The 53,096-nt window shown below is 66.1% G+C and carries 46 protein-coding genes and 2 pseudogenes; 21 read left to right on the top strand and 27 right to left on the bottom strand.

The genetic code is table 11. The annotated features are described in order from the left end of the window. Nucleotides 1–256: 256 nt before the first annotated feature. Genes modC through modA form a run of 3 tightly spaced genes read right to left on the bottom strand, consistent with a single transcriptional unit; the run spans nt 257 to nt 2,784 of the window. Complete coding sequence (modC, locus tag ACWKWX_RS30520) at nt 257–1,345, bottom strand: molybdenum ABC transporter ATP-binding protein (protein WP_483829687.1); 1,089 nt, start codon at nt 1,343–1,345, stop codon at nt 257–259. Between the two features lie 3 nt (nt 1,346–1,348). Beyond that, nucleotides 1,349–2,029: a molybdate ABC transporter permease subunit gene (gene modB / locus ACWKWX_RS30515; RefSeq protein WP_416424641.1), complete on the bottom strand. Its 681-nt coding sequence runs from the start codon at nt 2,027–2,029 to the stop codon at nt 1,349–1,351. Next, nucleotides 2,029–2,784, bottom strand: a complete 756-nt coding sequence (gene modA / locus ACWKWX_RS30510; RefSeq protein ID WP_416424640.1) for a molybdate ABC transporter substrate-binding protein — start codon at nt 2,782–2,784, stop codon at nt 2,029–2,031. The genes modB and modA overlap by 1 nt, the downstream gene beginning before the upstream one ends. A gap of 167 nt (nt 2,785–2,951) precedes the next feature. Between modA and acuR the strand changes: the two genes are divergently transcribed. Together acuR and acuI are read left to right on the top strand one after the other, a co-directional pair. Beyond that, the gene (acuR, locus tag ACWKWX_RS30505) at nt 2,952–3,599 is read left to right on the top strand and encodes an acrylate utilization transcriptional regulator AcuR (protein ID WP_416424639.1); all 648 of its coding nucleotides are present in this window, start codon (nt 2,952–2,954) and stop codon (nt 3,597–3,599) included. Nucleotides 3,600–3,672: 73 nt separating this feature from the next. Further along, nucleotides 3,673–4,656, top strand: a complete 984-nt coding sequence (acuI, locus tag ACWKWX_RS30500; RefSeq protein ID WP_483829686.1) for an acrylyl-CoA reductase (NADPH) — start codon at nt 3,673–3,675, stop codon at nt 4,654–4,656. Nucleotides 4,657–4,659: 3 nt separating this feature from the next. Here acuI and ACWKWX_RS30495 read toward each other — a convergent pair whose 3' ends face one another. The 3 genes from ACWKWX_RS30495 to mltA form a co-directional block, all read right to left on the bottom strand. Next, a complete protein-coding gene (locus tag ACWKWX_RS30495) occupies nt 4,660–4,875 on the bottom strand; it encodes a hypothetical protein (RefSeq protein ID WP_416424637.1) in 216 nt (71 codons plus the stop codon). Nucleotides 4,876–4,959: 84 nt separating this feature from the next. After that, nucleotides 4,960–5,400 carry a CBS domain-containing protein gene (locus ACWKWX_RS30490; RefSeq protein WP_483829685.1) on the bottom strand — a complete coding sequence of 147 codons (441 nt, stop codon included), beginning with the start codon at nt 5,398–5,400 and terminating at the stop codon, nt 4,960–4,962. Between the two features lie 151 nt (nt 5,401–5,551). Then, a complete protein-coding gene (mltA, locus tag ACWKWX_RS30485; protein WP_483829684.1) occupies nt 5,552–6,697 on the bottom strand; it encodes a murein transglycosylase A in 1,146 nt (381 codons plus the stop codon). 123 nt (nt 6,698–6,820) lie between these two features. On the opposite strand from mltA, the gene ACWKWX_RS30480 reads away from it, so the two are divergent. The 5 genes from ACWKWX_RS30480 to ACWKWX_RS30460 all read left to right on the top strand — a co-directional run bounded on the left by ACWKWX_RS30480 (nt 6,821) and on the right by ACWKWX_RS30460 (nt 13,114). After that, nucleotides 6,821–9,184: a DNA polymerase II gene (locus ACWKWX_RS30480; RefSeq protein WP_483829693.1), complete on the top strand. Its 2,364-nt coding sequence runs from the start codon at nt 6,821–6,823 to the stop codon at nt 9,182–9,184. A gap of 85 nt (nt 9,185–9,269) precedes the next feature. After that, nucleotides 9,270–9,914: a ribonuclease T2 family protein gene (locus ACWKWX_RS30475; RefSeq protein WP_483829683.1), complete on the top strand. Its 645-nt coding sequence runs from the start codon at nt 9,270–9,272 to the stop codon at nt 9,912–9,914. A 131-nt stretch (nt 9,915–10,045) separates the two neighbouring features. Beyond that, on the top strand, nt 10,046–11,245 hold the full coding sequence (locus ACWKWX_RS30470; protein ID WP_483829682.1) for an alpha-xenorhabdolysin family binary toxin subunit A: 1,200 nt from the start codon (nt 10,046–10,048) through the stop codon (nt 11,243–11,245). After that, a complete protein-coding gene (locus tag ACWKWX_RS30465) occupies nt 11,242–12,246 on the top strand; it encodes an alpha-xenorhabdolysin family binary toxin subunit B (RefSeq protein ID WP_483829681.1) in 1,005 nt (334 codons plus the stop codon). Before ACWKWX_RS30470 ends, ACWKWX_RS30465 begins: the two co-directional genes overlap by 4 nt. Nucleotides 12,247–12,316: 70 nt before the next feature. Beyond that, on the top strand, nt 12,317–13,114 hold the full coding sequence (locus tag ACWKWX_RS30460) for a hypothetical protein (RefSeq protein ID WP_483829680.1): 798 nt from the start codon (nt 12,317–12,319) through the stop codon (nt 13,112–13,114). Between the two features lie 2 nt (nt 13,115–13,116). Here ACWKWX_RS30460 and ACWKWX_RS30455 read toward each other — a convergent pair whose 3' ends face one another. Together ACWKWX_RS30455 and ACWKWX_RS30450 are read right to left on the bottom strand one after the other, a co-directional pair. Continuing rightward, the gene (locus ACWKWX_RS30455) at nt 13,117–14,010 is read right to left on the bottom strand and encodes a hypothetical protein (RefSeq protein WP_483829679.1); all 894 of its coding nucleotides are present in this window, start codon (nt 14,008–14,010) and stop codon (nt 13,117–13,119) included. 72 nt (nt 14,011–14,082) lie between these two features. Then, complete coding sequence (locus ACWKWX_RS30450) at nt 14,083–15,036, bottom strand: hypothetical protein (protein ID WP_483829678.1); 954 nt, start codon at nt 15,034–15,036, stop codon at nt 14,083–14,085. Here ACWKWX_RS30450 and ACWKWX_RS30445 point away from each other — a divergent pair. Further along, nucleotides 15,026–15,832 (top strand): phospholipase D-like domain-containing protein, encoded by an 807-nt coding sequence (locus ACWKWX_RS30445; protein ID WP_483829677.1) that lies wholly within the window; start codon nt 15,026–15,028, stop codon nt 15,830–15,832. The two genes, ACWKWX_RS30450 and ACWKWX_RS30445, sit on opposite strands and share 11 nt — an antisense overlap. 64 nt (nt 15,833–15,896) lie before the next feature. On the opposite strand, the gene mapR is transcribed toward ACWKWX_RS30445, so the two are convergent. The 3 genes from mapR to ACWKWX_RS30430 all read right to left on the bottom strand — a co-directional run bounded on the left by mapR (nt 15,897) and on the right by ACWKWX_RS30430 (nt 18,427). Further along, nucleotides 15,897–17,306, bottom strand: coding sequence for a GntR family transcriptional regulator MpaR (gene mapR / locus ACWKWX_RS30440; protein ID WP_416424628.1), 1,410 nt, complete (start codon nt 17,304–17,306; stop codon nt 15,897–15,899). A gap of 84 nt (nt 17,307–17,390) precedes the next feature. Further along, nucleotides 17,391–18,182, bottom strand: a complete 792-nt coding sequence (gene map / locus ACWKWX_RS30435; RefSeq protein WP_416424627.1) for a type I methionyl aminopeptidase — start codon at nt 18,180–18,182, stop codon at nt 17,391–17,393. Further along, complete coding sequence (locus tag ACWKWX_RS30430; protein ID WP_416424626.1) at nt 18,179–18,427, bottom strand: ParD-like family protein; 249 nt, start codon at nt 18,425–18,427, stop codon at nt 18,179–18,181. Before ACWKWX_RS30430 ends, map begins: the two co-directional genes overlap by 4 nt. Before the next feature lie 207 nt (nt 18,428–18,634). Between ACWKWX_RS30430 and ACWKWX_RS30425 the strand changes: the two genes are divergently transcribed. Beyond that, nucleotides 18,635–19,606, top strand: coding sequence for a helix-turn-helix transcriptional regulator (locus tag ACWKWX_RS30425; protein ID WP_483829676.1), 972 nt, complete (start codon nt 18,635–18,637; stop codon nt 19,604–19,606). 24 nt (nt 19,607–19,630) lie between these two features. Here ACWKWX_RS30425 and ACWKWX_RS30420 read toward each other — a convergent pair whose 3' ends face one another. The 3 genes from ACWKWX_RS30420 to ACWKWX_RS30410 all read right to left on the bottom strand — a co-directional run bounded on the left by ACWKWX_RS30420 (nt 19,631) and on the right by ACWKWX_RS30410 (nt 22,806). After that, nucleotides 19,631–21,553, bottom strand: a complete 1,923-nt coding sequence (locus tag ACWKWX_RS30420) for a tyrosine-protein phosphatase (RefSeq protein WP_483829675.1) — start codon at nt 21,551–21,553, stop codon at nt 19,631–19,633. A 198-nt stretch (nt 21,554–21,751) separates the two neighbouring features. Beyond that, a complete protein-coding gene (locus ACWKWX_RS30415) occupies nt 21,752–22,072 on the bottom strand; it encodes a hypothetical protein (protein ID WP_483829674.1) in 321 nt (106 codons plus the stop codon). Between the two features lie 98 nt (nt 22,073–22,170). Further along, nucleotides 22,171–22,806 (bottom strand): LysE family translocator, encoded by a 636-nt coding sequence (locus ACWKWX_RS30410; RefSeq protein ID WP_483829673.1) that lies wholly within the window; start codon nt 22,804–22,806, stop codon nt 22,171–22,173. Between the two features lie 133 nt (nt 22,807–22,939). Between ACWKWX_RS30410 and ACWKWX_RS30405 the strand changes: the two are divergent. Continuing rightward, nucleotides 22,940–23,716 (top strand): annotated as a pseudogene (locus ACWKWX_RS30405) (PAS domain-containing protein); the annotation flags it as partial. After that, the gene (locus ACWKWX_RS30400) at nt 23,696–24,256 is read left to right on the top strand and encodes a methyl-accepting chemotaxis protein (protein WP_416427401.1); all 561 of its coding nucleotides are present in this window, start codon (nt 23,696–23,698) and stop codon (nt 24,254–24,256) included. The pseudogene ACWKWX_RS30405 and the gene ACWKWX_RS30400, both read left to right, overlap by 21 nt. A 203-nt stretch (nt 24,257–24,459) precedes the next feature. Here the strand turns inward: ACWKWX_RS30400 and ACWKWX_RS30395 are convergent, their stop codons facing one another. From ACWKWX_RS30395 to ACWKWX_RS30365, 7 genes are all read right to left on the bottom strand, one after another. Beyond that, nucleotides 24,460–25,179, bottom strand: a complete 720-nt coding sequence (locus ACWKWX_RS30395) for a UTRA domain-containing protein (RefSeq protein ID WP_483829672.1) — start codon at nt 25,177–25,179, stop codon at nt 24,460–24,462. Further along, on the bottom strand, nt 25,176–25,766 hold the full coding sequence (gene pnuC / locus ACWKWX_RS30390; RefSeq protein WP_483829671.1) for a nicotinamide riboside transporter PnuC: 591 nt from the start codon (nt 25,764–25,766) through the stop codon (nt 25,176–25,178). Before pnuC ends, ACWKWX_RS30395 begins: the two co-directional genes overlap by 4 nt. A gap of 11 nt (nt 25,767–25,777) precedes the next feature. Continuing rightward, the gene (locus ACWKWX_RS30385; protein WP_483829670.1) at nt 25,778–27,928 is read right to left on the bottom strand and encodes a TonB-dependent siderophore receptor; all 2,151 of its coding nucleotides are present in this window, start codon (nt 27,926–27,928) and stop codon (nt 25,778–25,780) included. A gap of 99 nt (nt 27,929–28,027) precedes the next feature. Next, on the bottom strand, nt 28,028–28,897 hold the full coding sequence (locus ACWKWX_RS30380) for a sulfurtransferase (RefSeq protein ID WP_483829669.1): 870 nt from the start codon (nt 28,895–28,897) through the stop codon (nt 28,028–28,030). Then, entirely contained in the window at nt 28,894–30,018 is a 1,125-nt protein-coding gene (locus tag ACWKWX_RS30375) for a phosphotransferase enzyme family protein (RefSeq protein WP_483829668.1), read from the bottom strand. Before ACWKWX_RS30375 ends, ACWKWX_RS30380 begins: the two co-directional genes overlap by 4 nt. Next, nucleotides 30,015–30,935, bottom strand: a complete 921-nt coding sequence (locus tag ACWKWX_RS30370) for an ABC transporter substrate-binding protein (RefSeq protein WP_483829667.1) — start codon at nt 30,933–30,935, stop codon at nt 30,015–30,017. Before ACWKWX_RS30370 ends, ACWKWX_RS30375 begins: the two co-directional genes overlap by 4 nt. Before the next feature lie 102 nt (nt 30,936–31,037). Next, nucleotides 31,038–32,105, bottom strand: coding sequence for a LacI family DNA-binding transcriptional regulator (locus ACWKWX_RS30365; protein ID WP_483829666.1), 1,068 nt, complete (start codon nt 32,103–32,105; stop codon nt 31,038–31,040). A gap of 391 nt (nt 32,106–32,496) precedes the next feature. Here ACWKWX_RS30365 and ACWKWX_RS30360 point away from each other — a divergent pair, with 391 nt between their 5' ends. Together ACWKWX_RS30360 and ACWKWX_RS30355 are read left to right on the top strand one after the other, a co-directional pair. Continuing rightward, nucleotides 32,497–33,861 (top strand): MFS transporter, encoded by a 1,365-nt coding sequence (locus tag ACWKWX_RS30360; RefSeq protein ID WP_483829665.1) that lies wholly within the window; start codon nt 32,497–32,499, stop codon nt 33,859–33,861. A gap of 14 nt (nt 33,862–33,875) precedes the next feature. Next, complete coding sequence (locus ACWKWX_RS30355) at nt 33,876–35,036, top strand: L-talarate/galactarate dehydratase (RefSeq protein WP_483829664.1); 1,161 nt, start codon at nt 33,876–33,878, stop codon at nt 35,034–35,036. A 364-nt stretch (nt 35,037–35,400) separates the two neighbouring features. Here the strand turns inward: ACWKWX_RS30355 and ACWKWX_RS30350 are convergent, their stop codons facing one another. Continuing rightward, complete coding sequence (locus ACWKWX_RS30350) at nt 35,401–36,336, bottom strand: LysR family transcriptional regulator (RefSeq protein WP_483829663.1); 936 nt, start codon at nt 36,334–36,336, stop codon at nt 35,401–35,403. Nucleotides 36,337–36,460: 124 nt separating this feature from the next. Between ACWKWX_RS30350 and ACWKWX_RS30345 the strand changes: the two genes are divergently transcribed. Continuing rightward, nucleotides 36,461–37,960, top strand: a complete 1,500-nt coding sequence (locus ACWKWX_RS30345) for a CoA-acylating methylmalonate-semialdehyde dehydrogenase (RefSeq protein WP_416424611.1) — start codon at nt 36,461–36,463, stop codon at nt 37,958–37,960. A 10-nt stretch (nt 37,961–37,970) separates the two neighbouring features. Here ACWKWX_RS30345 and ACWKWX_RS30340 read toward each other — a convergent pair whose 3' ends face one another. Both ACWKWX_RS30340 and ACWKWX_RS30335 read right to left on the bottom strand, forming a co-directional pair. Further along, on the bottom strand, nt 37,971–38,972 hold the full coding sequence (locus ACWKWX_RS30340) for a LacI family DNA-binding transcriptional regulator (RefSeq protein WP_483829662.1): 1,002 nt from the start codon (nt 38,970–38,972) through the stop codon (nt 37,971–37,973). A 115-nt stretch (nt 38,973–39,087) separates the two neighbouring features. Beyond that, a complete protein-coding gene (locus ACWKWX_RS30335; RefSeq protein WP_473002453.1) occupies nt 39,088–39,222 on the bottom strand; it encodes a hypothetical protein in 135 nt (44 codons plus the stop codon). Nucleotides 39,223–39,348: 126 nt separating this feature from the next. Between ACWKWX_RS30335 and ACWKWX_RS30330 the strand changes: the two genes are divergently transcribed. Next, nucleotides 39,349–41,754: a membrane-bound PQQ-dependent dehydrogenase, glucose/quinate/shikimate family gene (locus ACWKWX_RS30330; RefSeq protein ID WP_483829661.1), complete on the top strand. Its 2,406-nt coding sequence runs from the start codon at nt 39,349–39,351 to the stop codon at nt 41,752–41,754. Between the two features lie 133 nt (nt 41,755–41,887). Here ACWKWX_RS30330 and ACWKWX_RS30325 read toward each other — a convergent pair whose 3' ends face one another. Then, nucleotides 41,888–42,532 (bottom strand): TetR/AcrR family transcriptional regulator, encoded by a 645-nt coding sequence (locus ACWKWX_RS30325; RefSeq protein WP_483829660.1) that lies wholly within the window; start codon nt 42,530–42,532, stop codon nt 41,888–41,890. A 214-nt stretch (nt 42,533–42,746) separates the two neighbouring features. On the opposite strand from ACWKWX_RS30325, the gene ACWKWX_RS30320 reads away from it, so the two are divergent. Both ACWKWX_RS30320 and ACWKWX_RS30315 read left to right on the top strand, forming a co-directional pair. Next, nucleotides 42,747–43,865 carry an FAD-dependent monooxygenase gene (locus ACWKWX_RS30320; RefSeq protein ID WP_483829659.1) on the top strand — a complete coding sequence of 373 codons (1,119 nt, stop codon included), beginning with the start codon at nt 42,747–42,749 and terminating at the stop codon, nt 43,863–43,865. 41 nt (nt 43,866–43,906) lie between these two features. Then, nucleotides 43,907–44,218: pseudogene (locus ACWKWX_RS30315) on the top strand (Rieske 2Fe-2S domain-containing protein); the annotation flags it as partial. A gap of 96 nt (nt 44,219–44,314) precedes the next feature. Here the strand turns inward: ACWKWX_RS30315 and ACWKWX_RS30310 are convergent. Further along, nucleotides 44,315–45,172 carry a hypothetical protein gene (locus tag ACWKWX_RS30310; protein ID WP_483829658.1) on the bottom strand — a complete coding sequence of 286 codons (858 nt, stop codon included), beginning with the start codon at nt 45,170–45,172 and terminating at the stop codon, nt 44,315–44,317. A gap of 115 nt (nt 45,173–45,287) precedes the next feature. Between ACWKWX_RS30310 and ACWKWX_RS30305 the strand changes: the two genes are divergently transcribed. The 3 genes from ACWKWX_RS30305 to ACWKWX_RS30295 all read left to right on the top strand — a co-directional run bounded on the left by ACWKWX_RS30305 (nt 45,288) and on the right by ACWKWX_RS30295 (nt 49,374). After that, nucleotides 45,288–46,271, top strand: coding sequence for an ABC transporter substrate-binding protein (locus ACWKWX_RS30305; RefSeq protein WP_483829692.1), 984 nt, complete (start codon nt 45,288–45,290; stop codon nt 46,269–46,271). Between the two features lie 83 nt (nt 46,272–46,354). Beyond that, nucleotides 46,355–47,695, top strand: coding sequence for an OprD family porin (locus tag ACWKWX_RS30300; protein WP_416424607.1), 1,341 nt, complete (start codon nt 46,355–46,357; stop codon nt 47,693–47,695). A gap of 326 nt (nt 47,696–48,021) precedes the next feature. Further along, entirely contained in the window at nt 48,022–49,374 is a 1,353-nt protein-coding gene (locus tag ACWKWX_RS30295; protein WP_483829657.1) for a carbohydrate porin, read from the top strand. Nucleotides 49,375–49,384: 10 nt separating this feature from the next. Here the strand turns inward: ACWKWX_RS30295 and ACWKWX_RS30290 are convergent, their stop codons facing one another. Beyond that, nucleotides 49,385–50,662 (bottom strand): MFS transporter, encoded by a 1,278-nt coding sequence (locus ACWKWX_RS30290; RefSeq protein WP_416424605.1) that lies wholly within the window; start codon nt 50,660–50,662, stop codon nt 49,385–49,387. A 580-nt stretch (nt 50,663–51,242) separates the two neighbouring features. Here ACWKWX_RS30290 and ACWKWX_RS30285 point away from each other — a divergent pair. Then, a complete protein-coding gene (locus tag ACWKWX_RS30285; RefSeq protein ID WP_483829656.1) occupies nt 51,243–52,976 on the top strand; it encodes a hypothetical protein in 1,734 nt (577 codons plus the stop codon). Nucleotides 52,977–53,096 lie beyond the last annotated feature (120 nt).

The following is a 53,096-nucleotide window of genomic DNA, read 5'->3' as shown; positions in this document are numbered from 1 at the left end:
CCCCCGTAGCAGCTGCCGAAGGCTGCGTCCGGCCACGGCGCGGTACACCTTTGGAGATACGCAGCGCCATTGGACGCGGCCTGCGGCCGCTGCTACAGAAACCGCGTTGGTTGGGCAGGGTAGGAGCCGGCCTTGGCCGCGATGCACCCCCGTAGCAGCTGCCGAAGGCTGCGTCCGGCCACGGCGCGGTACACCTTTGGAGATACGCAGCGCCATTGGACGCGGCCTGCGGCCGCTGCTACGGGGATGGCGCCACTCACGCCAACACCGCCACCGCCTTGATCTGCGCCCACACCGCGCTGCCCACGCCCAGCCCCAGCTGGTCCCACGAATAGCGTGTTACCCGCGCCAGCAACGGTGTGCCTGCCGCGTCCAGGCTCACCAGCACGTGAGCGCTGTTGTCCGCCACCCGCTGGCCGGTGACGGTCACCGGCAGGCGGTTGAGGATGCTGCTCTGGCCCTGGCCGTCCAGGCTCAGGCTGACGTCGCGGGCCTGCACCTTGACCCGCAGCGGGCTGCCCAGGGGCAGCGGGCCGTGGGCCACGCGGATGTGCAGGTCGGTGTTGGGCAGGGCCAGGCTGAGCAGTTGGTAGGCGGGATCATGGGCCTGGACCTGGCCGTGGATGATGACGCCGGCGTCGTCGCCTAGGGCCAGCGGCAAATCCAGGCGCGCCAGGGTCTGGGCGATGGGGCCGCTGGCCAGCACCTGGCCGGCGTCCAGCAGCACCAGGTGGTCGGCCAGGCGCGCCACTTCGTCCTGGGCGTGGCTGACGTACACCACCGGGATGTCCAGTTCGTCGTGCAGGCGCTCCAGGTACGGCAGGATCTCGGCCTTGCGCTGGCTGTCCAGCGCCGCCAGCGGCTCGTCCATCAGCAGCAGGCCGGGGCTGGCCAGCAGGGCGCGGGCAATGCCCACGCGCTGGCGTTCGCCGCCGGACAGGTGGGTAGGCATGCGTGTCAGCAGGTGGCCGATGCCCAGCAGCTCGCAGGCCTGCTCCAACTCGACCTTGCGCTGGCTGGCGGCGATGCGTTTCCAGCCAAACTCCAGGTTGCGCCGCACGTTGAGGTGGGCGAACAGGCTGGCTTCCTGGAACACGTAGCCCAGGGGGCGCTGGTGCGGCGGCAGGAACAGGCCGCGCTGGCTGTCCTGCCAGACCTGGCCGTTGATTTCGATGTAGGCGTCGGCGGCGCGCTCAAGGCCGGCCAGGCAGCGCAGGCAGGTGGTCTTGCCCGAGCCGGACTGACCGAACAGCGCGGTGACGCCGCGGCCCGGCAGTTGCAGGTCGACGTCCAGGGTAAAAGCGGGGAAGCGCTGGCGGATGCGCGCTGTCAGGGTGGCGGCCACGGGTCAACTCCAGCGGGCTTTGGCGTGGCCGCGGGCGTACAAGGCCAGCAGCACCAGGAACGAAAAGACCAGCATGGCACCGGCCAGCCAGTGGGCCTGGGCGTACTCCATGGCTTCCACATGGTCGTAGATCTGCACCGAGACCACGCGGGTCTTGTCGGGGATGTTGCCGCCGATCATCAGCACCACGCCGAACTCACCCACGGTATGGGCAAAGCCCAGGATGCTGGCGGTGACGAAGCCGGGGCGGGCCAGCGGCACCACCACGCTGAAGAAGCAGTCCCAGGGGCTGGCGCGCAGGGTCGCGGCCACCTCCAGGGGGCGGTCGCCGATGGCGGTGAAGGCGTTTTGCAACGGCTGCACCACGAACGGCAGGGAATAGATGGCCGAGCCGATCACCAGGCCCGCGAAGCTGAAGGTCAGGGTGCCCAGGCCCAGGGCCTGGGTGGCATGGCCGATGAAACCGTTGGGCCCCATGGCCAGTAGCAGGTAGAAACCGATGACCGTGGGTGGCAGCACCAGCGGCAGCGCCACCACGGCCCCCACCGGCCCGCGCAGGCGCGAGCGGGTGCGGGCCAGCCACCAGGCGATCGGGGTGCCGATCACCAGCAGCAACAGGGTCGTCAGCGACGCCAGCTTGACCGTCAGCCAGATGGCCGACAGGTCACTTGCATCCAGTGGCATCAGAGCTCATAGCCGTAGGACTTGATGATGGCGGCGGCTTTCGGGCCTTTCAGGTACTGCACCAGGGCCTTGGCGGCGGCGCTGTCCTTGCCCTTGTTGAGGATGACCGCGTCCTGCTTGATCGGGTCATGCAGGTTGGCCGGCACGATCCACGCCGAGCCGCTGGTGACCTTGCCGTCCTTGTAGATCTGCGACAGCGCCACGAAGCCCAGCTCGGCGTTGCCGGTGGAGACGAACTGGTAGGCCTGGGTGATGTTCTGGCCTTCGACGATCTTGGCCTTGGTGGCCTCGGTGAGTTTCAGCTTGTCCAGCACCTGGGTGGCGGCCAGTCCGTAGGGCGCGGCTTTCGGGTTGGCGATGGACAGGTGCTGGTACTGATTGGCCTTGAGTACCTCGCCCTTGCCGTCGACGTAGCCGTCCTTGGCCGACCACAGCGCCAGGGTGCCCACGGCATAGGTGAAGCGCGAGCCCTTGACGGTGTCGCCTTCGCTTTCAAGCTTGGCGGGGGTGGTGTCGTCGGCGGCCAGGAACACCTCGAACGGCGCGCCGTTCTTGATCTGGGTGTAGAACTGGCCGGTGGCGCCGTAGGCCGCGACCAGCTTGTGGCCGGTGTCGGCCTCGAAGTCCTTGGCGATGGCCTGGATGGGCGCGGTGAAGTTGGCGGCTACGGCCACCTGCACTTCATCGGCGTGGGCGTTGAAGGCCAGGGCGGCAAACAGGCCGAGGAGGGCGAGGCGAGGGGGGCTGACGGACATGCTGAAACTCCTTTTTTGAATTTTTCGTTATGTTCGCGAATATATAGCGAAGCGCCATAAGTGCCTACCCCCCCCAGTGATGGCGGGACGCAGCCTTCGGCGGCTGCTACGGGGGGCGCGTTCGACAATGGTTGACAATCGAGACGGCCAGTCTAATATCGGTGTTCATGACTACGCCAACCCAAGCACCCGTCCCCCGCAGACCCGGCCGCCCCCCCAAGGTGCCTCGCGAGCATTACGACACCCGCGAGCTGCTGGTCCGTTGCGGTACTGAAATCCTCACCGAGCAAGGCTTCAGCGCCACCGGCATCGACATGATCCTCAAGCGCGTCGGGGTGCCCAAGGGCTCGTTCTATCACTACTTCGCCAGCAAGGATGCCTTCGGCCGGGCCTTGCTCGACAACTACGCGCAGTACTTCGCCGCCAAGCTCGACCGCTGGCTGCTGGATGAGTCGGTAGCGCCGCTGGAGCGCGTGCTGGCGTTTGCCGAGGACGCGCAGAAGGGCATGGCCAAGCACGAATACCGCCGTGGTTGCCTGGTAGGCAACCTGGGCCAGGAAATCTCGGTGCTGCCCGAGGGCTACCGCGAGGCCATCGACGCGGTGTTCCGGGATTGGCAGCAGCGTTTGAGCACCTGCCTCAAGGCCGCCCAGGCCGCCGGCGACCTGCCCAAGGAAGCCGACTGCGACGAGCTGGCGGCGTTTTTCTGGACCGGTTGGGAAGGCGCGGTGTTGCGCGCCCGGCTGGTACGCAGCGCGCAGCCCATGCGCGTGTTCGTCAGCGGCTTCCTGCGCTCGGCGTTTTTCCAGATCTGAGGTTGATCAAGCCGGCGCTGCCGGCTTTTTCAGCGCCATTAAAAGACAATCGGTCTATATAAGGGAGAGCTCCATGTTCAACGCTATCGTGATCGAGAAGGATGAGCAGGGCCAGCGCGCCGCCGTGCAGGCGCTGGATGAGGCGCAGCTGCCTGCGGGCAACGTTACCGTCGCGGTGGCCTACAGCACCCTCAACTACAAGGACGGCCTGGCCATTACCGGCCAGGGCCCGGTGGTGCGCAGTTTCCCCATGGTGCCGGGCATCGACCTGGTGGGCACGGTGCAAAGCAGCCAGCACGCCGATTTCAAGCCGGGTGACGCGGTGCTGCTCAACGGCTGGGGCGTGGGCGAGGGGCATTGGGGCGGGCTGGCGCAGCAGGCGCGGCTGGACGGCGACTGGCTGATTCCGTTGCCCAAGGCCTTCACGCCGGCCGAAGCCATGGCCATCGGCACCGCCGGTTACACGGCGATGCTGTGCGTGATGGCCCTGGAGCGCCATGGCGTGACGCCAGACCAGGGTGAGGTGCTGGTAACCGGCGCCAACGGCGGGGTCGGCAGCTTCGCCATCGCCCTGCTGGCCAGGCTCGGCTACCGGGTGGTGGCGTCCACCGGCCGCGCCAGTGAGCACGACTACCTCAAGCGCCTGGGTGCCAGCGAAGTGATCGACCGCGCCAGCCTGTCGGCGCCGGGCAAACCGCTGGCGAAGGAACGTTGGGCGGGGGCGGTGGACTCAGTGGGCAGCCACACCCTGGCCAACGTCTGCGCCAGCACCCGCTACCACGGCGCGGTGGCGGCCTGCGGCCTGGCCCAGGGCATGGATTTCCCAGGCTCGGTGGCGCCGTTCATTCTGCGGGGGGTGGCGTTGCTGGGTATCGACAGCGTCAAGCGGCCCAAGGCCGACCGGGTCGAGGCCTGGGACCGCCTGGCCCGCGACCTGGATCGCGCGCTGTTGCCGCTGATCAGCCGTGAAATTGGCTTGAGTGAAGCGGTGGAAGTGGCCAATCAATTGATGGCCGGCACCGTGCGCGGGCGCGTGGTGGTGGACGTCAACCGCTGACGGTCAGCGCTTGCCCATCGAACGGCGAGTGCCGTTGGGCGCGCGGCCGGGGGTCTTGTCGTGGTTGGACTTGCCGGCGCCGGGGTAGGTGGCGGCTTTTTTCGCCGCGGCGAAGGCGCCGGGCTTGAACGGGAAGCTGAACGCCGGCACGGCGGCCTGGCTGTCGCTGCCGGTGTCTTCGGGCAGGGCTTGGGCAGGGGCTTGTTGGTCGACAGACATGCGGGAACTCCGGGGCGTGCAGGGTAGTGTCCGGGGCCGTCCCCGGGAGCCGCGCAGTATACCTGCGCGGCTGCGCGGGCGCGCCTACTCGCCGCGAATATATTGCTCCAGCTGGCGGATCAGGTCGGCCTGCTCGGCAATGGCTTCCTTGACCAGGTCACCGATGGACAGCAGCCCCACCAACTGGCCATCCACCACCACCGGCAGGTGGCGCAGGTGGCCGTCGGTCATCATGTTCATGCAGGCGTCGATGTTCTGGTGGGTGTCCACGGTCACCACCTTGGCGCTCATGATGTCGCGCACCGGCGTGCCGACTGACGACCGCCCCGCAAGCACCACCTTGCGGGCGTAGTCGCGTTCACTGACGATGCCCACCACGGCGCCATCCTTGACCACCGGCAGGGCGCCGACGTTTTTCTCGGCCATCAGGCGCAGGGCCTCGACCACCATCTGGTCGGGGCCGATGGTGTGCACCTGCTGATTGTGCTGGGCCTTGAGCTTGAGTAATTCGGCAACGGTCTTCATCACAGCCTCTGCGGTTCTGGTTATACGCACAGCGTAGCAGCAACTGACTTGTGGGAGCTGGCTTGCCAGCGAGCTTTTATGGCCCCAACAGCTCGCTGGCAAGCCAGCTCCCACAGGATGCAGCTGCGGCCAGGCTGCGTCCGGGCGCGCGTTACTGCACCTTCGGCGGCTGCGCGCCCTTGGGCCACAGCAGCCAGATCTGCCCCTGCTGCTTCATGTTGCCCGCCAGTTCGCCGGCCTTGTCGCCGGTGCCCCAGAACAGGTCCGCGCGCACTTCGCCGGCAATGGCGCCGCCGGTGTCCTGGGCGGCCACCGGGCGTACGATGGTCTTGCCGTCGGGGCTGGTGGTGTTCAGCCACAGCAGGCTGCCCAGCGGGATGACCTTGCGGTCGATGGCCACGCTGTAGCCGGCGGTCAGCGGCACGTTCAGCGAGCCGCGCGGGCCCTCGTTGCTGTCCGGGCGGGTGGAGAAGAACACGTAGCTGGGGTTGCTGGCCAGCAGCTCCGGCACCCGTGCCGGGTTGGCGGTGGCCCAGTCGCGGATCTTGCCCATGCTGACTTCCTCCTTCTTCAGCAGGCCCTGTTCCACCAGCCAGCGGCCCACCGGCTTGTAGGGCCAGCCGTTCTGGTCGGCATAACCGATGCGCAGCTGGCGGCCGCTGTCCAGCTGGATGCGCCCCGAGCCCTGGATCTGCAGGAATTGCAGGTCCATGGGGTTGGTCAGCCAGGCCAGGGTGGGCGCGTTGACTGGTTTCTGGTTAATGGCGGAAGCGTCGTCATAGGGGCGCAGCACATGGCCGTCCAGGCGCCCGCGCAGGCGCTTGCCCTTGAGTTCGGGGTAGACGCTGTCCAGCGCTACCACGATGAGGTCGTCGGGCACGCCCAGCACCGGCACGGTGTGCTGGTCGTCGCGGGCCAGGCTGCCGGGGTACACCGGCTCGTAATAGCCGGTGATCAGGCCGCGGTCCTGGTCCTGGCCCGAGCGCAGGCTGTACACCTGCAATTGGTTTTGCAGGAAGGCGCGCACGGCGGCCGGTTGCGCCTGCACCTGGGCGGCGGCCGCGCAGGTGGCGCCCCAGGTGGCGTCCTTGGCCAGGCGCTGGCAGGCCGAGTTCCAGGCGGTGTAGCCGGCCATCAGGTCGGCGTCGCTGACCGCCGGCAGGGCGCTCCAGTCGACACTGACGTAGGTGGTGGGTGGCGGTGGCTTGGGCTTGCCGAAGTCGCAGCCGGCCAGCAGCGCCAGCACACCGGTGGCGGCCAGCAGCAGGCGTGGCCATTTGATCGCTGAAGTCTTCACTCAGGGGGTGTCCGCAATACGAGTGGAAAGGGGCGTAGCTTGGGCAAAGGCGGGCGCGGCGTCAAATCGTCGGGCAAGCAGGTATAATGGATGTTTATCCAGCGGTTCGACGAGGTCAGTGCAGTGGATGTCCAGCAAGGTTTTATCCTGACCCGCCATTGGCGCGACACGCCGGCGGGAACGGAGGTCGAGTTCTGGCTCGCCACCGACGCTGGGCCCCGCCAGGTGCGCCTGCCCGTGCAGCCCGCGGTGGCCTTCGTGCCGGCCGAGCAGGCCGCGCAGGCCCAGGCTCTGGTGGCGCCGCAGGCGGGTGCCGAGCTGCGGCCGCTGGCGCTGCAGGACTTCCACCACCGGCCGGTGCACGGCCTGTACTGCCAGCAGTACAGGCACCTGCTGGACCTGGAAAAGAGCCTGCGGCGCAACGGCATCGACGTCTACGAGGCCGACATTCGCCCGCCCGAGCGCTACCTGATGGAGCGCTTTATCAATGCCCCGGCCAGCATCGCCGGGCGCGACGACGGCAGCGGCCTGCTACTGGACGCCCAGCTCAAGCCAGCGCCGGGCTACCGCCCCAACCTCAAGCTGCTGTCGCTGGACATCGAGACCACCGAGCACGGCGAGCTGTATTGCATCGGCCTGCAGGGCTGCGGCCAGCGCCAGGTGTACATGCTGGGCCCGGCCAACGGCGACGCTAGCGGGCTGGACTTCGACCTGCAGTACTGCCCGTCGCGGGTCGAGCTGCTGGAATGCCTGAACCAGTGGATGGCCGAGCATGACCCCGACGCCATCATCGGCTGGAACGTGGTGCAGTTCGACCTGCGCGTGCTGCACGAGCAGGCTCGGCGCCACGGCGTGCAACTGCGCCTGGGGCGCAATGGCGGCGAGCTGCTGTGGCGCGAACACGGCAGCGGCAACGGGCACTACTTCGCCAGCGCCGCCGGGCGGCTAATCATCGACGGCATCGAGGCGCTGCGCCAGGCCACCTGGAGCTTCCCCTCGTTCAGCCTGGAAAACGTCGCCCAGACGCTGCTGGGCGAGGGCAAGGATATTTCCACGCCGTACCAGCGCATGGACGAGATCAACCGCCTGTTCGCCGAGGACAAGCCGGCCCTGGCGCGCTACAACCTCAAGGACTGCGAGCTGGTGCTGGGCATCTTCGACAAGACCCGCATCATGGACTTCCTGCTCGAGCGCGCGACCGTCACCGGCCTGCCCGCCGACCAGAGCGGCGGCTCGGTGGCGGCGTTCACCCACCTGTACCTGCCGCTGATGCACCGCCAGGGCTTCGTCGCCCCCAACCTGGGCGAACGCCCGCCCCAGGCCAGCCCCGGCGGCTTCGTCATGGACTCGCGGCCGGGCCTGTACGAATCGGTGCTGGTGCTGGACTACAAGAGCCTGTACCCGTCGATCATCCGCAGCTTCCTGATCGACCCCATCGGCCTGGTCGAAGGCCTGCGCCTGCCTGACGATGCGCACTCGGTGCCCGGCTTCCTCGGCGCGCGCTTCTCGCGCACGCGCCATTGCCTGCCGTCTATCGTGCGCACCGTGTGGCAGGGCCGTGAGGCGGCGAAAGCCCAGGGCAACCAGCCGTTGTCCCAGGCACTGAAGATCATCATGAACGCCTTCTACGGCGTGCTCGGCTCCAGCGGCTGCCGCTTCTTCGACCCGCGCCTGGCGTCTTCAATCACCCTGCGTGGCCACCAGATCATGCAGCGCACCCGCCAGCTGGTCGAAGCCCAGGGCTTCGAAGTGATCTATGGCGACACCGACTCCACCTTCGTCTGGCTCAAGCGCGCCCACGGCCAGCAAGAGGCCGCCGACATTGGCCAGGCGCTGGTGGCCCACGTCAACGCGTACTGGCGTAGCCACCTGCAGGCCGAGTACGGCCTGGAAAGCGCCCTGGAACTGCAGTTCGAAACCCATTACAGCCGCTTCCTGATGCCCACCATTCGCGGCGCCGAGGAGGGCAGCAAGAAACGCTACGCCGGCCTGGTGCGGCGTGCCGACGGCAGCGACGAGATGATCTACAAGGGCCTGGAGGCCGTGCGCACCGACTGGTCGCCGCTGGCCCGGGCGTTCCAGCAGGAACTGTACGAGCGCATCTTTCATCACCGGCCCTACCAGGCCTACCTGCGCGACCTGGTGCAGCGCACCCTGGCCGGCGAGCTGGATGCCCAACTGGTGTACCGCAAGCGCCTGCGCCGGCCGCTGGACGACTATGAACGCAACGTGCCGCCCCACGTGCGCGCCGCGCGCCTGGCCGACGAGTACAACGCCCGCCACGGCCGGCCCCTGCAATACCAGCGTGGCGGCTGGATCAGCTACGTCATCACCCTGGCGGGGCCGCAGCCGCTGGAAGCCATCGACGCGGCCATCGACTACGACCATTACATCAGCCGCCAGCTGCAGCCGGTGGCGGACGGCATCCTGCCGTTCGTGAACGACGATTTCGCCACCCTGGTTGGTGGGCAGATGGGGTTGTTCTAACGTTGCCTTGCGGCACACGTTCCTAATTATCTACCACCGCCATATCCCCTAACCTTGATCGCGCACCCCAACGGAGAACAATCCCATGAACAGGATCGCCGCCCTAGCCTTGATACTGCTCTGCAGCCTGGGCACCGCACAGGCCCGCCAGAACGCCCAGCCAAGGGGCGAGGCAGGCGTGTTCGACTACTACCTGCTCAGCCTGTCCTGGTCGCCGACCTTCTGTCTCACCCACGGCAACAACCCCCAGTGCAGCGGCAAGGGCTACGGCTTCGTCCTCCATGGCCTGTGGCCGCAGTACCAGGCTGGTGGCTGGCCACAGCGCTGTGCGCCAGTCACGCCCTTGACGACGGCGCAGCGCGATCAAGGCGCCACCTTGTTCCCCAGCCGCCAACTACTGACCCATGAATGGGAGCGTCACGGTACCTGCAGCGGGCTGGACGCCTCGGCCTACCTGGCAACGGCCGACAAGGCCCTGGGCCGGGTCAAGGTACCGGCCGCGTTGCAACCCTCCGAAAGTGCCCAGACCTTCGCGCCGCGGCAGATCGTCGAGCTGTTCCGCCAGGCCAACCCGGGCCTGCCGGCCGACGGCGTGGTGGTGCGCTGCAGCGGCGCGCAATTGGCCGAGGTGAAAGTCTGCCTGGGCAAGGACCTTGGCTTCGTTGCCTGTGGGCGCGGCGTAAAGATGCAATGCGCGCAGGATGAGGTCAGGGTGCCGGGGGTTCGCTGAGCCGGTGCATCGGGCCAGCACGGGGCTGTTTCGCCGGCTGCACAGGTTCCCGGTTATCGCACTTCACCTGAACCCGTAAGGTGGGTTTGTCGCTGCAGTGACATAACCTGGATACGGAGTGAGGTGAACCTATGGAATGGGTCAAACAACAAACTGATGAGTTGGCCGGGGCCGCGCAACAGTTGCCGGCAAAGCTTCTGGGGCTTGCTGCGACGGCGCAGCCAGGCGGCCGCGATACTGGGTTGCTGGTAACCCGTGGGGACATATTCAAGATCAAGCGCTATGAGCGCCTGGGCTTGAGCCTGCCGACCACGACGGCGCAGGTCGAAGCGGCGCTGGGGTATGGGACAAGTTACGTGGGCGGCTTCGAGCCCGCCGACTTCGTGGTGCTGTACAGCGTCATCCATGAGCATGCCGTCGGTTGGTCCGGTATTGAGCAGCAGGTAAAGCTGGTCAACACCAAGCTGGGCAGCTTTGCATCGGACTTCCTCACCAGCGGGGAACGGTTGGTCAGGTACGTGGACACCATGGATTGGCTGGACCCGTTCGAAACCAGCATCCGCGATTTGAAACCGGAGGATATCGCGGGCTTGCTGCCCGAGTTGCTGTCCGAAGGGGATTTGAAGAAGAAGAATAACTTGCAGGTTATTTTGCAGCGGATGCGCCGCTCTATCACTGAACAGAAAAACGCGGTGGAGGACGTGCGGGCAAAAATAAGTGTTTTTGCCGATGTGTTGAGCCAGCAATTGCTACCCAGGGTCAACCGCAAGATCCACCTGGGGCGCCGGCACCGGCTGACCGACAGTATCGCCACGCTCGATGAGGAAATCGTGCGCCTGGCGGATGAAATAAAGGTGAAGCGGGAAGAATACGATCAATTGGTCAAGAGTATTTTAATCGGGCTGGTGTTCGGCCTGGTCGGCGGTTTGATCATGGTCAATATCTTCGGCGAAGACGCCGAACGAGTTCGCCAGGAGCGCAACAGTCTGATTGAAGAGCGTGACCGGAAAATCCAGGAAAGTAAAAGCAAAGCGCCGCTCATCGAGGCTGTGAGCAGTCTGGTCGGCTACCTCGAACACATTGAAATTACCATGACCGATGCGTTGGCGGGCGCGCAGAATTTGCGCAGCGTGTGGGATGTATTGCACGCCTGGGTTGATAATTCCGAAAATAAACTGAAAGCCATCAAGGATCAATCATCCATGGCAGAGTTTGCCCTGGAGTTTGAGTTGGTGCTGGAACCATGGAAACAGATCAAAGAACAATCCAATACGTTGGCCGCTACCTTTAACCGCGCCATCAATGACTGGAATAGTGGGGTGAAAGTATGAGTATCTCTTTAATTAGGGGCATTGAAACAGTACCTGCTATCGATGCTGCGAAAATCAAGGGATTGTTCAAGTCTATCCGTGAAGCGTCGGGCTCGCTTGATCTGGCGTTTGACTTGAACGTGCACGAAAACGTGGAGGCATTGTTCATTACGTCGCTGTCGGCTAGCGATGAAATCCGCTCGGGGCTGGTGCGGTTGCGTGCCCTGTTGATGGCCAATAACCTTAAAGCCACGCTGCAGGCCAGGTTGGAAAAGGCCGAGGCCCGCGACACCCTGGATAAGCGCGAAAACGCGGTGACCCTCGTCTGGCAATACATTGGGCGGGAGGTCAATGAGCTGCGCGGTTCGATGGAACAAGTGGCCGACTCGCTCACCCAGGCGGCGCTGAACATGGAGCAGATAAACCTGAGCGCGCGGCCCGAAAAGTTGCTTGCCCGGCTGAAAATGGATACGCAGCAACGCAGGGTCGAATTGGTAAAGACGACTGAGCGTCATGGGCAGTTGCTTGAGGATCGGCAACTGCTGGATGACACGATCGCGGCGTTGGACAAGCTGGACTGGAAGGACCTGAGCGAGTTGCTGCCCACTGCCGAGGAAGTGGAAATGCTGAAGGCCGACCCGACCCAGACGGCGTTGATTCAATCAGGCCTCGACCGCTTGAAAAAACTGATAGGGAACGTGGCGAGCGCCATCACCTTCCGAGACGCCATCCGCCTTCGCGATGAGCTTCGCGCAGAGCAGGAGCGCGCCCGCGAAGGCCTTCGACTGTCGAACGCGACACTGCTCGAATACACGCATCGCGAAGAGGCCCTGGGTACGGTGTTGGCGTTGCACGACCAGAAACAGTCGTTACAGCAGGAACTGCTACGTGTGGCCCCGGTACTGGGGCATTACGACCTGACCCTGATGATGAAGCATGAGGCACGTGATTTTGCCGGGCTGCTCAAGCAGGTAGACGAATGTGCGACGTTCGTTGATGGCGCCTATATGCAGGTGCGCTGACGGTACTGTGCGCGGTGGCCGAGGGCGTGTTCGAGGCCATCGCGCAATCCATGGCAAGACAGGAGTCACTATGCATACCAATCCAGTGGTCGGCTTTTTTACTCTCGAGGATGTCCGCGCCTTGTGTGCATTTGCACGCTTGGTCGAGGAGCTGCCAAGTAACAACGTTCAGCTGAATGAAGTAGTCGACGGCAACGAACACTTGACCAGGTGGCTGTGGCGTACACCGCGCCTCATCAACTGCGCCGATATCACCGGCGCGGGCAAGGCCTGGCCGCCCTTGCGCGCCGAGCTGAAGTTGCTGGTCAGCAAGATCGAACTGATTGGCGACCAGTTGGAGCCGTTGGGAACGGACTTGCTGGAAACCCTGGAGCGGGCGTTGGCGCTCGAGGAAGACGACGACAGCGCGTTGACTGCCATTGAGCGGCCGGCGTGTGGGAGTGCTCTGCAGCGCCTGGCGTTGTTCACGTCCCACGCCAATCGCGGCGTCGTGTTGGCCAACGGCGTTCGCGACCAGGCCCATCGGTTTACCCACGACCTGCGCACCAAGGCGTTGCCGTCGTTGCGCAAATTGTTGGTCGCGACGAACCTTGACTGTGACGAGTCGTGGTTTCCAGGCAAGACCTTCGAAGAGTTTCGAGCGTTGTTGTGGCGGTTCCAGCAGGACGATACCGTCGACGTTGGCGCCAGCGCCTTGTTGGATGTGTGCGCACTACTGCATGACTATATCCAGGCCGCCGCCGAACGACTGGCTGCGATTCAGGATAAGGTCAAGCTACTGGAGTCGATTCTGTGTCTTGAGGAGGTGCTGAACCTGTGGCGCGAAGTGCGCCGGCAAGCCCGCCAGACGCTTGAGGTGCTAGCGTAGGGCTATGGCACCAGCACCCGTCGCGCCTGTTCCGCCCCGAATACGCAACTCACGTCATGCCCGCAGCCAGGCACTATCACCAACGGTGCCTGCTGGCTGCGGGCATAGGCCTGGGCGCGCTCCAGGCGGTACTGGCCCTGGGCCTGGGCGGCGCAGGAGCGGTCCAGCACTGAATAGGCGGTGCCTTTGCCGGTGCCGGTGTCGGTGTCGAGGCCGCCGGCCAAGTAATGCACCTCGGCCGCCGCGTATTGCCGTTGCGCGCTGGCAGCATCCCCGGGCAGCCAGGCGGGCAACGAGTCAGTGCCATACTTCCACTGGTTCATCGTCGGGCAGTCCTTGGTCGGGGAAGGGCGTTCGGTGCTGAAGTAAAGCCAGCTGCCTGGGTCCGCCACTACGAAGCGCAGGCCCGGCTGCGGCGCGGCGAAGCCGATGTAATGCTGCACCAGCTGCGCCCCTGCGGAAAAACCTGCCACCGTAATGGACTGCACCTGCGGCCACTGCCTGCGCACCTGCGCGATCAGCGCGTCCATGGCCTTGAACGAGGTGACCTGCGGTGCGTTCAGCGCCGGCTCGCCCTGAGCCCAGCCACCGCAGCTCCACACCAGGTCGCCAGGCTGGGGCTCCGGCTCCTCGCCCCGGCATTTGCCTGACCGTGCCGCAAACAGCGGTGCAATCACCAGCCCATCCGGGCTCGCTGCGGTGCCGGCGTCGAACGTAGCCTTGGCATCATGATGAAAGCCATGCACTACGATCAGCGCCGAGCGCGCCTGGCGGTTGGCCGCCTGCGAGGCGTAGTAATGCAGCTGGCCCTGGCCGGGCACGGGCGTCACCGCCAGCCACTGGCTGGCGTGGGCGAAGGCGGGCAAGGCGAACAGCAGGGCGAGCCAGTGGCGCATGGCGGGGTACTCGTCGAGGGGTAGCGGCAGATTACCACTTGGCTATGCCGCGCCAGATGAATCTGGCACTCTTCAAGCCCCGCAGCCGAAGGAACGCAGGCCATGCCCACGGATTTTCAAGTCAGCGGCGCCAATGACGCCGCCCTGTTCAGCCTCAAGCTGCACCGCAGCGAAGGTATGCTGCTGTTGGCGATGAATTGGAAAAACGGCCCGCCACCGGCGGATTTCGTCGGCTTCGGCATCGAGTACAAGGAGCCGGGCGGCGACCGCTTCTACGCCCTCAACAACCGCCTGACGTTCCCCACCGCCGACGGCAGCGTGCCCACCACGGCGCTGTCCAGCCTGCTGTCGCCGATCCAGAAATTTCGCTGGGTACACTTCCCGCGCAATGCCGAACTGCCCGGCGCCTTCACCTACCGGGTCACCCCGGTGTTCATGAACGCTCAGGACCAGCTCAGCTACGGCGAGGCCCAGAGTGGCGACATCGAACTGCAGCGCGATACCTGGCCGGGCCAGCTCAACGTCACCTTCACCCGCGGCTACGTGTCGTCCCAGGCGTTCGTGGAGCGCTACGGCAAGGACGACCGCAACCTGGCCACGCTGCTGCCACGCAAGGCCGACGACGGCCTGGACTTCGTACCCAGCAACCCCGACGCCAGCGCCGCGCTCGAATGGATGGGCTTCGAGGCCCGCGAGGCGATCCTGGCGGTGCTCGACCAGGCCGTGGCCGACAGCGGTGCCAAGGTGCAGGTGATTGCCTATGACCTCAACGAGCCCCACGTGGTCGGGCTCCTGGAAAAACTGGGCAGCCGCCTGCAGATCATCATCGACGACAGCAGCGACCACGGCGCCGCCGACTCCGCCGAAACCCTGGCGGCCACACGGCTGGCCCAGGGCGGCGCCACGGTAAAGCGCCAGCACATGGCCAGCCTGCAGCACAACAAGGTCATCCTGCTGGACGGTACTGCCGTGAAAACCGTGCGGCTCCACCAACTTCAGCTGGCGCGGCTTGTACGTGCAGGCCAACAACGCCCTGGTGCTGCAGGGCCAGACCGCGCTGGGCCTGTTCCAGGCTGCGTTCGCGCAATACTGGGCCAGCAGCGCCGCCAAGGCGTTCGGCGCCCAGCCGCCGGCCCAGTGGCACAGCCTGGGCCTGGACAACATCGACGCCCAGGTGACGTTCTCGCCCCACGCCCTGGACAACGCCGCCCTGGCCGGGCTGGGCAGCGACATCGCCACCACCGGCTCCAGCCTGCTGTTCTCCCTGGCCTTCCTCTACCAGACCAATGGCCCGATCCAGGCGGCGATCAAGCAGGTGGCGGGCAACCCCCAGGTGTTCGTCTACGGTATCTCCGACCGGCAGATGCAGCAGGGGCTGGACGTGCTGCTGCCGGGCGGTGAAAGCGCGATATTGCACGCGGCGGCGCTGAACAAGAACATCCCGGCGCCGTTCCAGGCCGAGCCCACCGGGCTGATCGGTGGCGCCGGGGTGCGCCTGCATCACAAGTTCGTGGTCATCGATTTCGACAAGCCCAGCGCGCGGGTGTACATGGGTTCCTACAATTTTGCCGACGCCGCCGACCGCAGCAACGGCGAGAACCTGCTGCTGATCCGCGACCGCCGCGTGGCCGTGGCCTACATGGTGGAGGCCGTGCGGTTGCTGGACCACTACCACTTCCGCGTGGCCCAGGAAAGCGCCAACGCCGGCACGCGCAAGGCCCTGACCTTGCAGCGCCCGCCCCGGCAGGCCGGCGAAAGCGCGTGGTGGCAGGAGGATTACAGTGATGCGCGCAAGGTCCAGGACCGTGAGTTGTTTGCCTGATGCGTCGTGGGGGTCGGGACGCGGCCTTTGGCCGCTGCTACGGGGATTCGCGGCGTCCGGGGGCTCAGAAGGACGCTACGATCCGCCCCAGCATCGCCATCGCGTCCTCGTTGCGCTTGTCCCACGGGTGCCCATGGTTCAGCCGCGCGCAATGGCTGAACCCGCGTGTGGCGGAAAAGATCGGCCCCGGGGCAATGCTGATGCCCTGGGCCAGCGCCAGTTGGAACAGCTGCAGCGCGTCCACTTTCTCGGGAAACTCGAACCACAGGAAATAGCCGCCGTCGGGGCGGGTCACCCGCGTGCGCTCGGGGAAATGCCGCGCCGCCGAGGCCAGCATGGCGCTCTGCTGCATTTCCAGGTTGTGCCGCAGCTTGCGCAGGTGGCGGTCGTAGCCGCCGTGCTGCAGGTAATCGGCAATGGCCGCCTGGGCCGGCACCGAGGGCGAAATAGTAGTCATCAGCTTCAGCCGGCTGATCGCCTGGGCAAAGCGCCCGCCGGCCACCCAGCCCACCCGGTAGCCAGGCGCCAGGCTCTTGGAAAACGAACCGCAGTGCATCACCAGCCCGTCGCGGTCCAGGCGCTTCACCGGCTGCTGGGGTTGCGGGCCGTAATGCAGCTCGCTGTAGACGTCGTCCTCGATCAGCGGCACCTGGTGGCGCTGCAGCAGGCCGTACAGCGCTTCTTTGGCCGGCCCCGGCAGGCTGGCGCCCAGCGGGTTCTGCAGGCTGCTCATGAACCAGCAGGCCTTGATCGGCAGGCGTTGCAGGCGGTCTTCCAGCACGCTCAGGTTGACGCCTTCGCGCGGGTGCACCGGGATCTCCACCGCCTTGAGCTTCAAGCGTTCCAGCACCTGCAAGGTGGCGTAGAAGGCCGGCGACTCGATGGCCACCAAATCGCCGGGCTGGGTCACCGATTGCAGGCACAGGTTCAGCGCTTCCATGGCGCCGTTGGTGATCACCAGCTCGTCCATGGCCAGGTGCACGCCACTGATCATGTAGCGCAGGGCGATCTGCCGGCGCAGGTCGGGGTTGCCGGCGGTCATGTCGGCGATCACCGCCTGGGGTGCCATGTCGCGCACCGTGCGGGCCATGGACCGTGCCAGGCGCTGCAAGGGGTACAGGTCGGGGCTGGGGAAGGCCGAGCCGAACGGCACGGTGCCCGGGTCCTTGAGCGAACCGAGCACGGAAAACACCAGCTCGCTGACGTCCACGTCGGTGCTTTCGGCCTGCCGGTCGGTGATGGCCGGCTCGTCCAGCGGGCGTGCCTGCTGCTCGCGCACGAAGTACCCCGAGCGCGGCCGCGCCTGGATCAGGCCGCGGTCCTCCAGCAGGTAATAGGCCTGGAACACGGTAGAAGGGCTGACCACGAAGGTACGGCTGGCGGTGCGCACTGACGGCACCTTTTCACCGGCCTTGAGCACCCCGTTGCGGATCATCAGGGCAATGTCGTCAGCAAGCTGTTCGTAGCGTTTCATGGCGGGCCGGTGCGGGGGAGGGGGCACCAGCATGGCGCCAAATCTGCCTGCATACCAGCGGCAGATTCGGTGCAAAACAGCAGATCAGACGATGGGCTCGAGCCCGGCGAAGGGTTGCGGCCACGGCGTCAGGATCTCGAAACCGTCGTCGGTCACCGCCACCATGTGCTCCCACTGCGCCGACCACGAGCGGTCGCGGGTCAGCACCGTCCAGCCATCGGCCAGGGTCTGGGTGCCGCGCTTGCCGGCGTTGAGCATCGGCTCCACGGTGAAGATCATGCCCTTCACCAGCTTCATGCCCTGGCCCTTCATGCCGTAGTGCAGCACCTGCGGCTCGTCATGGTAGACCTTGCCGATGCCGTGCCCGCAGTACTCGCGCACCACGCTGAAGCCGGCGCCCTCGGCCACCGTCTGGATGGCATGGCCAATGTCACCCAAGTGCGCGCCCGGGCGCACCTGGCGGATGCCGGCGCACATGGCTTCGTACGTAATACGTATCAGGCGCTGGGCTTCATCGTTGACAGTGCCCACCTGGTACATGCGGCTGGTGTCGCCGAACCAGCCGTCCTTGATCACCGCCACGTCGATGTTGAGGATGTCGCCATCGGCCAGCGGCTTGCCGTTGGGGATGCCGTGGCAGATCACCTCGTTGGGCGAGGCGCAGATGGTCTTGGGGAACCCGTGGTAGCCGATGTTGGCCGGCTTGGCCTTCTGCACGTTGACGATGTAGTCGTGGCAGATGCGATCCAGCTCGTCGGTGGTCACCCCGGGCTTCACATAGGGGGCGATCATGTGCAGCACATCGGCGGCCAGCTTGCCGGCAATGCGCGACTGCTCGATATCGGCGGCGCTGTTGATCGTGACTTTCTTGCTCATTGTACGTTCCCGGCCAGTTGGCGTTGGTCCATGCAGTTGGCGACCGTCTGCAGGTCGAAGCCGCCGGCCTGTTCGGCGCGGATCAGCAATTGCGTGAGTTCATTGTGGGGCAGGTGCGGGTGCAGCTCGGCCAGCATGCCGATGCGCATCCAGTGTTCGGCCTGGGCGTTGATGGAACGGCTCAGGGCGTTGGAGGTGATGCGCAGGTTCTCGTGCATCACATCGGAGATTTTCACGATGCCCATGGGGGAGGGTCCGTATATGAAATGTATATGGAACATATGGTATCCGCCCCGCCCAACAAATGCCAGCGCCCACGCCCTGTAGCAGCGGCCTCCAGGCCGCGTCCTGGCCCCAATGCCGGTCATGTACCTGTCATGTTTCATTGCTAGCGTTGCGCGCGGTCGTCTGTACCGCCGCCCATACAACAATGAAACATCAGGACGTTCGCCATGCTCCCTACCTCTGCGCGCAAGCCGTTCATCATCCGTTCCGACGCCATGGGCACGGACGAATTCGGCGCGCTGTTCAGCCGGGTGTTCGGTGATCTTTACGCCGATGTGCCGCGCTTCGGCCAGCTGATGGGCGTGGCCGGGGTGTATGGCCGTTATGAGGGCGTGAGCTTCCGGCGCATGAGCTACCGCGGCAACTTCACCGTGCAGATCCCCGACTTGAACGACGAGATCACGTTCGTGATTCCCACCGCGGGGCAGATCATCTTCAACATCGGCGACGAGGCCGTGGGGCGGCCCGACGTGGGCCTGGCGGTGGAGAAAAGCGCGGTGCGCTCGGTGACCTTCGTCGACGGCCACGGCCAGCACGGCATTTCCGTGCGCCGCGGGCTGTTTACCCAGCGCCTGGCCACGCTGCTGGGGCGGCCGGTGGTGAAGAAAATCCACTTCGAACCGGTGGTGGACCTCAACCGCCCGGCCTTCAAGGCCATTCGTGCGCTGGTGGATTTCGCCACCGGCGCCGAGCTGGATGCGCTGATGAACGCCAGCGTGCTGATGCCCACGCGCTTGCAGGAGATGCTGGTGGACGCGCTGCTGGAGGGCTGGCCGCACAGCTACAGTGAAGCCTTGCAGCGCCCCGGGCCGAGCATTGCGCCGCGCCATGTGCGCCTGGCCATGGACTACATCCAAGAGCATCCTCATTGCCTGGTCAGCGGCACCGAACTGGCGCAGCTGAGCAACGTCAGCCTGCGCGCCTTGCAGGAAGGGTTTCGGCGGTTCATGGGCACCTCGATCGTCGCCTATCAGCGTCAGGTGCGGTTGGAGCGGGCCTACCAGGCGTTGCGCCAGGGGCCGGTGGTGTCGGTGACGGACGTCGCCCTGGGGCTGGGCTTCTCCAACGTCGGGCGCTTCTGCCAGTACTTCCAGAGCGCCTACGGCGTCACTCCCCAGGACGTGCGCAAGGGCCGGTAGCGCGGGCTACCGGCCCCGCCCTGATCAGAAGCGGTAGCTGGCCTTCAGGCTGCCGCTGGCACCCTGGCTGTCGCCACCGCTGACGGCGCCCACCTCGGCGCCGACGCTGACGTTGCCCAGGCTGGCGGTCAGGTTCACCGCGCCGCTGTACAGGTCGCGGGTAGCGAAGGCGGCGCGCTGGTCCACGTCGAAGCCCAGGATGCTCGCCGAGCTGTCGACATGGGCGTTGCCCAGCACGTGCTCGTAGCCTACCTGCAGGCCCGGCACCAGGCTCCAGCCACCGCTGATGCCGATCGGCGCCAGCGCTGCCTTGAGGTTGGCGAAGGCGCTGCGGCGGGTCTGCTGGTTGCTGTCGACGTCCAGCGCCAGGTCGCTGCCTTTCTCGTCGAAACCGGCCAGGTTCAGGTGGCTGATGCGCACGCCGGCGCTGGGCTCCAGGGTGACGGCGCTGATCGGCAGGCGGTAGCCCAGGGCCAGGCTGGCGGCGCTGAGGGTGCCGTGGGTGTCGCCCCTGGTCGAGCCCAGGCCGCCGCCCAGTTGGCGCTTGCTGTCGTAGTCGACGTAGCCGGTGCTGGCGTCGGCGGCCACGAACAGGCCGCGGTCCAGGCTGTCGAGGGCCAGGCGCGCGCCGGCGGACAGGAAGGTGTAGTCGGTGGTTACTTCACCGCCGGCGCCGCCCACGCTGCCGTGGCTGTAGCCGAAGCTGGCGTGGCCGCTGAGCTGCTCGCTGAAGCGCTGGGTGAGGCCGACCATGGTGCCCTGGGTGTGCTCGTTGCTGCTCTCGGCGTGGGCCGAACCGTCGGTGCCCAGGTAGCCGGCAAGGCCAGCGGTCCACAGGCTGCGCTGGCCGACCTTGAGGTCGGTGCCGCTGGTGTAGGGCGCCGCGGCGGCGTCGATCAGGGCGTTCTGGCGCAGCAGGAAGGCGGCGGCGTCGGCGTGCACCTGGCCGCCGATGGTGTTCTGCACGCCGCCCAGGGTGCCGGCGTCGATGGCCGATTGCAGGTAGTAGTTGTAGTCGGTGTAGGCGCCCGACAGGCTGCTGTTCTGCAGGCGTTGCAGCAGCAGCGCGCCAGCGGCGGCGTTGCCTACCATGGCGTCCTGGCCGGGCAGGCTGTTGTAGTACACCATCTTGCCGCGCAGCACGTAGATGGTGGCTTGCGACAGGCCCAGGCCTTCCTTGAGGTAGTTGTCCATGCTGCCGTACAGCGCGGTGATCTCGTCGAGGCCGGCCTGCAGGTAGCTGGCGTCCACGGTCAGCAGCGGCTCGTAGATGGCCGCCATGCTCGAGGGCAGCGCCGCCAGGGTGGCGGCCACACGGGTGGCGGTGTAGTCGTTGGTGGCCAGGTAGTTGGCCATGATGGTGGCGCTGTCCACCCCGGCGATGCTCAGCAGCACGGCGGCGGTCCAGCCGGTGCGGTCCTTGCCGGCGGTGCAGTTGAACAGCGCGGCGCCGTCGGTGGACGCCAGGTCGTTGAACAGGGTAGCGAACTGGCTGCGCATGCCGGCGTCGCTGACGAACTCGCGGTTGGTCTCCTGCATCATGGCCACGGCGTCGGCGGCGCTGCTGACCGAAATCGAAGTGATGTTGGCGCCGGAAGAGGCGTTGCCGATGATGTCGATGTTGGTGTAGGTGGCGCCGGTCAGCGGGCTGTCCGGGGTGGCGGCGATCTCGCTGGCGGTGCGCAGGTCATACACCGCGGTAATGCCCAGGGTGTTGAGGGTGGCGATGTCGGCGGCCGAACCCGACAGCGCGTTGGAGCGGTAGAACACGCCGGCGCGCATGGTGCCGTCGTTGGCGGTGGTGTAGGCGGTGGTGGTGCCGGCGATGTCGCGGAAGTTGTCGATGGTCGACAGGATCGGCGTATCGAGGGCGTAGGTCTCGGCGGCCTGCGCGGCGGAGATGGACAGACTCAACACAGACAGCGAAAACACAATGCGGTGCAACACGGTGTAGCTCCTTGGATACAAGTCAAGGTGGCTACTATCGGTATCGTCGGGGACGCGATTGTGACAAGTTCAGGTACAGGGTGAATGGCGGCGCGATGTGTCCGTGGCGTGCGTGATGTGTCTGTGTTGGGGCCGGACGCGGCCTGCGGCCGCTGCTACAGCCGTAGCAGCGGCCGCAGGCCGCGTCAGGCGCACCACCTACCAGCGGCCATAACCCCGGCCATGGTCATAACCGTAACCGTCATGATGGTAGTGGCCGCCATAACCATAGTAGTAAGGGCGCGGGGCCACCGGCACATATGTCACCGGCTGGTACACCGGCTGGTAGTAACCCTGCTGGTACGCCGGGCGGTAGTAGTGTTCATGGTACGACGGGCCACTCAGCGCGCCAGCGACGACTGCGCCTACCACGGCTCCAGCGATGACAGGCACGACCACGTTGCGTTCGCCTGCGCTGGCGGTGCCGGCGGCAATCAGGCAACCGGACAGGATCAGGGCTTGGGTCATCTTCGAAATCATGGGTGTCTCCTCAGGCGGATATGGGTTCGCCATGGAGCTATGAAACAACGGATTCGTGTCAGCAGACGTCTACATTTCGTAAAGGTTACGTAAACCTCTCACCGCCGGCTTTCCAGTGCCATGCGCACCGCCAGGCCCGCCAGCACGGTGCCCATCAGCCAGCGCTGCACGGTCTGCCACAGCGGCCGGCCACCGAGGAACACGGCAATGCTGCCCGCCGTCAGGGCGATCAGGCCGTTGACGCTGACGCTGATGACGATCTGCGTGGCGCCCAGCACCAGCGACTGCCCCAGCACGCTGCCATGGCCGGCGGGGGTGATGAACTGCGGCAGCAGCGACAGGTACATGACCGCGATCTTGGGGTTGAGCAGGTTGGTCACAAGGCCCATGGCGAACAACCGGCGCGGGCTGTCGGCGGGCAGGTCGCGCACCTGGAACGGCGAGCGGCCACCCGGCTTCACCGCCTGCCAGGCCAGGTACAGCAGGTACAGGGCGCCGCCCACGCGCAGGGTGTCGTAGGCGAACGGCACCGCCATCAGCAGGGCGGTGATGCCCAACGCCGCGCACAGCATGTACACCACGAAGCCCAGCGCCACGCCGCCCAAGGAGATCAACCCCGCCTTGCGGCCCTGGCAGATGGAGCGCGAAATCAGGTAGACCATGTTCGGGCCTGGGGTGAGCACCATGCCCAGGGAAATCAGGGCGAAGGCCAGCCAATGGGTAAGTTCGGGCATGGGGGCACTCCTGTGGGAATAGCGGCGCAAACAGCAGGAAAAATATTGTAGGACAATAACAGTTTTTGCACTCAAGCCCCTCATTTCCAAGCCGATAGTGATGCCACCAGCCTATGAGCCTTGAGATGTGGTCATGTTTAACAAGCGGTTGAAAGAAGAGTCGGCGCGCCTGCGCGAGAAGCTGTCCTCCATGGAGCAGGTGCAGCGTAGCCTGGACAGCGAGATGCTGGTGCTGACGCTCGACCCCCAGGGCCGGATCCTGTACACCAACGCCAACTTCGACAAGGAGTTGGGCCACCGCAGCGAACAACTCACCGGCCGCGCCCTGGTGGACCTGGTGCCCAGTGACGCCCGCGCCACCGACCACTTCAGCCGCATGAAGGCCGCCATCCAGGCCGGCGCCCATTGGGCCGGGGCCTTGCAGCTGATGCGTGGCGACGGCGGCGAGGCCTGGTTGCGCGCCATCGTGCAGCCGGTGCGCGACAGCGACGGTAAGGTGATTCATTGCTCGGTGTATGCCAACGACCTGACGCGCACCATCGAAACCTCCCGCGAGCACCAGAACCTGATCGACGCCCTGCAGCGCTCCACCGCTGTGATCGAGTTTGACCTGGACGGCAACGTGCAGACGGCCAACAGCCGCTTCCTCAGCGGCATGGGCTACCGCCTGGAACAGGTGCAGGGCAAGCACCACCGTATGTTCTGCTCGGCCGAGGAAGCCAACTCGGCCCAGTACCAGGCGTTCTGGGACACCCTGCGCCGGGGTGAATTCGTCGCCGACCGCTTCAAGCGCCTGGACAGCGCCGGCCGCGTGGTGTGGCTGGAAGCCTCCTACAACCCCATCGCCGACGTCCAGGGCCGCCTGTACAAAGTGGTGAAGTTCGCCACGGTGATCACCGACCTGGTCAACCGCGAACAGGCCGTGGCCCAGGCGGCGGACATCGCCTACACCACCTCGGAAGACACCGACGCCGCCGCGCGCCGGGGCAGCGGCGTGGTGCAGGACACCGTCGAGGTAATGCGCCAGCTGGCGGCGCAGATGCAGGCCGCCGCCGATGGCATCGCCGCCCTGGACCAGCAGTCCCAGGTGATCGGCACCATCATCAAGAGCATCAGCAGCATTGCCGACCAGACCAACCTGCTGGCGCTGAACGCGGCCATCGAGGCGGCGCGGGCGGGTGAGCAGGGCCGTGGCTTTGCCGTGGTGGCCGACGAAGTGCGCCAGCTGGCCTCGCGCACCAGCACCGCCACCGACGAGATCGTCACGGTGGTGCTGCAGAACCAGAAACTGGCAGCGGACGCGGTGCAGGTCATCGAACAGGGCAAGCGCCAGGCCGAACAGGGGCTGGCGCTGGCGGCGCAGTCCGGCGAGGTGATCGCCGAAATCCAGGACGGCGCGCGCAAGGTGGTGGACGCGGTGGGGCAGTTCAGCAGCCAGTTGAGCCATTAAGCATTGCGCACCGCCCTGTAGCAGCGGCCACCAGGCCGCGTCCGGGCATTGCGCGGAGCCTGCGGACGCGGCCCACGGGGCCTCGTCTATCGCGTCGCCTGCATCGCGGCCAAGGCCGGCTCCTACCACGTACGGCGTAGGAGCCGACTTTAGTCGCGATGCAGACGACGCCGTTTCAAGACAGTTACTGGTACGGGGGCGGCTCAACCATCTACCGCCAGCGTCACTTCCACCGCATCCGGGCGCCAGAATTCCAGGTCCAGCTCCACCACGTTGCCGTCCTCGTCAAAGCACAGCCGCTCCAGGTACAACCCGCTGGAGCCGCTGGCAATCTCCAGCCGTTCGCTCTGCTCCTCGTCCAGCAGGCACGGCTTGAGGCTGATCTGGCTGCGTGCCTGCTGGCGGCCGTAATGGTCGCGCAGCAGGGCGGTCAGCGAACCGTCCAGGCGCTGGTCGAGCAGGCCGGGGCAGGCGCTGGGGTTCAGCACGTTGGTCTCCAGCAGCACCGGGCGGCCGTCCACCCAGCGCCGCCGCTGCAGTTGGAACAACGGCTCACCGACGGCTACCTGCATGCGCTGGGCCAGCCAGGCATCGGCCGCACGCAGCTCGGCCAGCAGGCACTCGGTGCGCGGCTCGCGGCCCTGGGCGCTGACGTAGTCCATGAAGCCGGTGATGCGCGTGGGGTCGTAGCGGATGGGCACCGGCGACACGAACCAGCCGCGCCGGTGGCCGCGGTACAACGCGCCCTGGGCCTCCAGGCGCTGCAGTGCCTGGCGCAGGGTGACGCGGGTGCAGCCGAACTGCGCGGCCATGTCGCGTTCGGTGGCCAGGCGCGCGCCCGGCGCCAGGCGGCCGTTGGCGATGTCCTCGGCCAGCTGCTCGCCAATGCGCAGGTACTGGGCCTGGGCGGGGCGGATGCTCATGCCACCGCCTGCAGCGCCGCTTCGCGCGGCTGCTGCGCCAGGTCACGCTGCCAGGCGCGCAGGCCATACACTGCCAGCACGATGAAGCCGGCGTACAGCACCGCGGTCAGCGGCAGTTCCTTGTAGTAGTACAGGCCGGTGTACACCGCATCCAGGACGATCCACAGCCACCAATTGGCGACGAACTTGCGCGCCGCCCAATAGCTGGCCACCAGGCTGTAGCCGGTGAGGGTGGCGTCCAGCCACGGCACGGCGGCGTCGGTGAAGTGCGCCATGGCCGTGCCCAGCAGCACCGACAGCACGGCGCCGGCCACTAGGCTCAGCAGCGCCACGCGCGCCGGCAACGGCTCGATACGCACCTTGCCCTGGGCCAGGCGCCCGGTGCGCCAGCGCCACCAGCCGTAGCCCTGCAGGCCGGCGAACAGCACCTGCAGCAGCATGTCCGAGTACAGCTTCACGTCATAGAAAATCCACACGTAAAGCAGCACCGCCACTACGCCCACGGGCCAGCACCAGGGGGTGCGGCGGGCGGTCAGCCAGACGCCGAGGACGTTGACGATGACCGCGAGTATTTCCAGGTTCGACATGGTTGCAGCCCTTAGAAGTTGACGGTGGCGGACAGCCGCGCGGTACGCGGGGCGCCCAGGAACAGGTAGTCGTCGCCGGCGTATTCGCCCACGTCGCGCCAGTAGCGTTTGTCGAAGAGGTTGTCGACGCTCAGGCGAAACACCGTATCGTACCCTTCGATGCGCGTGGTGTAGCGGCTGCCGGCGTTGAACACCGCGTAATCGCCGACCTGCACCGTGCCTTCGCGGTTCGCGTATTTCTTGCCGCTGTACTGCACGCCGCCCAGCAGCGCCAGGCCGTCGATGCCTGGCACGCTGTAGTCGCCGTAGAAGCTGGCGCGCAGGGTGGGCACGTTGATGGCCTGGTGGCCTTCGTAGGCGTCCACGCCGCTGTCGGTGACCCGCGCGCGGGTGGCGGCGACGCTGGCGTTGAGCTGCAGGCGCTCGGTGGCGCGGCCGCTGGCGGTCAGCTCCAGGCCGATGTTCTTCTGCTTGCCCTGTTGCACGTAGGTGAAGGTGCCGTCGCCGTTGGGCCGCGGGAACTGGTAGGCCTGGGTGATCTGGAACAGCGCCGCGCCCAGGCTCAGGCGTTGCCAGTCCTGCTTGATGCCCACTTCCAGCTGCCGCGAGAGGGTCGGGGCCAGGGTTTCGCCGGCGTTGCTGGCGAACCACGACGCCTCGCTGCCCAGGGACAGGCCCTTGCTGTAGCGGGTGTACAGCGACAGGTCGTCGGTGGGCTTGTAGACCACCGCCAGGTTGGGCAGGAACTCCCACATCTGCGTATGGCGCGTGGTGGTGCCGTCGGCGTCGAAGGCCTTTTCGTCCAGGCGCACCTCGCGGCCGCCCAGCACCAGCTGCCACTGTTCGTTGAGGTGCAGGCGGTCGTTGATGAACAGGCCGTACTGGCGGCTGTCGAGGTGACGGTAGGTGTGGTTCAGGCTGCCGTCGTAGGGTGCGTAGGTGGGCGGCGTGGCGCCGATGTTGCCGCTGCCCACGTACTCGTTGATGGCGTCGCGCTGGTCCACCGTACGGCGGAACGCGCTGACGCCCACGTCCAGTTCGTTGCGCAGGCCGAAGGCGTTGAACGCGCCGCTCAGCGAGGCCTCGGCCTCGTCGTTGCGGCGGGTGTCGTCGGGGTCGCGGTAGTCGTAGATGTCGTAGTCGCCGCTGCTGCTGAACGAACTGGTGGTGGCCGTGCAGCCGGCGCCGTAGTAGCAGCCATAGGGGAAGGCGCTGTAGTCGTCGATGATCACCCGGCTGCGCGACAGGCTCAGTTGCGTGCTCCAGTCATCGGTCAGCTGGTAGCGGTAGCGGCCTTCCATGTTCAGCGAGGTGATGCCCACCGGGTTCGACCAGCTCTGGTAGCCCAGCAGGTCGTGCGGGTCGGCGTGGTGGGGCACCTCGGTGCCGCCCAGCAACTGGTAGCCGGGCACCGAGCGTTGTTCGCGGTGCTGGTATTCGACGTCCAGCTGCAGGCTGGAGCGTGGGTCGATGTTCCAGTCGAAGGCCACCGAGCCGAAGTCGCGGCTGCCGTCGGCGTGGTCGACGTAGGAACGAATGTCCTCGTGGGCCAGGTTGGTCCGGATGCCGAACTGCTGCTCGCTGCCGAACCAGGTGCCCAGGTCGGTGGCCAGGTAGCGGCCGCCTTGCTCGTCGGTGGAAACGGTCACCGAGCGCACGTCGGTGGGGCGCTTGGTCTGGTAATTGATGACCCCGCCCGGTTCGCTGACGCCGCTTTGCAGGCCGGCCAGGCCCTTGAGCACTTCCACCTGCTCCTTGTTCTCCAGCGCCACGTTCTGCTCGCCAGTGATGGTGCGGCCGTTGATCTTGTAGCTGCTGGCGGCGTTCAGGGAAAAGCCGCGCACCACGAAGTTCTCGTAGTAGCCAATGGGCGCGTAGCTGTCGCCCACGGCGGCGTCGTTGCGCAGCACTTCGCTGAGCAGGCGCACCTGCTGGTCTTGCAGCAGTTGCGCGTTGAACACCGACACGGCGGCAGGGGTGTCCAGCAGCGGCGTATCGCTGAGGCCGGTGACCGAGGCATGATCGGCCCGGTAGCTGTCGGGCGCGTCACCGGTGACGGTGACGGCGCTCAGCGTCGTCGGTTCTTCCGCGGCCACCCACGGCGAGGCGAGGGCAATGCTCGTCGCCAGCACACGGGCCCGGAAGGGAATAGGGGGAAACATGGGGCAGCTCCTTGTCGCGCATGATTTTTTTGGGTGCAGGCTACCCTGCGCGGGGCGGTAAAGCCACGCGCACGGGTCATTACTTGACCTATTGGTTTTTCAGGCCGGAGCTGCTCCGGTGGTCATTGGCAAGGCAGGGTCGGCGCTCCATTGCTGCAGCGAGCCGTCAAACAGGGTGACGTCGTGGCGCCCCAGCAACGCCAGGGCGAAGGCTGTGGCGGCGGCGGAGATGCCGCCACCGCAGTACAGCAGCAGCGGTTCGGGCAAGGCGTCCACCGCCAGGGCCTGGCGCAGTAGCGGGGCAGGGTAGTAGCGCCCACTTGCGTCGAACAGCTGCCGCGCTGGGCGGTTGCGGCTGTTGGGAATGTGCCCGCGGCGGCTGTAGCGGGTGGTCGCGCTGCCGTCGAACACGGCCTGGCCCAGGGCGCAGATCAGGTGGCCAGGGCTGCGGCCCTCGCTCACCGCCTGCACCTGTTCCAGGCTGGCCCAGTGGCCGGGCTGCATGTGCAAGGTCGCTGGCGTTGCAGCCCCGGGGGTGTTGGCGGCGCCGCTGGCCAGCGGCAGGCTGGCCTGGCGCCAGGCGTTCAGGCCACCGTCCAGAATCGCGGCCGCAAGACCAACGCTGCGCAGCATCCACCACAACCGCGCCGCCCAGAAGCCGTCGCTGCGGTCGTAGATCACCACGCGGCTGTGCTGGCCGACGCCCAGGGCCTGCAACTCGCTAGCCAGCTGCGGCAGCGGTGGCATGGCGAAGCTGTAGTGGGCCTGGGCGTCGTGCAGGCGCTCGAGCAGGTCGGCGTGGCGGGCGCCGGGAATGTGCGCGGCGCGCCAGCCGGGTTCGCCGCTGAAGGCCTGGTAGTCACCGTCGAAGCGCGGCGCGCGCAGGTCCACGGTGGCGTCCAGCAGCACCAGGTCGCCGGCGTTCAACTGTTCTGCCAGCCAGGTCGGGTCTACCAGCAAGCGGTTCATGAGCCGCCTCGCAGGTGTTCGATCAGGCGCTGGCCTTCGCGGCCCTGGAACCAGCGGGCGTGGCGCAGCAAGTAGTCGTCCCAGGCGATGTCGGCGCTGGCGCGGTCGTCGAGGATGCCGGCGAAGTACTCGGTTTCGGACACGGCGAAATCAGCGTGCACCAGCGGCAGCCAGGCGGCCAACGCCTGCAGGTCGGCCGGTGACAGCGGGCGCACGCTGGCGTAGCCGTTCAGCAGCGCATCCACCGTGGCCAGGTCGGCGCGGGCCACGCCGCCTGCGTCCAGGTCCAGCCAGGGAATGGCGTTGCGCTCCAGCGCGGTGGCCAGGTCGTAGAGGGCGAAGGTGCGGTCGCACAGGCCGAAGTCGAGCACGCTGCGCACCTCGCCGTTAGCCCACAGCAGGTTCGAGGCGTGCCAGTCGTTGTGGGTCCACAGCGGCGCTTGCGTGGCCAGGTGCGGCAACAGGGCGGCATGGGCGGGCAGCAAGGCATGGGCCAGCTCGCTGCGCCAGTCGCGGCCGGCCAGGTAGCGGCTCAGCGCCGGGCTGTTGGCGATTTGCTCGGACAGCACGGCCAGCGGCTCGGGCTGGGTGAAGGCGTGGCAGCGGCTGGTGAGCACGCTGGCCTGGCGTGGCGCGGCGTCGAAACCTGCTGCGGCCAGGTGCAGGCGGGCCAGCGCCGTGCCGGCTGCGTGGGCATGGGCCGGGCTGTGGAACGGCGACCAGGATTGCGCGTCGCGGTACAGGTCGTCACCCGCCGAGCGCGCGTGCACCTCATAGGTCCACGGCCCGTGGGCGATGGCCGTGGCGCCGTGGCTGTTCACCTGCACGTCCGGGGCGGGTACGCCATGGCGGCGCAGGTGCTGGATGAAACGGTGTTCTTCCGCCAGCCAAGGCTGCGAACGCACCTGATGGCAATGGCGTTTGACGAACCACTGGCCCTGGGCGGTGCTGACCAGCGCGGCGGCGGAGAAGGGCCGCGGGCTGTGCCAGTCGATGCGCTGCAGGGTGCCCAGTTGCGGGTAGTGGGCCAGCAGCGGTTGCAACTCGGCCTCGGTCAGCGGCGCCCATACCGGCGCGACTATTTCGCCGGCCAGGCCATGGCTGTGCAGCAGTTGGCTCATCGCGCCTCCCCGGGCAGGTACTCGTTGGTGGTGGCGTTGGCCCAGGCATCGGGCTGCGTCAGGATGCCATGCTGGTGCAGCCAGTGGGCATAGGGTTCCAGCAGCGCCTGGCGCTGCTGGCCAAACCGACCCTGGTGCAGCCAGGTGGGGGCGATGTGGCTCAGCGACTGCTCGATCAGGGCGCCGGGGAAATAGGGAATCACCCGCTCGTACGCCTGGCGCGCCAGTTGCGGTTCGGCAGCCACGCTTTCAAAACCGCGCGTAGTGGCGGCAAGGAAAGCGCGCAGCACCTGCGGGTTAGCGGCAATCCAGTCTTCGCGGGCGCCCAGCAGGTAGCTGTGGTAGGCCGGCGCGCCCCAGCGGCTGACCCGGTGCACCACCCGGCATTCGGCCGCCACCGGGCTGTCCATCAGCGCCTCCCAGGCCCAGTAGCCACCGAAGCTGGCATCGGCCACGCCGGCGGCCAGCTCCTCGGGGCGCAGCTCGCGGGCGCCGGCATCGACGATGATCACCGCGTCCGGGTCGCCACCGTCCTGGCGCACCAGGTCGCGCACCATGGCCAGCCCGCGCGGGGTGGGGTTCATGGCCAGGCGCTTGCCCATCAGGTCGCGGGGGCGCTGGATGTCAAATTCGCGCAGGGTCTGGAAGGCCTCCAGGCCGTCATGGTTGATGGCCGCCACGCCCTTCAGCGGCTGGCCCTGGTCGCGGCGCACCAACAGGCGATTGCTGGGGAACACGCTCAACTGCACCGCGCCGTCCAGCAGGTGCTGCAGGCTGTCGCCACGCTCTGGGTCGGGCACGCACAGCTCCACGTCAAGGCCGGCGTCGGCGTACCAGCCGCGTTCACGCGCCAGGTAGAAGCCGGCCGAGTTGGGCCAGGGATGGAAGTATTCGAGCATGATCCGCAGTGACTGCATGGAGGGGAAGGCCTTGTTCGCTGTGAAGTGATGGCCCTTTATAATTGGGTATTTGGTATATACCAAATACCCAATAGCATTATGCTTAGACGCAAATGGCGGCTAGCCGATATTGCGCGTGCTCTGCCGATCAATGATGCTGAACCCCGTATCAATGCACACCGGCGCCGCCGCCTCGGTGCCTGGTGTGGCGCGCAACCGTGCCAGCAACGCCTCGGCCACCTGTTGGCCGATCAACGCGCCGTTCACCTGTACGGTGGACAGCGGCGGGTGCACGTGGGCGGCGCTGCTCAGGTCGCCGAAGCCCATCACCGCCAGGTCTTCCGGCACGCGAAGGCCGCGGCAGGCCGCTTCCGCCAGCACGCCCTGGGCAATGGTGTCCGAGCTGCACACCACCACCTGCGGGCCATGGCCCTTGTCCAGCAGGCCCTGCAGGCCCAGGCGGCCGGACGCCAGGGTGGCGGGGGCGGGGAGTATTTCGGTGGGGGTGTCGGTGATGCCGTGGGCCTGCAGCTCGGCTTTCAGGCTGGCCACGCGGCGCAGCCCACGCGGGTCGTCCAGGGTCACCACGGCGAAGCGCCGGTAGCCTTTGCCCAGCAGGTTGCGGGCAATACCCACGCCCACCTGTTCGTGGGAAAAACCCACCAGCATGTCGATGGGCGCCTCGCTCAAATCCCAGGCTTCCACCACCGGAATGCGCGCCGAGGCCAGGCGCTGGCGGCTGGCCTCGGTGTGCAGGGTGCCGGTCAGCACGATGCCGTCGGGGCGCCGGCCCAGCACGGCTTCCAGCAGCGCTTCTTCCTGCTCGGCGCTGTAGCCGGTGAGGCCGATCAGGGTCTGATAACCGGCGGCGGTGAGGCGGTCCATCACCGCCTGCACGGTGTCGGAGAAGATCGAGTTGGCAATGGTGGGCAGGAAAATCGCCACCAGCCGGCTTTTGTTGGTGGCCAGCCCGCCAGCCAGCATGTTCGGCACGTAGCCCATGGCCCGCGCGGCCTCGCGCACCTTGTCGCGGGTGCGCTCGCTGACCAGCTCGGGGCGGTGCAGGGCGCGCGACACGGTAATGGGCGAGACCCCGGCCACGCGTGCCACGTCGATCAACGTGTAGCCGGGCACGCCGGCGGCGCCGCTGGCGGAAAGTGAAAGGTCCTTGTTCGACTTCTTGGCCATCAGGGGGGCGGGTCTACGGTGGGGAGGGGGAGATATCTTAACCCACACACCTTTGATGTCGCCTGCATAACGGCCATGGCTTGTAGGGCTGGGGCGGCCATAGGCACCGCGTAGCCGCTGCCGCAGGCTGCGCTGGCCCTATGCCGCGCTGAAGACTTGCAGGGTTCACACCGGCCAGCGCAGCCTGACGGCAGCGGCTACAGATCGGCGTTTGTTGATCGCGACCAAGGTCGGCTCCTACGTTGGTTGCAACGTACCTGTGCCTGACGGATAGCCGTTGCATGATTGCGCAATCAGTGTATTTTATAAGTGCTGATGATTGCGCAATCATTTTCGTATCAAAGGAGCTTGCACCGAGCCACCGCACCACTCACAACAAGGAAAATAACAAGTGAACCCAGCCACGCCCCCCGTCGCCAGGACCCGCGTCCGCTACCTGATCCTGACGCTGATTTTCATCGTCACGGTGTTCAACTACGTCGACCGCGCCACGCTGTCCATCGCCGCCCCGAGCATGCGCGGCGACCTGGGCTTCGACGCCATGACCATGGGCATCGCCTTTTCCGCCTTCGGGTGGGCCTACACCGCCATGCAGCTGCCGGGCGGGGTGATCCTCGACCGCTATGGCTCGCGGGTGGTGCTGGGCGCCAGCCTGATCCTGTGGTCGACGCTGACCTTCCTGCAGGGCTACGTCGACTACTTCGCCTCGGCGTTCCTGGTGCTGTTCGGCCTGCGCTTCTTGATGGGCGTGGCCGAGGCCCCGGCGTTCCCGGCCAACAACCGCCTGACGGTGATGTGGTTCCCGCGCCAGGAGCGTGGCCTGGCCACGGCGGTGTTCCAGTCGGCGCAGTATTTCGCCCTGGCGGCGTTCACGCCGCTGATGGTGTGGCTGGTCAGCACCTGGGGCTGGCAGCATGTGTTCTGGGTCACCGGCCTTGCCGGCATCGCCATTGGCCTGGCCTGGTTCCGCCTGGTGCGCGAGCCGCGCAAGGACCACCGCGTCAACCAGGCCGAGATCGACTACATCGAGGCCGGTGGCGGCCTGCCCACCATCGGCGACGTGAAGACCCCGTTCAGCTGGCAGCGCGTCAAGGCCATCGGCGCCAACCGCATGATGGTCGGCATCTACCTGGGCCAGTTCTGCCTCACCTCCATCACCTGGTTCTTCCTGACCTGGTTCCCCACCTACCTGATCGAAGCCAAGGGCATGACCCTGCTCAAGGTCGGCCTGGTAGCGGCCATCCCGCCCGTCGCCGGCTGCCTGGGCGGGGTAGTGGGGGGCGTGTGGTCGGACTGGATGCTGCGCAAGGGCTTCAGCCTCACCGCCGCGCGCAAGACCCCGATCATCTGCGGCCTGCTGCTGTCCAGCAGCATCGTCGTCGCCAACTACAGCGCCTCGCTCACCGTGGTGATCGCGGTGATGTCCCTGGCGTTCTTCGCCAAGGGCGTCGGCAACCTGGGCTGGTGCATCGTCGGCGACGTGTCACCAGCGCGAGCCATGGGCATCAGCGGCGCCATGTTCAACTTCTGCGGCAACCTGGCCAGCATCGTCACGCCCATCGCCATCGGCGTGATGATCAACCAGCTGGGCTCCTTCGATGTGGCGCTGATGTACGTGGCCGCCCTGGGCCTGCTGGGCGCCTTCGCCTACCTGTTCATCGTCGGGCCGCTCAAGCGCCTGGACCTCGATGACTTCGCCGAACCGCAGCCCCGGGCCACGCCTGCGGCCACCCCCGATTCTTCCCTGTCCCGTTAACAAGGAGAGCGCTCATGCTCACACAACAACAAGCTTTGCCCACCGGTGACGACGACGCTATTGCCTGGGTGCGCGTGTCCTCGGTGTTCCTGCCGCTGGCCAACCCCATCAGTGACGCCAAGGTGCTCACCGGGCGGCAGAAGCCGATGACCGAGATCGCCATGCTGTTCGCCGAGATCGAGACCAGGGATGGCCACCGTGGCCTGGGTTTCAGCTATTCGAAGCGGGCAGGGGGCCCGGGGCAGTTCGCCCACGCCCAGGAGATCGCCCCGGCGCTGCTCGGCGAAAACCCCAGTGACATCGCCAAGCTGTGGACCAAGCTGTGCTGGGCCGGTGCCTCGGTGGGCCGCAGCGGCCTGTCCACCCAGGCCATCGGCGCCTTCGACGTGGCCCTGTGGGACCTCAAGGCCAAGCGCGCCAACCTGTCGCTGGCGCGCCTGCTGGGTGCCCAGCGCGACAGCGTGCGCTGCTACAACACCTCCGGCGGCTTCCTGCACACGCCGCTAGACCAGTTGCTGAAGAACACCGACCTGTCGCGCGAAAAGGGCATCGGCGGCATCAAGCTCAAGGTCGGCCAGCCGGACTGCGCCATCGACATCGAACGCGTCAGCACCGTGCGCCGCCACCTGGGCGACAAATTCCCGCTGATGGTCGACGCCAACCAGCAGTGGGACCGGCCCACCGCCCAGCGCATGTGCCGGCAGTTCGAGCAGTACAACCTGATCTGGATCGAGGAACCGCTGGACTGCTACGACGCCGAAGGCCACGCTGCCCTGGCGCAACAGTTCGACACCCCCATCGCCACCGGCGAGATGCTCACCAGCGTTGCCGAGCACGCCGAGTTCATCAAGCTGCGCGGCGCCGACTTCCTGATGCCCGACGCGCCGCGCGTGGGCGGCATCACCCCCTACCTGAAGGTGGCGGCCATGGCCGAGCAGGCCGGGCTGATGCTGGCGCCGCATTTCGCCATGGAGCTGCACGTGCACCTGGCCGCTGCTTACCCGACCGAGCCTTGGGTGGAGCACTTCGAGTGGCTGGAGCCGCTGTTCAACGAACGCCTGGAAACCCGCGACGGCCGCATGCTGGTGCCCAAGCGCCCCGGCCTGGGGCTGAGCCTGAGCGAGCAGGTCAAAGCCTGGACCGCCCAGCAGGTGGAGGTCGGCAGTCGGCCTTGATTGCCTGCGCCGTGCCTCTCGAAGCGTGGCGTCTGTGACGCGTTCTCAGGTCTTGAAACTGCGTTGCCTGCATCGCGACTAAAGTCGGCTCCTACACCGTTCGTGGTAGGAGCCGGCCTTGGCCGCGATGCAGTCGACGCGATCTAAGGGGTATACGCATTCGCGTAGCTGCCGCCAGGCTGCGTGCCGGGGGATATGCGGTGTGTTCGGACGCGGCCTGCGGCCGCTGCTACAGGCTCCGGTGTGCACTGAAGAAGGGCTACACCGAACCCGCGTAGCAGCTGCCGCAGGCTGCGTCTTGCGACCGCAGTGCATCAGGCACCCCGCATGACGCGGCCCACGGCGGATGGCCGCCCCGCCGCTGCTACGCCCTGGCGGTGAACCCGCCCGCCAGCCGCGCCTTGAGGTACGCCACCAACGCCGTCACCGACTTCGGCACATGGGGCGAATAAGGGCGTATCAGGTAGATCTCGTCGGCGAAGGCACCTTTCAGCGTCCAGTCCTTGAGCACGTGTACCAGGGTACCTGCATTCAGCGCCGCCTGGGCGCTGAAGTCCGGCAGCAGGGCGATGCCCAGGTGGTTCAGGGCGGCGTCGCGCAGGGCTTCGCTGTTGTTGGTGGCGAAGCTGCCGGCGATCGGCACGGTGACGCGCTCGCCGCCCCTGGCGTGTTCGAAGGTCCAGGCCGGCTGGTCGGCCCCGCGCGGGTAGTACAGGCAGTTGTGCCCGGCCAGCGCCGCCGGGTCATGGGGCTGGCCCTCGCGTTGCAGGTAATCGCGGGTGGCCACCAGCACCGAATGGGTGTCGCACAGCTTCCACGCCACATGGGTTTCGGGCACCTGGAAGCCGTGGCGCACGGCTAGGTCGTAACCCTCGGCAGCCAGCGAACTCAGGGCGTCGGATACGTCCAGCTGGATGCGCACCTGCGGGTACTGGCGCAGGAACCCCGACAGGTGCGGCACCAACTGCTGGCGGGCGAACGCCACCGGCGCGGTCAGGCGCACCAGGCCGCGGATCTCGCCGGCTGAATCACGCACCGAGGAAAAACTGCGGGCAATGTGTTCGTAGGCGCTGCGCACCTCGCGGGTCAGCGACTGGCCGGCGTCGGTCAGGCGCACGCTGCGCGTGGTGCGGGTGACCAGGCGGGTGCCGGTGGCCTTTTCCAGGTCGCTGATGCGCTGGCTCACCGCCGATTTGCTCACGCCCAGGCGCGCTGCGGCGGCGGTGTAGGTGCCGTGTTCCTCCAGCACCGACAGCCAGTGGATGTGCGTCCACAAGCCTTCGATCTCGGACTTTTCCATGGGGGTATTGTTCGCCTGCGTGGACAATCAGTTCTGGATTCTGCTCTGGTCTGGAACAAAGTGAAAGCCTAAGGTGTGTTCAACGCGGGCTGCCAGCCTTGTCCCTCACCCAGGATCAACTGCCATGACCACCACCATCGAGCACTACATCAACGACCAGCGCGTGTCGCGCGATGACCGCTACCAGGACGTCTACAACCCGGCCACCGGCGCCGTCACCGGCCGCGTGGCGCTGGCCAGCCGGCAGACCGTCGACGAAGCCGTCGCCGCCGCCCAGGCCGCCTTCAGCGACTGGAGCGAGACCGCACCCATCCGTCGCGCCCGCGTGCTGTTCCAGTACCTGCACTTGCTGCGCGAGCGCAAGGACGAACTGGCGCACATCATCGTCGCCGAGCACGGCAAGGTGTTTACCGACGCCCAGGGCGAAGTGGACCGCGGCATCGACATCCTCGAGTTTGCCTGCGGCATCCCACACCTGCTCAAGGGCGAGCACTCCGACCAGGTCTCGCGCGGCATGGACAACTGGACCATGCGCCAGGCCCTGGGCGTGGTGGCCGGCATCACGCCGTTCAACTTCCCGGTGATGGTGCCCATGTGGATGTACCCGATCGCCATCGCCGCCGGCAACACCTTCATCCTCAAACCCAGCCCCACCGACCCGAGCGCCTCGTTGTTCATGGCCGAGCTGCTGCGCGAAGCCGGCCTGCCCAAGGGCGTGTTCAACGTGGTGCAGGGCGACAAGGAAGCGGTCGACGCGCTGCTGGAAAACCCCGACGTGCGCGCCATCAGCTTCGTCGGCTCGACGCCCATCGCCCAGTACATCTACGAGACCGGCGCCCGCCACGGCAAGCGTGTGCAGGGCCTGGGCGGGGCCAAGAACCACATGGTGGTGATGCCTGACGCCGATATAGACCGCACGGTCGACGCGCTGATGGGCGCCGCCTACGGCAGTGCCGGCGAGCGCTGCATGGCCATTTCCGTGGCAGTGCTGGTGGGTGACGTGGGTGACAAGGTGGTCGCCGCCCTGACCCAGCGTGCCCGTGAACTGCGCATCACCGACGGCCGCGACCTCAAGGCCGAGATGGGCCCCATCGTCTCCCGCGCCGCGCTGGAGCGCATCAAGGGCTACATCGGCCAGGGCGTGGAGGCGGGCGCACAGCTGTTGCTCGATGGCCGCGACTACAGGCCTGGCGAGTCGGGGCTGGAAAACGGCTTCTGGTTGGGCGCCACGCTGTTCGACCATGTGACCCCGGAAATGAGCATCTACCGCGAGGAAATCTTCGGCCCGGTGCTGGCCTGCGTGCGCGTGCGCGATTTCGCCGAAGCGCTGCAACTGGTCAACGCCCACGAGTTCGGCAACGGCGTCAGCTGCTTCACCCGTGACGGCAACATCGCCCGCGAGTTCGCCCGGCGCATCGAGGTGGGCATGGTCGGCATCAACGTGCCCATCCCGGTGCCCATGGCCTGGCACGGCTTCGGTGGCTGGAAGAAGAGCCTGTTCGGCGACATGCACGCCTACGGCACCGAAGGCGTGCGGTTCTACACCAAGCAGAAGTCGATCATGCAGCGCTGGTCGGAGAGCATCGAGCAGGGCGCCGAGTTCGCCATGCCCGTCTCCAAATGAGCCACTAGCGTCAAGCGGCCGGGGTCGTGGTGGACCTGCGCACCACCATGGTCACCGGCATGATGCGTTGGCGCACCACCCCCTTTCCGCCTTCCAGGATGGCTTTCAGCGCCGCCACCGAGGCCTTGGCCTGCTGGTCGCAGTCCTGGCGGATGGTGGACAGCGAGAACACCTCTGTCCCGGCATCGGGAATATCATCGAAACCGATTACCGACACGTCCTCCGGCACCGACAGCCCCATGCTTTTCAGGCGGTCGATGGCGCCCAGGGCGATGCAGTCGTTGGAGGCGAAAATAGCCGTGGGCCGCTGGCCGTCGGCGAACGCCAGGTCCACGCCGCGTCGCCCGGAGGCGGCGTCATGGAAGCCGGGAAACGACACCGGCAGCAGCCCGGCAGCTTCCATTACTTCGCTGTAGACCTTGGTGCGCTGGCGCGCCGAGGCTTCGATGCTGCTGCCGCCCAGGTTGACGATACGCCGGTGCCCCAGCGCCAACAGGTGCGCCATGGCCTGGCGCACGCCGGACTCGTCGTCCACGGCAATGGCGGTGACGCGGGGGTGGTTGATGCGCTTGCTGCCGATGTACACGCAGGGCATCTGCTCGGCAATGTCGGCGATGGCCCTGGTGGTGTGGTGCGTGCCGATCATCACCACGCCGGTGGCGCGCAGGCGCAGCAGGCGGTCGGCGATGACGTTGGGGTTTTCGGCGGCGCGCAGGGACGTCACCGGGTCAAAACCGGCGTCGGTCAATTCGCGGTCCACGGCTTCGGCCAGCTGGATGTGGAAGGGATTCTTCAGGTCGCCAATCACCAGGCCGACGATGGAGGAGCGCGCCGAGGCCAGGCTGCGCGCCGCCAGGTTAGGCTGGTAGTTGAGCTGGGCGGCGATGGCGTCGACGTGCTTGCGGGTTTCGGCGCGCACGCCCTGGCCGCCGCTCAGGGCCCGGGACACTTGCGCGCGGCTCAGGCCGGCAGCGGCGGCGACGTCGTCCAGGGTGACGAAATTCTTACTCATGGGGCAGGGGGCTTCACGGTCATTGTCGCGGGCATGATACCTATTTCCACGGGCTCTGCGGATGCCAGGGCAGGGCGAAGCAGGATTCATGAATGATGATAATTGTTCTCTTTTGTCATGTGGCGTATTGACGCAGTGAATGCCCGCCCATAGACTCGCCGCCATTCAGCAGCTGGCAAACAGCCATATTTTTCATGTGGTTATCGCCGGCGAGCTGATTTTTTTGCAACAAAAATGGAAGCGCTTCCATAAATTTCGGCCTTGAGTTGCTTGGTTCAGGGCCTTCGGGAAAATCAATTCTTCAAGGGTGCGGCGGGGTTGTCCGCAGGCGCCGTGGGCGCGTCTGCGCCTCTTGAACCTCGAAACGGGAATATTTATGCGAGCGAGACAAATCGTGCCCATCGCCATCGGCCTGATACTGGCGATGCTGGGGCTGGCGGTGTTGGCAGGCGGCGGCAAGCTGGCGTCCCTGGGCGGCAGTTGGTACTACCTGCTGGCGGGTGCGCTGATGGTGGCGTGCGGCGTGGCACTGGTACGCCGCAAGGTGGTGGCCGCCTGGCTGGGCCTGGCGTTGCTGGCCGTGACCCTGGTGTGGTCGCTGTGGGAAGTGGGCTTCGACTTCTGGCAGTTGGTGCCGCGGCTGATGACCTTCATCGTCATCGCCCTGGTGGTTACCCTGCTGGTGCCACTGCTGGACGGCAACCGCCGCCTGCTCACCGCTGGCCCGCGCACTGGCATCTGCCTGGCACTGTTCGCCAGCGTCGCCGGTATCGCCTACGGCATGTTCCAGCCGCACCCCACCGTGGTGGCCGAGCCTGGCGCCACCGCCAAGGTCATCGCCCCGGACGCCGGCAAGGCCGACGGCAATGACTGGACCGCCTACGGGCGCAACACCCATGGCGAGCGCTTTGCCCCGTTCGAGCAGATCAACAAGGCCAACGTCAAGGACCTGCAGGTGGCCTGGACCTTCCACACCGGCGACATGGCCATCAACGGCGCCGAGTACCAGGGTACGCCGCTGAAGGTCGACGACACCGTGTACCTGTGCTCGCCGCTGAACAACGTGTTCGCGCTGGACCCGGTCACCGGCCAGCAGAAGTGGAAGTTCGACGCCCACATCAAGGAAACCCCGTCCAACAAGGGGTGGAAACGCTGCCGCGGCGTAGGTTACTACGACGCCGACAAGGCCACCGCCAGCGCTGCCCAGATCGCGCCTGCCGCGGCCCCCGCGCAGCCCGCCGAATGCCGCCGCCGCATCGTCACCACCACCGTCGACGCGCGCCTGCTGGAGCTGGACGCCGACACCGGCAAGCTGTGCGACAGCTTTGGTGACCACGGCGTGGTCGACCTGTTGAAAGGCATCGGCCCCAACACCGACGGTTCCTATTACCTGACTTCGGCGCCGCTGGTGGCCGGTGATGTGGTAGTGGTGGGCGGCAAGATCAACGACAACCTGAAGACCGACGAGCCTTCGGGCGTGACCCGTGGCTTCGACGTGCGCACCGGCGAGCTGCTGTGGGCCTGGGACGCACGCAACCCCAAGCGTGGCGTGCCGCTGCCTGAGGGCGAGCTGTACCCCAAGGAGTCGCCGAACTTCTGGGGCACCGCCGCCTATGACGACAAGCTGGGCCTGGTGTACATCCCCACCGGCAACCAGACCCCGGACTTCTGGAACGGCAACCGCCACGAAGGCTCCGACGAATACAACGATTCCATCGTGGCCATCGACGTGAAAACCGGCGTCGACAAGTGGCACTTCCGCACCGCCAACCACGACATGTTCGACTACGACGTGTCGGCGCAACCGATCCTCTACGATCTGCCGGGCAAGGATGGCAGCACCACGCCGGTGATCATCGCCATGACCAAGCGCGGGCAGATCTTCGTGCTCGACCGCCGCGACGGCAAACCGGTGTTCCCGGTGGAAGAGCGCGCGGTGGCCACCGATGGCATGCCGGGCATGCACATCTCGCCCACCCAGCCGTACTCGCAACTGTCGGTAGGCGCCGAGCGCCTGAAAGAGTCGGACATGTGGGGCGCCACCGTGTTTGACCAGTTGATGTGCCGCATCGACTTCAAGGAAATGCGTTGGGAAGGCGAGTTCACGCCGATCACCGACGGCCAGCGCACGCTGATCTACCCAGGCTACTACGGTGGCATCAACTGGGGCGGCGGCGCCATCGACGCCTCCACCGGCACGCTGATCGTCAACGACATCCGCATGGCGCAGTGGGGCCGCTTCATCAAGCGTGAAGAAGCCGCCCGCGTCGGCCTGAAGCCGAGCACCGAGGGTGAGTATTCCGAACAGCTGGGCACGCCATGGGGCGTCGAGCGCTCGATGTTCGTCTCGCCCCTGGGCGTGCCGTGCTTCAAGCCGCCGTTCGGCACCATGACCGCCATCGACCTCACCACCGGCAAGACCAAGTGGCAAGTGCCGATGGGCAGCATCCAGGACGCACCGGTGCACGGCATCGTGCCGGGCGTGAACATGCCGCTGGGCATGCCGACCATGGGTGGCCCGCTGGTGACCAAGGGCGGCCTGACCTTCTTCCACGGCACCCTGGACTACTACATCCGCGCGCTGGATAACGACAGCGGCAAGGAACTGTGGCGCGGCCGCCTGCCCGTAGGCGGGCAGGGCGCACCGATGTCCTATGTGGCACGTGACGGCAAGCAGTACGTGGTAATCACCGTCGGCGGCGCCACGCGTACCGGCACTAACGACAACCGTGGCGACTACATTATTGCCTACGCGTTGCCGGGGGCGGTGAAAGGGCAGTAACCCTGACAGTTGCAAGCAACAAAAAGGGAGGCGCCGCAAGGTCGCCTCCCTTTTTTTGCTTCTTGTGGGAGCTGGCTTGCCAGCGAGCTTTTATGGCCCCAACAGCTCGCTGCCAAGCCAGCTCCCACAAGTGCTACGGGCCTGCGCCGATACCGCGCAACAACAACCCCGTCAGAAACCGCGAATACTGCTCGGCCAACGCTTCATCGCTGCTGCCGGTGAACAGCACCCCGAACAACGGCTGCGCCGTGGCGAAGAAGGTGCATGCACCCACCAGCGCCACGTGCAGCATGCGCGCATCAATAACCGGCAAGCCCGGCGCAGGCGGCCGGGCCTCAAGGATCGCCGCGCTCAGCGCCACACCGCGCTGGGCAATCAGGTCCAGCACCGCGCCGGGCTCGGGGTCGTCGCCCTGGTAGATCTCGCGCAGCACCAGCTGCACGAAATGCGGGTTCTGCCGGCCAATGTCGATGATCAGGCGAATGCGCCCATACAACATCGCCTCCACGTCCTGGCCGTCGGCCAACGCCTGGGCGCCCAGCTGGGTCACGTCCATCAGGTGCAAGGTGGCCGCGCGCAGCAGGCCGTCCTTGCCGCCGAAGTAATAGCGGATCAACGCCGGGTCGACCTTTACCTGCCGGGCGATGTCCTGCAGCGTCAGGTCGGTGGGGGCGATGCTGCGCAACAGCTCGAGGGTGGCGTCGATCAGGCCTTCCCGGCCGATGGCGGCGGTGTGGGCAGGGCGCCCGCGTCGTTTCTTTTCAGGTGAAGTGTCCATGGGCGGCAATCATACCCCGTGGGAACACCTTTTTGGGTAGCGCAGTGACAACGCGCAGCATGGTGGTGCATGCCGTGTTTCACCGGTGGATGTTTCGCCCGTGGAACCTGTTAATCGATTGAAAAATAACGCATTTACATTAATTCCTTAAAAAAGGAATTAATGGCATTCATTCTGCATTGCTGCTCCCGTCAACCAGAAAGGAGCAGTACCCATGAAAATTGCCATCATCGGTGCCGGCATCGGTGGCCTGTGCGCTGCCATAGCCCTGCAGCGCGCCGGCCACCACGTCAGCGTCTACGAACAGGCCCAGGCCTTCATGCGCGTGGGCGCCGACATCAACCTGACCCCCAATGCCGTGCGCGCCCTCGACGGCCTGGGTGTAGGCGCCGCCGTGCGTGAACCGGCCGCGCGCCCCAGTCACCGTATCAGCCGCCTGTGGGACAGCGGCGAGGAAACCTCGCGCCTGGCCATGGGCGACAGCGCCGAGCAGCAGTACGGCGCACCGCAACTGACCATCCACCGCGCCGACCTGCTGGCCGCCCTGGCCGGTGCCTTTCCACTTGAGCACGTGCAGTTCGCCAAGCGCTGCGAAACCATCGCCCAGGATGCAGCCGGGGTGACCCTGACCTTCGTCGACGGCACCCAGGCCCAGGCTGACCTGGTGATTGGCGCCGACGGCATCCATTCCGCCGTGCGCACCGCGATGTTCGGCGCCGAGCAGCCGCGCTTTACCGGCGTGGTGGCCTACCGCGCCGTGGTGCCCGCGCACAAGCTGGCACATGTGCCGGACCTGCAGGCCTTCACCAAATGGTGGGGCCCCAACCCTGAAAGCCAGATCGTCACCTTCCCGCTGAACCGTGGGCGCGACATCTTCATCTTCGCCACCACCGCCCAGGCCACCTGGCACCTGGAAAGCTGGACCACCCGCGGCAGCGTCAGCGAACTGCAGCGCGCCTACGCAGGCTTCCACCCCGATGCCGTGGCCTTGCTCACCGCCTGCGACGAAGTGCTCAAGACCGCCCTGTATGAGCGCGACCCGCTACCGCACTGGACCCTGGGCCGCCTGGCGCTGCTGGGCGACGCCTGCCACCCGATGATGCCGTTCATGGCCCAGGGCGCCGGGCAGGCCATCGAGGATGCGGTAGTGCTGGCCCGCGCCTTGAGCCTGCCGGACACAGACCTTGCCAGCGCGCTGCACACCTACCAGCAGGCGCGGCTGCAACGCGCCAGCCAGATCCAGGTCGGCTCACGCGGTAACCAGTGGCTCAAGGCCGGCGGCAACGCCGACTGGGTCTACGGCTACGACGCCTGGAACGTCGCGCTGGGCTGAACCGCTGCCACCCCCCTGCACACACCTGATGAGGCATTCCCATGCTCAGTGAAGAAAAGAACAAGACCCTGACCCAGGTCGGCCCGGGCACCCCCATGGGCGACTACCTGCGCCGCTACTGGCAACCCATCGCCGGCGAAAGCGAGTTCGACGACAAGGCCATCAAGACCCTGACCCTGATGGGCGAGGACCTGGTGCTGTACAAGGACCTGAGCGGCACCTACGGCCTGATGGACCGCCGCTGCCCGCACCGCAACGCCGACATGTCCTACGGCTACGTGGAGCAGACTGGCCTGCGCTGCAGCTACCACGGCTGGCAGTTCGACCAGGGCGGCGGCTGTCTGCACCAGCCCTACGAGGACACCTGCGACCCCAGCGGGCGCATGCGCAACAAGACCAGAATCAAGGCCTACCCGGTGGTGGCCAAGGCCGGCCTGCTGTGGGCCTACCTAGGCCCGGCGCCGGCCCCGCAGCTGCCGGACTGGGAACTGTTCAACTACAAGAACGGCTTTGCCCAGGTCGTCTGCGCCGAGATCCCGTGCAACTGGTTCCAGTGCCAGGAAAACTCCATCGACCCGGTGCACTTCGAATGGACCCACAACAACTGGACCCTGCGCCAGCAGAGCGATGACGTCGACTACGTGCCCACCCACCTGCAACTGGCCTTCGACGAATTCGAGCACGGTTTCGTCTACCGCCGCCTGCGCGAGGGCGAAGCCCAGGACGACGTGATGTGGAACGTCGGCCGCGTGACCCTGTGGCCCAACGGCTTTTACCTGGGCCACCACTTCGAATGGCGCGTGCCTATCGATGACTACCGCACCCTCAGCATCCTGTGGGTGTTCAGCCGCGTGCCCAGCGAGCAGGAACCCTACGTGCAGGACAAGATCCCCACCTGGTACGGGCCCATCAAGGACCCGGTCACCGGCCGCTGGATCACCAGCCACGTAGCCAACCAGGACTTCGTGGTGTGGGTGGGGCAGGGCGAGGTCACCGACCGCACTCGCGAACACCTGGGCCAGAGCGACCGGGGCATCGTGATGATGCGCCGGCGCTTCTTCGAGGAACTGGACGCGCTGCGCGAAGACCCCACGCACGTGCCCAAGGGCTTGATCCTCGACCCCGAGCAGAACCGCGACGTGTTCCTGCCCTCGGCCTGCCGCGACGAACTGATTCAGGGCCTGCCCCGCGAGCAGCTGGCCGCGCACCCGCTGCTGGGGCCATACCTCAAGGACTTCTTCGGCCAGGCCGGCCAGCCGCCGCACGTGCGCGCCGCCTATGAAGCGGCGGTGGGGCAGGCCATGCAAGGCGCGGAAATTCTTTGTCGTGCACGGCAGCCGTCGCTAGCGACCGCAGGTTCCCGGGCCGTCCCCGGGAACCCTCCAACCTCCTCAACCAAAGGTGTACTTCATGAAGCGTCTGATGCGTTGGTGGCTGTCTGCGTTATTTATATTCCCTGTGCTCTTGCCCATGGCCCAGGCCGAGGTGCAGGACGTCACCTTCCTGATGCCCGCGCCGCCGAACCTGCCCGGTTTCGCGCCATGGATCATCGCCCAACAGAAGGGCTACTACGCCCAGCTTGGCCTGCGGGTCAACTGGGTGACCGCCAAGGGCGGCGTCGACGTGGCCAAGCAGGTAGGCGCCGGCAACGCCCTGTTCGGCGCTGCCAGTGGGGACGTGCCGATCGTGGTGCGCGCCAACGGCGTGCCAGTGCGCAACGTGGCGGTGCTGGGCACCCACGGCTACACCCTGCTGGCCACCGATGCCGGGCAGCACATCGGCGCCATCGAGCAGCTGCGCGGCAAGACGGTCACCGTGATGTCCTATTCCGACTCGCTGTACTACGCCTTGCTGGCGTCGCTGCGCAAGGCTGGCATCAACAAGGAAGAGGTCAATATCCAGGCTGCGGGGCCGGCGGGGGTGTGGCAGTTGCTGGCCGAAGGCAAGGCCGATGCCATGGCCGGCTCGCCCGACTGGGTGGTAAACGCCGAGGAGGCCGGGCGCACGCTGCAGCTGATTCCCCAGGCGCAGATGTTCGACGGCATGGCCCAGTCGATCCTGGCCTCCGATGACGCCATCGCCCACCACCCCGAGCTGGTACAGAAGATGGTCACCGCCACCCTGATGGGCCTGCGCGACATTCTCCAGGACCCGGCCCAGGCGGCGAAAACCTTCACCGCAGCGGTGCCGGCCTACCAGGGCAAGGAGCACAAAGTCGAGCAGATCCTGGCGCTGTACACCCAGTACGTCTACGGCCACCAGCAGCAGCTCGGCGAGATCGAGCCTGCGCGGGTCGCCCAGGCGGTGGATTTCTTCAGCAGCGAAGGCATCGTCAAGGCCACGCTGCCCACCGATGACTATTTCACCAACCGCTTCATCGGGGCGCTGCCAACGCAACAGCCCTGAGTGTCACCGCGTTCTCCATTCAAACCGGATCAAATCAATTATTGGGCCTGCGGCGCGCCGCAGGCCAGGCAGAGGTGTGGGCGATGGCTTTATTCAAGTGGACGATGGTGGCCGTGGGCATGGGCTTGGTAAACACCCCCGCGGTGATGGGTGCGGCGTTTGTCAGCGACCAGGCAGCAGCCAAGGGTTTTGTCGAGGATGGCTCGCTGAACCTGCTGTTGCGCAACTATTACTGGAACCGTGACAACCAGAATGGCGCCCCCGACGCCCGCGACTGGACCCAAGGCGTGCAGGGGGTGTTCACCTCAGGGTTCACCCAGGGCACGGTAGGGGTAGGGGTGGACGCGTTCGGCTACCTGGGCCTGAAGCTGTGGGCGCCGGACAAATACGCGGTGCCGGGGTACACCTCGGGCAACCTCACCGAGGGCGCCGACGGGCAGCCTGATGACAGCTACGGCAAGGCCGGTGCGGCGCTGAAGCTGCGGGTGTCGAAAACCCTGCTGAAAATCGGCGACATGCAGCCCGCCACCAGCCCGGTGTTCGCCGTGGGCGGCAGCCGCCTGACGCCCGTCACCGCCAGTGGCATCCAGCTGATGAGCAGCGAAATCACCAACCTGGACCTCGAGGCCGGGCATTTCTACTCGGCCACCAGCCAGGACCAGACCAACCGCAACGGCAGCCTGTGGGCCGCGTACGCCAACCGGCCGTCTAACGCCATGGACTTTGCCGGCGGCCGCTATGCCCTGGCTGACACACCGTGGAGCCTGGGGCTGTACGGCGGCCGCCTGCAGGATATCTGGGACCAGTACTACGGCAACCTCAACTACACCCGGGCACTATCGGACAGCCAGGCGCTGGCGCTGGATGTCAACTACTACTCCACCCGCGACCAAGGCGCGGCCAAGGCTGGCACGATCGACAACAACACCTTCTCCATCGCCGCCGGCTACACTTTCGCCTCCGCCCACACCCTGACCTTGAGTTTCCAGAAGGTCAACGGCGATACACCATTCGACTACGTGGGCACCGGCGACGACAACAAGCCCGGCGATTCCTGTTTCATCGCCAACTCGGTGCAATATTCCGACTTCAATGGCCCGGGGGAAAAGTCCTGGAAGTTGCAATATGACCTGAACATGGCGGCCTTCGGCCTGCCGGGGCTGACCTTGATGACGCGCTATGTCTATGGCTACGACATCGACGGCACGCACCTGTCGCCATCCAGCGCCTATTACGGCATGTATGGTGCCGACGAGCGCCACCATGAAACCAACATCGAGGCCAAGTACGTGATTCAGTCCGGGCCGGCGCGGGACTTGTCCATCCGCGTGCGCCAGGCCTGGCACAGCGCCACGGCGGGCGATCCGGACGGCGATGCCAACGAGTTCCGGCTGGTGCTGGATTACCCCATCCAGGTGTTCTGAGTCCCGGCAACTGTCCTGAAACGGCGTCGTCTGCATCGCGACTAAAGTCGGCTCCTACGCCGTACGTGGTAGGAGCCGGCCTTGGCCGCGATGCAGGCGACGCGATAGACGAGGTACACGCGTCCGCGATCATCACGCATCTTTCATTTTTTTATCGGTTCATTGACGGCTCTTTTACATCTTTTTGATGTCTGTAAGTGGTTGCAATTCAATTGCTTACCACACGATGAAAGTTAGTTTAGTTTGCTTAACTAACACTACATGGGTGAGTTAGATTCGCATTCGCAACGTGCGCAACGACACGTCATCATGAACGGATTTCCAGCATGCCTCGATTCAACAAGCACTCGCTTGCCCGCCCATCAACCCTGCTGTTCACCCTTGCCGCCACCTGCACCTGGAGCCTCGGCGCCCACGCCGACGGGGCCTTCGGCGCCGACTCGCAATGGATGACCGGCGACTGGGGCGGCACCCGCACGGCGCTGCTCAACAAGGGCATCGACATCCAGATGGCCTACCTGGGCGAGGCGGCCAGCAACGTGCACGGCGGCTATAACCACAGCCACGCCACCCGTTACGCCGACCAGTTCACCCTGGGCGCGGCCATCGACCTGCAGAAGCTGCTGGGCTGGCAGGACGCGCAGTTCATGGTGCAGCTGTCCAACACCAACGGCAGCAGCCTCAACGACGACCGCATCAGCGACCCGCGCGCCGGCAGCCTGTCGGCGGTGCAGGAAATTTCCGGCAATGGCAGCACCACGCGCCTGGCCGAACTGTGGTTCAGCAAGGGCTTCCTCGACAACGCCCTGAACATCAAGGCCGGTCGCTTCTCGTTCGGCGACGACTTCGCCGTGGAAGACTGCCTGTTCCAGAACCTGGCGTTCTGTGGTTCGCAGCCGGGCAACTACGTCGACAGCATTACCCAGGGCCCGGTCAGCACCTGGGCGGCGCGGGTCAAGTACAAGCTCAATGACCAAGTCTACGCCCAGGTGGGGGTGTTCGACGTCAACGATTCCTACGGCGACAACGGCAACGGCTTCAAGCTCAACGGCGCCGGCACCACGGGGGCGATGATCCCGGTGGAAGTGGTGTGGACGCCGACCCTGGGCCAGTTGCCCGGCGAGTACCGAGTCGGCTACTACTACAGCACCGCCAAGGCCAGCGACCTGTACAAGGACGCCAACGACCAGCCGGCCGCGCTGACCGGTGACGACTACCGCCGCGACGACAGCCAGCATGGCTGGTGGCTGACCGGCAAGCAGCAGCTGACCACGGTAAACGGCGACGCCGCCCGTGGCCTGGTGCTGTACGGTAACGTCAGCGCCTTCGACGCCGCCACCACGGCGGTGGACAGCTACCAGAAGCTGGCGCTGGTGTTCAAAGGCCCGTTCGACGCGCGGCCCAACGACACCCTGGGCCTGGGCGTGGCCCGCCTGCACGCCAGCGAGCAGTTCCTGCGCAACGCCAAGGCGGCCAACCTGGCCAGCGGCGCAAGCTATGCGGACGCCGACTTCGTGCCCCTGCAACACACCGAGTACGACGTGGAGCTGAACTACGGCGTGCAGGTGACGCCGTGGTTGAACGTGCGGCCCAACCTGCAGTACGTGGTCAACCCCGGTGGCGTGCGCCAGGTGCAGAACGCCGTAGTCGCCGGCCTGCAGGTGCAGTCCACGTTCTGACCGCGTAGCGTCAGGCCGCCCGGGCGTCTGCCTCGGCGGCCTCGGTGGCTTCGTCCATGGCCGCTTGCAGGTCTTCGGTCACCCGCAGCTCCACGCCGGTGGGCGACATCTGCGCGGCCGCGGCGAAGGGCGCGGCGCTCTCCGGCGCGGCGCGGCGGGTGCGGCGCCAGGCGAAGTACACCACCATCACCAGGTTCAGCAGGGCGAAGGCCCAGAACAGGCCGTTGTCGCCCATCTTGGCCATCAGCTGCCCGACGGTCATGGGGCTGAGCGCCGAGCCGATCGAGTTGATCAGCAGCAGGCCCTGGATCATCGGCACCACGGCGCCGGCCGGCGCGCGGTCGGCGGAATGGCTGACCGCCACCGGGTAGATGGCGAAAATTCCCCCGCCCAGCAGGAACAGCGCCCCGCCCAGCAGCAGGCTGGACGCCGGCAACGCCATGATCGCCAGGGACAGCACCAGGCAGGCGGCGCACAGCACCATCAGCACCCACTGGCGGTCCTGGCGGTCGGACCAGCGGCCCACCGGGTATTGCAACAGCATGGCGCCGAGGATCACGCAGGCCATCATCTGCCCTACCTGGCTCAGGTCCATGCCGCGGTGCTGCAGGTACAGCGGCAGCAGGGTATAGACCGCGGCGATGGCAACCCCCGAGCCAAAGCAACCCATCACCCCGGTCGGGGTCACGCGCAGCAGTTGCCGCGGGCTCAGGGCTTCGACGCGCTCCACCAGCGGCGTGACGCGGGGGATCATCACCACCGGCATCACCGACAGCGATGCCAGCATGCCGGTGATCAGGAACGGCGCGCTGTCGCCCAGGCCCGACACCAGGCCGATGGCCGCCTGGCCGAACATGCCCGAGCCGTACAGGGCAATCATGTACACCGCCAGCACCCGGCCACGGGCCTTCGGGTCGGAGGCCAGCAGCAGCCAGCTCTCGATCACCAGGTACACGCCCACGCAGGCCCAGCCGTTGATCAGGCGCAGCACGAACCAGGCCGTGGTGTCGTTGCCCAGGCCTTGCAGCAGCACGGTGGCGGCGATCATCGAGGCGAAGCAGCTGTAGGCGCGGATGTGGCCGATGCGCAGGATCAGTCGGTCATTGAAGAACGAGCCCAGTGCCAGGCCGATGAAATAGGCCGACGACACCAGGCCGATCTGCAGGGCGGACGCACCGGCGGCGTCCAGGCGCAGCGTGGTGATGGACGACATCAGGCCATTGCCCATGCTGACGATGAACAGCCCGAGCAGGGGCGCCAGCGCCATGGCCAGTAATTGTGGAGACATTGAAACCTCGGAAGTGAACCTGCAAATGCGCCGCAAAGGCCTTGGAACAGGGCCGCCAGGGAATGCGGCGCGCAGATTTTATGCATTTTCCGCGGTTTGGCTAGTGCCGTCCGGCGCTGTGCCGCTTTATGGGCGTTAGCCAACGCTTGGGTGTGGCGCCGTCCCATAACGTGCCTGTGTAACTTAAGGTGTAAAAGAGAAAGGCTCGCTATATGGCGGGCTTTTTGCTTTTTAATATAAAACTTCTGCTCGGAAGTTGTTCTGTACTCAGAGTAGGGGCACAGGGCCCGATCACGAGGGCGAGTTCCCAAAGTTGGGTGTTGCCAGGCGGGCGCATGGGAGGGTTGAACGCTGTTGCTGCAAGGGAAATATATCAACTTTGCCTGATGGGATAACCTCGGCACGGCACCTGCTTGGGCGGTATCAGGCCTAACGAGATTAAGTTGAAAGAGCACGGTGGCATCGGTGAAGGTTTTGATTGGTTATGCATGGAAGTTTAACTTCGCTGCCCACTTTCACTGTGTGTCAGGGCCTGTGATCCGGAATGTTTCCGGCCATGCATTTGACTGTGGAGTCCATCATGAGGTTATTCGGATACGCTTCAAACCAGCCGCTGTTCTACCCGCACACGCCACGCGCCTCCCTCATCGCCCTGGCAGTCGCCTTCACGCTGGCGGTGGCCGGCACCGGCACTGCCCTGGCCAAGGGCGGTACCGCCAAGCCACCGGCCAAGGGTGCGACAGCGCCGTTCGCCACCCCCACCTTGCCCGACCCGGTGTTTGCCGATCCTACGGCCATCCACGGCTTTTCTGACACCGGCTTCATTCAATCCATGACCCTGGACAACGCCAATACCGGCTGTCCCAATACCAACGATCCCGGCCGGTTCGGGGGCACCGTCAAGGTCAATGGCAACCTCATGATCGTGCCGTGCAATACGGTGTTGCAGATGCCCGCCAATACCTTGACCTGGGCACAGTTTGTCCAGGGCGGCCAGTTGGCGCTGGACAAGCCCGGCAGCTATCCATCCTTCGAGATCCATGTGGTGGGTAACCTGGTCGGTACCCGCCGTATCGCCGGGCTGATCACCGTCGCCCAGCAGGCCGCTACGCTTGGCAGCGGCTTCATCAGCCGCATCGACTACGCGACCGGCAACATCGAAGTGGACAGCGGCAATCCAATGCAACCCACGGTGATCCAGATCAACGACCCCAACGGGCGATTCGGCCGCCCGCAAAGCCCTGACCCGCGCTTCTCGGTGGATGACGCCAACCCCACCATCCATGCCGCCACGGGTTACCCCATGTGCGTGCCGCGCACTGCCGGGGACGATGCACTGTGCCCGGAAAAGAACCGGCCCAGGGTGGTCACCCCGACCACCACCAACAACTGCCGCAACTTTGCCCAGGCAGGGGTCACGCCACCGGTCAGTGGGGAGTTGTCGCCGCCGTTGGCCAGCCAGCGTTACTGCAGCCAGTACGTCATGAAGCGCTTCGGTGACCCAGCCCGCACCGCCACCGACCCAGATCCCACCCAACAGGCGCCGTTCGAGGTAGGTGACTTCATCACGTACGCCGGCACCCTGTTCAAGTCGACCAACAACGGCGGCCCGGATTTCATCTCCGCGCACACCATCGAGGCCAATGTCGGTATCTACACCCAGCCGGGCAGCCAGCCCAGCTACGTGTCCATCGGTGATTTCGGCATCGGCACCGCGGATCCGGCGGCCACTGCCGTGAGCGGCGTGGCCCAGGAGACCCAGGACCGTTTGTTCCTTGAAGCGCTGACGACTGACATCAAGACACCGGTGGACATCTATCTGATCGACGTCGACGGCAATACGGGGGCGCAGACGAACCGCTGGGTCACGCCGTTCGAAATGACCGGGGAATGCGATCCGTCGGCCACGTTGGCAGCCAATTGCTTCGGAGTGTCGGGGGGCATCACCACGCAGAACGTTGGCCCCCAGCCCCAACGTGCGCGGTTGCGCGCTACCAAGGCGCCGGCCGGTTTGCTGAGTCAGCCGACGCGTAACCTGCGGGTCATCGCCCGTTCCCTGTGCGTGCCGCAATCGACCTCGCTCGCCCAGCCAGCGGTGGACGCCTGCCTGCAGAATGCGGGGCGGCAGACCGTAGCCAATGGGTTGGTGGCGGGGCAGTACACGGCGCCGGTGTTTGAGTTTATTTTCCCGGAAGGTGTCAAGCCGGGTGATCCGGTGGTGCCTAATGACTTCTGGCACCTGCCTTTCATTCGTAATGGTGAAGGCGCTAGCACGCCGACGGGCGTAGGCCCGCTGGAACCTGCGCCTTGGTAAAGCGCTGTTGCTGTTGCTGTTGCTGTTGCTGTTGCCGTTGATTTGGCTTGTGATCTTGATCTGGCTTTTGATCTGGCTTTTGATCTTGATTGTATGCCCCGTAAAGCGCCCGGGCCGACT

Source organism: Pseudomonas imperatae, from assembly GCF_057128625.1.
Note: the sequence above shows the minus strand (reverse complement) of the source record. Positions and strands in the feature narration are given on the sequence as shown.

What these genes read in the sequence shown, in the direction of transcription:
- ACWKWX_RS30290 (WP_416424605.1), bottom strand. Translation starts at nt 50,662, where the DNA reads ATGTCTCCACAATTACTGGCCATGGCGCTGGCGCCCCTGCTCGGGCTG.
- ACWKWX_RS30395 (WP_483829672.1), bottom strand. Translation starts at nt 25,179, where the DNA reads ATGAGCATCCGCCCCGCCCAGGCCCAGTACCTGCGCATTGGCGAGCAG.
- ACWKWX_RS30365 (WP_483829666.1), bottom strand. Translation starts at nt 32,105, where the DNA reads ATGGCCAAGAAGTCGAACAAGGACCTTTCACTTTCCGCCAGCGGCGCC.
- ACWKWX_RS30495 (WP_416424637.1), bottom strand. Translation starts at nt 4,875, where the DNA reads ATGTCTGTCGACCAACAAGCCCCTGCCCAAGCCCTGCCCGAAGACACC.
- ACWKWX_RS30340 (WP_483829662.1), bottom strand. Translation starts at nt 38,972, where the DNA reads ATGAGTAAGAATTTCGTCACCCTGGACGACGTCGCCGCCGCTGCCGGC.
- ACWKWX_RS30410 (WP_483829673.1), bottom strand. Translation starts at nt 22,806, where the DNA reads ATGCCCGAACTTACCCATTGGCTGGCCTTCGCCCTGATTTCCCTGGGC.
- map (WP_416424627.1), bottom strand. Translation starts at nt 18,182, where the DNA reads ATGAGCAAGAAAGTCACGATCAACAGCGCCGCCGATATCGAGCAGTCG.
- modA (WP_416424640.1), bottom strand. Translation starts at nt 2,784, where the DNA reads ATGTCCGTCAGCCCCCCTCGCCTCGCCCTCCTCGGCCTGTTTGCCGCC.
- acuR (WP_416424639.1), top strand. Translation starts at nt 2,952, where the DNA reads ATGACTACGCCAACCCAAGCACCCGTCCCCCGCAGACCCGGCCGCCCC.
- ACWKWX_RS30425 (WP_483829676.1), top strand. Translation starts at nt 18,635, where the DNA reads ATGCTCCCTACCTCTGCGCGCAAGCCGTTCATCATCCGTTCCGACGCC.
- ACWKWX_RS30335 (WP_473002453.1), bottom strand. Translation starts at nt 39,222, where the DNA reads ATGGAAGCGCTTCCATTTTTGTTGCAAAAAAATCAGCTCGCCGGCGAT.
- ACWKWX_RS30355 (WP_483829664.1), top strand. Translation starts at nt 33,876, where the DNA reads ATGCTCACACAACAACAAGCTTTGCCCACCGGTGACGACGACGCTATT.
- modB (WP_416424641.1), bottom strand. Translation starts at nt 2,029, where the DNA reads ATGCCACTGGATGCAAGTGACCTGTCGGCCATCTGGCTGACGGTCAAG.
- ACWKWX_RS30455 (WP_483829679.1), bottom strand. Translation starts at nt 14,010, where the DNA reads ATGCGCCACTGGCTCGCCCTGCTGTTCGCCTTGCCCGCCTTCGCCCAC.
- ACWKWX_RS30385 (WP_483829670.1), bottom strand. Translation starts at nt 27,928, where the DNA reads ATGTTTCCCCCTATTCCCTTCCGGGCCCGTGTGCTGGCGACGAGCATT.
- ACWKWX_RS30300 (WP_416424607.1), top strand. Translation starts at nt 46,355, where the DNA reads ATGGCTTTATTCAAGTGGACGATGGTGGCCGTGGGCATGGGCTTGGTA.
- ACWKWX_RS30350 (WP_483829663.1), bottom strand. Translation starts at nt 36,336, where the DNA reads ATGGAAAAGTCCGAGATCGAAGGCTTGTGGACGCACATCCACTGGCTG.
- ACWKWX_RS30460 (WP_483829680.1), top strand. Translation starts at nt 12,317, where the DNA reads ATGCATACCAATCCAGTGGTCGGCTTTTTTACTCTCGAGGATGTCCGC.
- ACWKWX_RS30295 (WP_483829657.1), top strand. Translation starts at nt 48,022, where the DNA reads ATGCCTCGATTCAACAAGCACTCGCTTGCCCGCCCATCAACCCTGCTG.
- ACWKWX_RS30320 (WP_483829659.1), top strand. Translation starts at nt 42,747, where the DNA reads ATGAAAATTGCCATCATCGGTGCCGGCATCGGTGGCCTGTGCGCTGCC.
- ACWKWX_RS30285 (WP_483829656.1), top strand. Translation starts at nt 51,243, where the DNA reads ATGAGGTTATTCGGATACGCTTCAAACCAGCCGCTGTTCTACCCGCAC.
- ACWKWX_RS30330 (WP_483829661.1), top strand. Translation starts at nt 39,349, where the DNA reads ATGCGAGCGAGACAAATCGTGCCCATCGCCATCGGCCTGATACTGGCG.
- ACWKWX_RS30325 (WP_483829660.1), bottom strand. Translation starts at nt 42,532, where the DNA reads ATGGACACTTCACCTGAAAAGAAACGACGCGGGCGCCCTGCCCACACC.
- ACWKWX_RS30305 (WP_483829692.1), top strand. Translation starts at nt 45,288, where the DNA reads ATGCGTTGGTGGCTGTCTGCGTTATTTATATTCCCTGTGCTCTTGCCC.
- ACWKWX_RS30345 (WP_416424611.1), top strand. Translation starts at nt 36,461, where the DNA reads ATGACCACCACCATCGAGCACTACATCAACGACCAGCGCGTGTCGCGC.
- ACWKWX_RS30465 (WP_483829681.1), top strand. Translation starts at nt 11,242, where the DNA reads ATGAGTATCTCTTTAATTAGGGGCATTGAAACAGTACCTGCTATCGAT.
- acuI (WP_483829686.1), top strand. Translation starts at nt 3,673, where the DNA reads ATGTTCAACGCTATCGTGATCGAGAAGGATGAGCAGGGCCAGCGCGCC.
- pnuC (WP_483829671.1), bottom strand. Translation starts at nt 25,766, where the DNA reads ATGTCGAACCTGGAAATACTCGCGGTCATCGTCAACGTCCTCGGCGTC.
- mapR (WP_416424628.1), bottom strand. Translation starts at nt 17,306, where the DNA reads ATGAAACGCTACGAACAGCTTGCTGACGACATTGCCCTGATGATCCGC.
- ACWKWX_RS30375 (WP_483829668.1), bottom strand. Translation starts at nt 30,018, where the DNA reads ATGAGCCAACTGCTGCACAGCCATGGCCTGGCCGGCGAAATAGTCGCG.
- ACWKWX_RS30370 (WP_483829667.1), bottom strand. Translation starts at nt 30,935, where the DNA reads ATGCAGTCACTGCGGATCATGCTCGAATACTTCCATCCCTGGCCCAAC.
- ACWKWX_RS30415 (WP_483829674.1), bottom strand. Translation starts at nt 22,072, where the DNA reads ATGATTTCGAAGATGACCCAAGCCCTGATCCTGTCCGGTTGCCTGATT.
- ACWKWX_RS30430 (WP_416424626.1), bottom strand. Translation starts at nt 18,427, where the DNA reads ATGGGCATCGTGAAAATCTCCGATGTGATGCACGAGAACCTGCGCATC.
- ACWKWX_RS30470 (WP_483829682.1), top strand. Translation starts at nt 10,046, where the DNA reads ATGGAATGGGTCAAACAACAAACTGATGAGTTGGCCGGGGCCGCGCAA.
- ACWKWX_RS30475 (WP_483829683.1), top strand. Translation starts at nt 9,270, where the DNA reads ATGAACAGGATCGCCGCCCTAGCCTTGATACTGCTCTGCAGCCTGGGC.
- ACWKWX_RS30380 (WP_483829669.1), bottom strand. Translation starts at nt 28,897, where the DNA reads ATGAACCGCTTGCTGGTAGACCCGACCTGGCTGGCAGAACAGTTGAAC.
- ACWKWX_RS30490 (WP_483829685.1), bottom strand. Translation starts at nt 5,400, where the DNA reads ATGAAGACCGTTGCCGAATTACTCAAGCTCAAGGCCCAGCACAATCAG.